The organism is Thalassospira sp. MCCC 1A02898 (assembly GCF_001618185.1).
Classification (GTDB): domain Bacteria; phylum Pseudomonadota; class Alphaproteobacteria; order Rhodospirillales; family Thalassospiraceae; genus Thalassospira; species Thalassospira tepidiphila.
Genome location: NZ_LPXK01000014.1, coordinates 114,793 through 172,463 on the forward strand (window position 1 = coordinate 114,793; position 57,671 = coordinate 172,463).

Annotated in this window: 53 protein-coding genes (2 of these 53 only partly in view); 27 read left to right on the plus strand and 26 right to left on the minus strand. The window is 55.4% G+C overall.

Annotated features, from left to right (window positions below):
* The 5 genes from AUQ41_RS19975 to AUQ41_RS19995 form a co-directional block, all read left to right on the plus strand.
* A protein-coding gene (locus AUQ41_RS19975; RefSeq protein WP_063090308.1) for a thymidylate synthase crosses the window boundary here: on the plus strand, positions 1–774 show its 3' portion. 21 nt of this gene lie to the left of the window's left edge; only the last 774 of its 795 coding nucleotides appear in the window; the start codon falls outside the window, past its left edge; the stop codon is at positions 772–774.
* The gene (locus AUQ41_RS19980; RefSeq protein ID WP_063090309.1) at positions 774–1,298 is read left to right on the plus strand and encodes a dihydrofolate reductase; all 525 of its coding nucleotides are present in this window, start codon (positions 774–776) and stop codon (positions 1,296–1,298) included. Before AUQ41_RS19975 ends, AUQ41_RS19980 begins: the two co-directional genes overlap by 1 nt.
* A 117-nt stretch (positions 1,299–1,415) precedes the next feature.
* On the plus strand, positions 1,416–1,997 hold the full coding sequence (locus AUQ41_RS19985) for a TetR/AcrR family transcriptional regulator (protein ID WP_063090311.1): 582 nt from the start codon (positions 1,416–1,418) through the stop codon (positions 1,995–1,997).
* Between the two features lie 109 nt (positions 1,998–2,106).
* A complete protein-coding gene (locus tag AUQ41_RS19990) occupies positions 2,107–2,730 on the plus strand; it encodes a bifunctional 2-polyprenyl-6-hydroxyphenol methylase/3-demethylubiquinol 3-O-methyltransferase UbiG (RefSeq protein WP_063090312.1) in 624 nt (207 codons plus the stop codon).
* 124 nt (positions 2,731–2,854) lie between these two features.
* On the plus strand, positions 2,855–3,412 hold the full coding sequence (locus AUQ41_RS19995; RefSeq protein ID WP_063090314.1) for a peroxiredoxin-like family protein: 558 nt from the start codon (positions 2,855–2,857) through the stop codon (positions 3,410–3,412).
* A 92-nt stretch (positions 3,413–3,504) separates the two neighbouring features.
* On the opposite strand, the gene AUQ41_RS20000 is transcribed toward AUQ41_RS19995, so the two are convergent.
* A complete protein-coding gene (locus AUQ41_RS20000; protein ID WP_063090316.1) occupies positions 3,505–4,143 on the minus strand; it encodes a glutathione S-transferase family protein in 639 nt (212 codons plus the stop codon).
* Positions 4,144–4,412: 269 nt separating this feature from the next.
* Between AUQ41_RS20000 and AUQ41_RS20005 the strand changes: the two genes are divergently transcribed.
* A complete protein-coding gene (locus tag AUQ41_RS20005) occupies positions 4,413–5,666 on the plus strand; it encodes a DUF2235 domain-containing protein (protein ID WP_063090318.1) in 1,254 nt (417 codons plus the stop codon).
* Positions 5,667–5,674: 8 nt separating this feature from the next.
* Here the strand turns inward: AUQ41_RS20005 and AUQ41_RS20010 are convergent, their stop codons facing one another.
* The 5 genes from AUQ41_RS20010 to cyoA all read right to left on the minus strand — a co-directional run bounded on the left by AUQ41_RS20010 (position 5,675) and on the right by cyoA (position 10,788).
* Complete coding sequence (locus AUQ41_RS20010; RefSeq protein ID WP_063090320.1) at positions 5,675–6,454, minus strand: SURF1 family protein; 780 nt, start codon at positions 6,452–6,454, stop codon at positions 5,675–5,677.
* Positions 6,455–6,549: 95 nt separating this feature from the next.
* Positions 6,550–6,930 (minus strand): cytochrome o ubiquinol oxidase subunit IV, encoded by a 381-nt coding sequence (locus AUQ41_RS20015; RefSeq protein WP_063090321.1) that lies wholly within the window; start codon positions 6,928–6,930, stop codon positions 6,550–6,552.
* Positions 6,927–7,547 (minus strand): cytochrome o ubiquinol oxidase subunit III, encoded by a 621-nt coding sequence (cyoC, locus tag AUQ41_RS20020; RefSeq protein WP_063090323.1) that lies wholly within the window; start codon positions 7,545–7,547, stop codon positions 6,927–6,929. Before cyoC ends, AUQ41_RS20015 begins: the two co-directional genes overlap by 4 nt.
* Positions 7,548–7,557: 10 nt before the next feature.
* On the minus strand, positions 7,558–9,567 hold the full coding sequence (gene cyoB, locus AUQ41_RS20025; protein ID WP_063090325.1) for a cytochrome o ubiquinol oxidase subunit I: 2,010 nt from the start codon (positions 9,565–9,567) through the stop codon (positions 7,558–7,560).
* Positions 9,568–9,657: 90 nt separating this feature from the next.
* On the minus strand, positions 9,658–10,788 hold the full coding sequence (gene cyoA, locus AUQ41_RS20030; protein ID WP_232308487.1) for a ubiquinol oxidase subunit II: 1,131 nt from the start codon (positions 10,786–10,788) through the stop codon (positions 9,658–9,660).
* Between the two features lie 449 nt (positions 10,789–11,237).
* Between cyoA and AUQ41_RS20035 the strand changes: the two genes are divergently transcribed.
* Complete coding sequence (locus tag AUQ41_RS20035; RefSeq protein ID WP_063090329.1) at positions 11,238–12,578, plus strand: MFS transporter; 1,341 nt, start codon at positions 11,238–11,240, stop codon at positions 12,576–12,578.
* 79 nt (positions 12,579–12,657) lie between these two features.
* Here the strand turns inward: AUQ41_RS20035 and AUQ41_RS20040 are convergent, their stop codons facing one another.
* The gene (locus tag AUQ41_RS20040; protein WP_063090331.1) at positions 12,658–13,350 is read right to left on the minus strand and encodes a glutathione S-transferase family protein; all 693 of its coding nucleotides are present in this window, start codon (positions 13,348–13,350) and stop codon (positions 12,658–12,660) included.
* 154 nt (positions 13,351–13,504) lie between these two features.
* On the opposite strand from AUQ41_RS20040, the gene AUQ41_RS20045 reads away from it, so the two are divergent.
* A complete protein-coding gene (locus tag AUQ41_RS20045) occupies positions 13,505–14,206 on the plus strand; it encodes a glutathione binding-like protein (RefSeq protein ID WP_063090333.1) in 702 nt (233 codons plus the stop codon).
* Between the two features lie 85 nt (positions 14,207–14,291).
* Here the strand turns inward: AUQ41_RS20045 and AUQ41_RS20050 are convergent, their stop codons facing one another.
* The gene (locus tag AUQ41_RS20050) at positions 14,292–15,983 is read right to left on the minus strand and encodes a methyl-accepting chemotaxis protein (protein ID WP_063090335.1); all 1,692 of its coding nucleotides are present in this window, start codon (positions 15,981–15,983) and stop codon (positions 14,292–14,294) included.
* Between the two features lie 333 nt (positions 15,984–16,316).
* Here AUQ41_RS20050 and AUQ41_RS20055 point away from each other — a divergent pair, with 333 nt between their 5' ends.
* Together AUQ41_RS20055 and AUQ41_RS20060 are read left to right on the plus strand one after the other, a co-directional pair.
* Positions 16,317–17,492 carry a carboxylesterase gene (locus AUQ41_RS20055; RefSeq protein ID WP_063090336.1) on the plus strand — a complete coding sequence of 392 codons (1,176 nt, stop codon included), beginning with the start codon at positions 16,317–16,319 and terminating at the stop codon, positions 17,490–17,492.
* A gap of 21 nt (positions 17,493–17,513) precedes the next feature.
* Complete coding sequence (locus tag AUQ41_RS20060; RefSeq protein ID WP_198155663.1) at positions 17,514–18,038, plus strand: TspO/MBR family protein; 525 nt, start codon at positions 17,514–17,516, stop codon at positions 18,036–18,038.
* Here AUQ41_RS20060 and AUQ41_RS20065 read toward each other — a convergent pair.
* Together AUQ41_RS20065 and AUQ41_RS20070 are read right to left on the minus strand one after the other, a co-directional pair.
* Positions 18,035–18,877 (minus strand): DUF3750 domain-containing protein, encoded by an 843-nt coding sequence (locus AUQ41_RS20065; protein ID WP_063090462.1) that lies wholly within the window; start codon positions 18,875–18,877, stop codon positions 18,035–18,037. The two genes, AUQ41_RS20060 and AUQ41_RS20065, sit on opposite strands and share 4 nt — an antisense overlap.
* Positions 18,878–19,014: 137 nt before the next feature.
* Positions 19,015–19,992: a helix-turn-helix domain-containing protein gene (locus tag AUQ41_RS20070; protein ID WP_063090338.1), complete on the minus strand. Its 978-nt coding sequence runs from the start codon at positions 19,990–19,992 to the stop codon at positions 19,015–19,017.
* Between the two features lie 318 nt (positions 19,993–20,310).
* Here AUQ41_RS20070 and AUQ41_RS20075 point away from each other — a divergent pair, with 318 nt between their 5' ends.
* From AUQ41_RS20075 to AUQ41_RS20100, 6 genes are all read left to right on the plus strand, one after another.
* Positions 20,311–21,528: an amino acid ABC transporter substrate-binding protein gene (locus tag AUQ41_RS20075; protein ID WP_083952915.1), complete on the plus strand. Its 1,218-nt coding sequence runs from the start codon at positions 20,311–20,313 to the stop codon at positions 21,526–21,528.
* A gap of 78 nt (positions 21,529–21,606) precedes the next feature.
* Positions 21,607–22,479: a branched-chain amino acid ABC transporter permease gene (locus tag AUQ41_RS20080; RefSeq protein WP_063090465.1), complete on the plus strand. Its 873-nt coding sequence runs from the start codon at positions 21,607–21,609 to the stop codon at positions 22,477–22,479.
* Complete coding sequence (locus AUQ41_RS20085) at positions 22,476–23,450, plus strand: branched-chain amino acid ABC transporter permease (RefSeq protein ID WP_063090340.1); 975 nt, start codon at positions 22,476–22,478, stop codon at positions 23,448–23,450. Before AUQ41_RS20080 ends, AUQ41_RS20085 begins: the two co-directional genes overlap by 4 nt.
* Positions 23,447–24,181: an ABC transporter ATP-binding protein gene (locus AUQ41_RS20090; protein ID WP_063090342.1), complete on the plus strand. Its 735-nt coding sequence runs from the start codon at positions 23,447–23,449 to the stop codon at positions 24,179–24,181. The genes AUQ41_RS20085 and AUQ41_RS20090 overlap by 4 nt, the downstream gene beginning before the upstream one ends.
* On the plus strand, positions 24,174–24,890 hold the full coding sequence (locus AUQ41_RS20095) for an ABC transporter ATP-binding protein (protein WP_063090344.1): 717 nt from the start codon (positions 24,174–24,176) through the stop codon (positions 24,888–24,890). Before AUQ41_RS20090 ends, AUQ41_RS20095 begins: the two co-directional genes overlap by 8 nt.
* 52 nt (positions 24,891–24,942) lie before the next feature.
* Positions 24,943–26,400 carry an aldehyde dehydrogenase gene (locus AUQ41_RS20100; RefSeq protein WP_063090346.1) on the plus strand — a complete coding sequence of 486 codons (1,458 nt, stop codon included), beginning with the start codon at positions 24,943–24,945 and terminating at the stop codon, positions 26,398–26,400.
* Positions 26,401–26,571: 171 nt separating this feature from the next.
* Here the strand turns inward: AUQ41_RS20100 and AUQ41_RS20105 are convergent, their stop codons facing one another.
* The 7 genes from AUQ41_RS20105 to AUQ41_RS20135 form a co-directional block, all read right to left on the minus strand.
* Positions 26,572–27,045, minus strand: coding sequence for a YaiI/YqxD family protein (locus AUQ41_RS20105; RefSeq protein ID WP_063090347.1), 474 nt, complete (start codon positions 27,043–27,045; stop codon positions 26,572–26,574).
* A 38-nt stretch (positions 27,046–27,083) separates the two neighbouring features.
* Positions 27,084–28,340, minus strand: a complete 1,257-nt coding sequence (locus tag AUQ41_RS20110) for an MFS transporter (RefSeq protein ID WP_063090349.1) — start codon at positions 28,338–28,340, stop codon at positions 27,084–27,086.
* A gap of 203 nt (positions 28,341–28,543) precedes the next feature.
* Positions 28,544–28,753, minus strand: coding sequence for a cold-shock protein (locus tag AUQ41_RS20115; RefSeq protein WP_008892034.1), 210 nt, complete (start codon positions 28,751–28,753; stop codon positions 28,544–28,546).
* A gap of 78 nt (positions 28,754–28,831) precedes the next feature.
* Positions 28,832–30,649 carry a DEAD/DEAH box helicase gene (locus tag AUQ41_RS20120; RefSeq protein WP_063090351.1) on the minus strand — a complete coding sequence of 606 codons (1,818 nt, stop codon included), beginning with the start codon at positions 30,647–30,649 and terminating at the stop codon, positions 28,832–28,834.
* Between the two features lie 947 nt (positions 30,650–31,596).
* The gene (locus tag AUQ41_RS20125) at positions 31,597–32,808 is read right to left on the minus strand and encodes a YeeE/YedE family protein (protein ID WP_063090352.1); all 1,212 of its coding nucleotides are present in this window, start codon (positions 32,806–32,808) and stop codon (positions 31,597–31,599) included.
* A gap of 106 nt (positions 32,809–32,914) precedes the next feature.
* Positions 32,915–33,838, minus strand: a complete 924-nt coding sequence (locus AUQ41_RS20130) for a sulfurtransferase (protein WP_063090354.1) — start codon at positions 33,836–33,838, stop codon at positions 32,915–32,917.
* A 171-nt stretch (positions 33,839–34,009) separates the two neighbouring features.
* Positions 34,010–34,744 (minus strand): TetR/AcrR family transcriptional regulator, encoded by a 735-nt coding sequence (locus tag AUQ41_RS20135; protein ID WP_008892030.1) that lies wholly within the window; start codon positions 34,742–34,744, stop codon positions 34,010–34,012.
* 213 nt (positions 34,745–34,957) lie between these two features.
* Here AUQ41_RS20135 and AUQ41_RS20140 point away from each other — a divergent pair, with 213 nt between their 5' ends.
* Complete coding sequence (locus AUQ41_RS20140; protein WP_063090467.1) at positions 34,958–35,725, plus strand: NAD kinase; 768 nt, start codon at positions 34,958–34,960, stop codon at positions 35,723–35,725.
* The gene (gene argE / locus AUQ41_RS20145) at positions 35,722–36,900 is read left to right on the plus strand and encodes an acetylornithine deacetylase (RefSeq protein WP_063090356.1); all 1,179 of its coding nucleotides are present in this window, start codon (positions 35,722–35,724) and stop codon (positions 36,898–36,900) included. The genes AUQ41_RS20140 and argE overlap by 4 nt, the downstream gene beginning before the upstream one ends.
* 5 nt (positions 36,901–36,905) lie before the next feature.
* Here argE and AUQ41_RS20150 read toward each other — a convergent pair whose 3' ends face one another.
* From AUQ41_RS20150 to AUQ41_RS20165, 4 genes are all read right to left on the minus strand, one after another.
* Complete coding sequence (locus tag AUQ41_RS20150; RefSeq protein WP_198155664.1) at positions 36,906–37,349, minus strand: sarcosine oxidase subunit gamma; 444 nt, start codon at positions 37,347–37,349, stop codon at positions 36,906–36,908.
* A 91-nt stretch (positions 37,350–37,440) separates the two neighbouring features.
* Positions 37,441–40,416 carry a sarcosine oxidase subunit alpha family protein gene (locus tag AUQ41_RS20155; protein WP_063090359.1) on the minus strand — a complete coding sequence of 992 codons (2,976 nt, stop codon included), beginning with the start codon at positions 40,414–40,416 and terminating at the stop codon, positions 37,441–37,443.
* Entirely contained in the window at positions 40,413–40,691 is a 279-nt protein-coding gene (locus AUQ41_RS20160) for a sarcosine oxidase subunit delta (protein WP_063090361.1), read from the minus strand. The genes AUQ41_RS20155 and AUQ41_RS20160 overlap by 4 nt, the downstream gene beginning before the upstream one ends.
* A gap of 12 nt (positions 40,692–40,703) precedes the next feature.
* A complete protein-coding gene (locus tag AUQ41_RS20165; protein ID WP_063090468.1) occupies positions 40,704–41,954 on the minus strand; it encodes a sarcosine oxidase subunit beta family protein in 1,251 nt (416 codons plus the stop codon).
* A 141-nt stretch (positions 41,955–42,095) separates the two neighbouring features.
* Between AUQ41_RS20165 and AUQ41_RS20170 the strand changes: the two genes are divergently transcribed.
* From AUQ41_RS20170 to AUQ41_RS20180, 4 genes are all read left to right on the plus strand, one after another.
* Complete coding sequence (locus AUQ41_RS20170) at positions 42,096–43,106, plus strand: GlxA family transcriptional regulator (RefSeq protein WP_198155665.1); 1,011 nt, start codon at positions 42,096–42,098, stop codon at positions 43,104–43,106.
* A 292-nt stretch (positions 43,107–43,398) separates the two neighbouring features.
* Positions 43,399–44,745 (plus strand): ammonium transporter, encoded by a 1,347-nt coding sequence (locus tag AUQ41_RS20175; RefSeq protein WP_063090363.1) that lies wholly within the window; start codon positions 43,399–43,401, stop codon positions 44,743–44,745.
* Between the two features lie 36 nt (positions 44,746–44,781).
* Positions 44,782–44,946, plus strand: a complete 165-nt coding sequence (locus tag AUQ41_RS21085) for a hypothetical protein (protein WP_165374900.1) — start codon at positions 44,782–44,784, stop codon at positions 44,944–44,946.
* Between the two features lie 179 nt (positions 44,947–45,125).
* Positions 45,126–47,510 carry a DUF1989 domain-containing protein gene (locus AUQ41_RS20180; RefSeq protein WP_063090365.1) on the plus strand — a complete coding sequence of 795 codons (2,385 nt, stop codon included), beginning with the start codon at positions 45,126–45,128 and terminating at the stop codon, positions 47,508–47,510.
* Positions 47,511–47,637: 127 nt separating this feature from the next.
* Here the strand turns inward: AUQ41_RS20180 and AUQ41_RS20185 are convergent, their stop codons facing one another.
* The 5 genes from AUQ41_RS20185 to AUQ41_RS20205 all read right to left on the minus strand — a co-directional run bounded on the left by AUQ41_RS20185 (position 47,638) and on the right by AUQ41_RS20205 (position 52,913).
* Entirely contained in the window at positions 47,638–48,999 is a 1,362-nt protein-coding gene (locus AUQ41_RS20185) for an NAD(P)-binding domain-containing protein (RefSeq protein WP_063090367.1), read from the minus strand.
* A gap of 70 nt (positions 49,000–49,069) precedes the next feature.
* Entirely contained in the window at positions 49,070–50,110 is a 1,041-nt protein-coding gene (locus AUQ41_RS20190; RefSeq protein ID WP_063090369.1) for a DUF3445 domain-containing protein, read from the minus strand.
* A gap of 14 nt (positions 50,111–50,124) precedes the next feature.
* Positions 50,125–51,090 (minus strand): oxidoreductase, encoded by a 966-nt coding sequence (locus tag AUQ41_RS20195; protein WP_063090371.1) that lies wholly within the window; start codon positions 51,088–51,090, stop codon positions 50,125–50,127.
* Positions 51,087–51,698, minus strand: coding sequence for a dimethylamine monooxygenase subunit DmmA family protein (locus AUQ41_RS20200; protein ID WP_063090373.1), 612 nt, complete (start codon positions 51,696–51,698; stop codon positions 51,087–51,089). The genes AUQ41_RS20195 and AUQ41_RS20200 overlap by 4 nt, the downstream gene beginning before the upstream one ends.
* 81 nt (positions 51,699–51,779) lie before the next feature.
* Complete coding sequence (locus tag AUQ41_RS20205; RefSeq protein WP_063090375.1) at positions 51,780–52,913, minus strand: aminomethyltransferase family protein; 1,134 nt, start codon at positions 52,911–52,913, stop codon at positions 51,780–51,782.
* Positions 52,914–53,307: 394 nt separating this feature from the next.
* Between AUQ41_RS20205 and AUQ41_RS20210 the strand changes: the two genes are divergently transcribed.
* From AUQ41_RS20210 to glnT, 5 genes are all read left to right on the plus strand, one after another.
* The gene (locus AUQ41_RS20210; RefSeq protein ID WP_174713875.1) at positions 53,308–54,012 is read left to right on the plus strand and encodes an XRE family transcriptional regulator; all 705 of its coding nucleotides are present in this window, start codon (positions 53,308–53,310) and stop codon (positions 54,010–54,012) included.
* Positions 54,013–54,130: 118 nt separating this feature from the next.
* Positions 54,131–55,027, plus strand: coding sequence for a glutamine amidotransferase family protein (locus AUQ41_RS20215; protein WP_063090376.1), 897 nt, complete (start codon positions 54,131–54,133; stop codon positions 55,025–55,027).
* An 83-nt stretch (positions 55,028–55,110) separates the two neighbouring features.
* On the plus strand, positions 55,111–55,797 hold the full coding sequence (locus AUQ41_RS20220; protein ID WP_063090378.1) for a GXGXG domain-containing protein: 687 nt from the start codon (positions 55,111–55,113) through the stop codon (positions 55,795–55,797).
* A gap of 66 nt (positions 55,798–55,863) precedes the next feature.
* The gene (locus AUQ41_RS20225) at positions 55,864–57,192 is read left to right on the plus strand and encodes an FMN-binding glutamate synthase family protein (RefSeq protein ID WP_063090379.1); all 1,329 of its coding nucleotides are present in this window, start codon (positions 55,864–55,866) and stop codon (positions 57,190–57,192) included.
* Positions 57,193–57,279: 87 nt separating this feature from the next.
* A protein-coding gene (gene glnT / locus AUQ41_RS20230; protein WP_063090381.1) for a type III glutamate--ammonia ligase crosses the window boundary here: on the plus strand, positions 57,280–57,671 show its start. 913 nt of this gene lie beyond the right edge of the window; only the first 392 of its 1,305 coding nucleotides appear in the window; its start codon is at positions 57,280–57,282; its stop codon lies off the right edge, out of view.

The following is a 57,671-nucleotide window of genomic DNA, read 5'->3' on the forward strand; positions in this document are numbered from 1 at the left end:
ATGCGTCTGGTGCGTGACACCGGCACGCGCAAGGAAGACCGGACGGGTACTGGAACGGTTTCGATCTTTGGCCATCAGATGCGCTTTGACCTTTCCAAGGGTTTCCCGCTGGTCACCACCAAAAAGCTGCATCTGAAATCGATCATTCATGAATTGCTGTGGTTCCTTGATGGCGACACCAACGTCAAATACCTGCAGGATAATGGTGTGCGCATCTGGAACGAATGGGCCGATGAAAATGGCGACCTTGGCCCGGTTTATGGTGGCCAGTGGCGTTCATGGCGCGGGGCCAATGGCGAAACCATTGACCAGATCACCGGCCTGATTGACCAGATCAAAAACAATCCCGATTCCCGCCGGCTGATTGTGTCGGCCTGGAACGTTGCCGATGTGCCCAACATGGCCTTGCCACCGTGTCACTGCCTGTTCCAGTTCTATGTCGCCGATGGCAAATTGTCCTGCCAGCTCTATCAGCGCAGTGCGGATATTTTCCTGGGTGTGCCATTCAACATCGCATCCTATGCGCTTCTGACCATGATGATTGCGCAGGTCTGTGATCTGGACGTGGGTGATTTTGTCCATACCCTTGGCGATGCTCACCTCTACACCAACCACCTTGATCAGGTCGAAGAACAGCTGTCGCGTGATACCCGCCCGCTTCCGACCATGAAGATCAATCCAGCGGTCAAATCGATCTTTGATTTCAAGTATGATGATTTCGAACTGACTGGCTATGACCCGCATCCGCACATTGCCGGCAAGGTTGCTGTCTGATGACTGACCGCAAGATTGAACGCGTTGCCGTGGTTGCGGCGGCTGCCAATGGCGCAATCGGCAAGGATGGCTGGATGCCGTGGGAGCTGCCCGAAGACCTCAAACGGTTCAAGGCGCTCACCCTTGGCAAACCAATGATCATCGGGCGCGTAACGTTCGAGGCGATCGGCCGGCCCCTTCCGAAACGCACATCGATTGTTGTCACCCGCGACACCGTTTGGTCCTTTGAGCATGAAAATGTGAGGGTTTGTCACAATATCGAAGAAGCCATTGAATTGGCCGACGAAATCGCCGTGCGCGATGGCGTCAATGAAGTGATCATTGGCGGAGGTGCGCAGATCTATCACCTCGCCCTGCCGTTCACGACACGCTATGAGCTGACCGAAGTCCATGCCGAGATCGAAGGCGACACCTTCCTTGATCCGCTGCCTGCCGATGAATGGCGCGAAACCAAGCGTCAGAAGATCGACAATCCTGACGGCCCGGATTACAGCTTTGTCACGCTGGATCGGATCGCGTCGTAACCCCAAGTTTACCAGCAAATCACAAGCTCTTGTTGATTTTGCGGCGCAGTCGACCCATCTTCAAAGCAATTACAGAACATTCGTTCCAAAGTATGGATCTGATCGAAGGAACTGCCAATGCCACGGCCACGTGCGTTTGATGAAGAAAGCGTTCTTGATAACGCCATGAACATCTTCTGGAGCAAGGGGTTTGAAGCGACCTCTATTCAGGATCTGGTCAATGAAACCGGCCTGAACCGGGCGAGCATGTATGCAAGCTTTGGCGACAAGAAGGCACTGTTCCTGCGCGTTCTTGATCATTACAGCCAGAAAATCAGCACTGAACGCTTTGCCGATCTGCGCAATATCGAAGATGGCCGCGCTGCGATTGAAAAGACATTCCGTGACGCGGCCAAAACCGGCACCGCAGAAGGACGGCACAAAGGCTGCCTGATGGTGAATTCGGGCATGGAGCTTGCCCCGCATGACCCGGAAACCGCCGCCATCGCCCATCAGGCATTCCGTCGGGCCGAGGATACCTTTGCCGCCGCACTGAACCGCGCAATTGGTCAGGGCAAAATTGCCAAAGGCAAGAATGTCCGGGCCCTTGCGCGCTTTTTGGCTGGCTCGTTTCAGGGGGTTCAACTGATGTCGCGCCGTGGTGCGGATCAGGAAACCTTGAACGACTATTTCGAAACCATCCTGGCCGCACTAGACTAAACCAGGGCGATTTTTCGTAGCCGTTTCTGGTTGCGCATTGTCCTGCACTCCTTGATAGTCACGCGCTTGTTTCAATGCCCGCACATCGGGTGCAAAAGCCGGATATATCATGATACGTAGCGACACGTTCTGGGACTCGGCCGCCGACAAATACGCCAGCAAACCGATCGGCAACGAGGCCGCCTATGCGCAAACCCTTGATCGCACGCGTGCCTATCTTTCCCCCGATCAGGACGTCCTTGAAATCGGCTGTGGCACCGGCACCACGGCCCTGAAACTTGCCCATAGTGTCGGGCAGCTGACAGCCACCGATATTTCCGCACGCATGATCGAAATTGCCCAGGGCAAGGCCAAAGATCAGGCGACCAACAATGTCACCTTCGCCCAAAAGACGATTGATGATATCGCCCAAGGGTCAGAGCGCTTTGACGTGGTGCTTGGCTTTAACATCCTGCATTTGCTTGATCAGCCCGAAGATGCGATTGCCGCCCTGCACAAGGTCATCAAGCCAGGTGGCATGTTTATTACCAAAACACCCTGCCTTGGTGAAAAGCTTTGGTATCTCAAGCCCCTGATCTGGGTCATGCAGAAACTTGGCAAGGCGCCGCGCGTTCATTTTCTGAATTATGCCCGCCTTGAGGGCATGATCCATTCTGCAGGGTTTGAGGTGATCGAAACCGGCTCCTATCCGGCCAGCACCGGATCACGTTTCATCGTCGCCAAGCGGGTATAACAGCACTTCCCGAGACAACATCCGCCATCACGGTTCGGTGATGGCGCTTCTTTGTTGTTGATTTATAGAATGATCGTTCGATAATCGTTTTCAATTAAACCTGACCCAAGTCACGAGGAACGAAATGTCTGCAATTACCCCGCTGATGCCGCGCCAGAAGGTGCCGTCGCTTTCCGTCCCGCTTGTTGGTGGCGGCACATGGTCGCTTGCCGACCAAAGCCCGGAAAACTTCACCATGGTTGTTTTCTATCGCGGCCTGCATTGCCCGATTTGCGGCAAGTACCTCAAGGACCTCGATAACAAGCTTGCAGACTTTGCCAAGCGCGGTGTGAACGTCGTTGTCGTCTCGTCCGATGGCGAAGATCGCGCGACCGAAGCCAAGGCGAAATGGGAGCTTGAGAATATTGATCTTGGCTATGGCCTTGATCTTGATAACGCACGCGAATGGGGTCTTTATATCTCGACCTCGAACGGTGTGACCTCAAGCGGCTATGACGAACCGGCTGTTTTCTCGGAACCTGGTCTGTTTCTGGTGCGTCCGGATGGCACGCTTTATTTCGGGACCGTCCAGACCATGCCGTTTGCCCGCCCGGCGTTCGATCAGATCCTTGGCGCGCTTGATTTCGTCATTGCCAAAAACTATCCGGCACGCGGCGAAGTGATTGATCATACCAATCCCTAATCCCACGACCAAAAGCTGATAAAATTCCAAAGGGCCGGTTCCAAAGCGCAGGAACCGGCCCTTTTATTCTTCATACAATTGGATCGGTACGATCAACCCGCCATTGCAGCGGCAAAATGCGGTGCATCCAGTTCCTGTGCACGCTGATAGGCCGGGCGGGCATCAATCCGGGCGATGTAGGCCTCGAATTCCGGATATTTCGGCAGAATGCCAAACATGCAGCCAAACCGAATGGTCGAACCAAACACCACATCAACGGTGGTGAAGCTCTTCCCCATCAGCCATGGGTCGGCCTTGCCAACAAAATCGACCAGAATGGGCACCAGCGTTTCCCAGTCGCGATAGGAATTCTGACTGCTGTCTTCTGCCGTGTACTGACGCACGCGGTCGATCATGGCCGGTTCGATGGTGGACGGTGAAAAGAACAACCAGCGCAGATATTCACCACGTTTCGGATCATCCAGTGCCGGGGCCAGGCTGGCCTCAGGATACAGATCGGCCAGATAGCAGCAAATGGCGGCAGCCTCGGTTACGACCGTGTCGCCATGCACAATGGTTGGCACCTTGCCAAGCGGATTGAGGGCCAGGAATTCCGGCGTTTGCCCTTCGCCACCCCGGATGTCGACAAGTTTGACATCAAACGGAATGCCCAGTTCCTGCAACATCCAATGCACGGTACCGCTGCGTGATGGTACGGCGTGATAAAAGGTCAAGTTCCGCTGTGATGGCATTCTTAAGGCTCCTGCGTTTGCACGTGTGATTATGTTTGAATTCCGGCGGCAATTTCTCCTTGTTTCCCAACAATGTAAACCACACGACAGACAGGTTCCTGACAGCTGTATGTCAGTAGGATATCCACCCTCGAATTGACCGCGGCGTCGCATCAGCAGCATTTTATTATATTTAATATCCCTTAATAAAATCACCCCTGAGTTGTATAGTGACACCCGAAACGATCCGAAGAAGGTCGCCCGGCATCACATCACACAGGGGACTTCACATGGCCAAACGCAGACTGATTGTATTTTTCGACGGCACCTGGCAGGAGCCCGCCAACACACCCGAACCGACCAACGTCGTCAAACTTCTGCGTGCAGTGCCAAGCAGCGACAAGGATGTTTCGCAGATCGTGTTCTATGATCGCGGGGTCGGGACCGGCGATGTGATCGATAAAATTCGCGGCGGTGCCTTTGGCAACGGGTTGCTTGAAAACGTCGTTGATGGCTATCGCTTCCTTGGCAACAACTATCAACCCGGCGACGAGATCTTTATCTTTGGGTTTTCGCGCGGCGCCTTTACCGCGCGCAGTCTGGCGGGATTGATCGGGCTCTGTGGTCTTTTGAAACCACCCTATCTTGGCCATCCGCTTCAGACGGATATTGCGAAAATTGCCAGCTCCGATTTATCGCCAGAGGCAAAACGCACCAAGATTTCGACCCTTGATATCGAATCCCAACCGGATGTGCCAATTGAATGCGTTGGCGTTTGGGACACAGTCGGGTCGCTTGGCATTCCGGGTGACCTTGGACGCCGCCTGATCCCAGCCAAGTATCATTTTCATGACGTAGAGCTTGGCGGCCACATTCGAGTTGCCCTGCATGCAATGGCGATTGACGAGAAACGCAGTGCCTTTTCACCAACGCTGTGGGTCAAGGAAAAGGGCGCCAAATTGCCGGATAAACAAATTGTCGAGCAGGTCTGGTTCCCCGGCGTACACAGCAATGTTGGCGGGTCTTACGATGATTGCAGGCTATCTGACATCACGCTCGACTGGATGATCAAGCGGGTCAAGAAACACACCAAACTCAAGCTTGATGAGTCGCACCTTAAGACCAAACTGGCCCCGTCAGTCGACGGGCGCGGGTATGAAAGCCGCACCATGATGTATGCGGACTCCCGCCTTTATCCGTATCAGCGCCTGATCGAACAGATTGCACCGGAAACCAGAAACTTCTGGGACAAACTGCGCATCAAATGCCCGAACTTTGACCGCCGGAACATCATCCCGGATGAGCTTGAGACGATCAATGAAGCCATCCATGTCAGCGCACTGGAACGTTGGAATATCTCGACCGGCGTCTTGCATGACAATTCGCACGAAGGGTCGCTTGAACGCGTGCTGTATCGCCCGCCCAATCTGAATGCGGTGCTTAGGGCCCATTATGCCGGTAAACGCACACCCAACATCATCAACTGGAGCGGTGCCACCATGCGAAAGGACATTCCGTGGCCTGATCAGTCGACCCTGGAATAATTGGCGGATCAATCGTCGCGATCTGATCTCTTGCGCGGGCGCAGGACAATCCACGCCGCGATAAGTGTCAGCAATGCCAAGCCAAACCATGTCAGCGCGTATGTCAGGTGGTTGTTGGGGAAGCTAATTTTGGTCAGGCCACCCAGTGGCAACTTGGCCGGGTTTTCTGCCCCATCACCGTCAATGAAGTATGGCGCAACATTGGTGGCATCCAGCCCCCGCTTGGTCGCCATCGCCTTTACATCGCGCGAATACCAGCGTTCTTCGGACGGAACATTATCACGCATGAAAGTCCCGACCGGTTCGTTGATGCGAAGCAGGCCGGTGACAGTAACTTCGCCCTCGACCATGCCTTCAGCCCGCGTATCGGGGTCGCGCTTTTCGGTTGGAACGAAGCCGCGGTTGATCATGACAATCGTGCCGTCATCCCGCATCAGCGGGGTCAGAACCCAGTATCCAGCCCCGTAATCGGTGGCAGTATAGACCTGCGTTTCAAGATCGTTGCGATAGGTGCCCGTCACACTGACCTTGCGATATTCATCGCGTGCGCGGGTTACATTTTCCCAGTCATCACGCGCGGGTGCGGCAACCGCATCGCCGTGCACGCGCGCATCAACCCGTTCGATCAGATCAAGCTTCCAGGCCCGACGTTCGACCTGCCAATATCCAAGGGCACAGAACCCGGAAAACAGGATAGCAGCCAGCATCAGGACAACAATTCGGGTTGTCATGGAAGGGCCCTTTTTCGGGTTATCAGTTGCGTGGGCGGAAACGTGGTCGTCGGACATGCCGGGTTCTTTCAAATGGCGGTATCTTGGCGTTTAAACAAAAAGGGCGCGATCCCCCTAAAGGTATCGCGCCCCCTTCACATATCAAGCAGTCCCTAGCCGAAGCTCGGGATCATGTCGTGATCCATCTGCGGCATCATGTTGGTGTTAAGGTGATACATCACCCACAGTGAACCGGCGATGGCAATCGCAACGATCACAAGGGTAAAGATCAGCGCCAGCATGTTCCAGCCACCTTCGGATTTGGTGTTCATGTGCAGGAAATAGACCATGTGAACCACGATCTGAATCACACCAAGACCCATCACCCAAAGGGCGGTTGCGACCTTGCTGTCGAGAACACCGTCCATCACGAGCCAGAACGGGATCGCGGTCAGAATGACCGACAAGACGAAACCGATCACATAGCTTTTATAGGTACCATGCGAGGCGCCGCCATCATGATGGTCATCATGTGCGTGTGAATGTGCGCTCATCCCAGAACTCCCAGCAGATAAACAACGGAGAAGACACCGATCCAGATCACGTCAAGGAAGTGCCAGAACATCGACAGGCACATCAGACGACGCTTGTTTTCAACGACCAGACCGCGCTGGGCGACCTGAACCATCAGGGTCACAAGCCAGATGATGCCAAAGGTCACGTGCAGACCGTGGGTCGCCACCAGCGTATAGAATGCTGAGAGGAAACCACTGCGCATCGGCGTCGCACCCAGGCTCCAGAGGTGATGGAACTCATAAAGTTCCAGCCCCACGAAGGCGATACCGAACAAACCGGTAATCGCCAGCCAAAGCTGGGTTCCTGCAACATTGCCCTTTTCCATCGCCAGCATGGCAAAGCCATAGGTGATGGACGAGAACAGCAGCATCGACGTGTTGATCGCCACCAGTTCAAGGTCGAACAGATCAGCCGGTGCGGGACCCGCTGCATAGTTCTGACCAAGAACGGTATAGGTTGCAAACAGGATCGCAAAGATGAGGCAATCGCTCATCAGATAGATCCAGAAGCCGAGCATCGTACCAGTTTCCGGGTGATGCTCTTCTTTCAGGTAAAAGACCGGCGCTTCGGTCTGAGAGGCAGTTGTATTCGCCATTGTCATTCCCTTACGCCTGCTGTTTTGCCAGAAGGGCGGTACGTTCTTCTTCGGTCGCCACAACTTCGGATGCCGGGATGTGATAATCACGGTTATAGTTGAAGGTGTGGGCGATGGCGCCGCCAACCAAGGCGATAAAGCTTGCAACGACAAGCCACCACATATGCCAAACCAAACCGAAACCAAGAGCAAGCGAGATCGCAGCCAGGATAAATCCAGCACCGGTATTTTTCGGCATATGGATATCCAGGAAGCCCGTCGTCGGACGCACGTAGCCACGTTTCTTCATGTCTGCCCAGGCGTCCAGATCATGGACAACCGGGGTAAAGGCGAAGTTGTAAGCCGGGGGCGGCGAGGACGTCGACCATTCCAGCGTACGACCACCCCACGGGTCACCGGTTTCATCGCGCAGTTTGTCGCGTTTGATCACCGCAACAACGATCGACATGATGAACGAACCGATACCACCGGCAATCAGAAGCGCGCCAAAGGCCGCAATGATGAACCAGATCTGCAACGACGGATCGTCGAACTGGCTCATACGGCGGGTAACACCCATCAGGCCAAGGACATAAAGCGGCATGAAGGCAAAGTAGAAACCGATGGTCCACAGCCAGAAGGACATCTTGCCCCAGAACTCATCGAGCTTGAAGCCGAATGCTTTCGGGAACCAATAGACGATCCCGGCAAACATCCCGAAGACCACACCACCGATAATCACGTTATGGAAGTGGGCAATCAGGAACAGGCTGTTATGCAGGACAAAGTCGGCCGGCGGGACAGCAAGCATCACGCCCGACATGCCACCAATCACGAAGGTCAGCATGAAACCAATGGTCCACAGCATCGGGACATCAAAGCTGATACGCCCCTTGTACATGGTGAACAGCCAGTTAAACACCTTGGCCCCCGTCGGGATCGAGATGATCATGGTGGTGATGCCAAAGAAGGCGTTCACACTTGCACCCGACCCCATGGTGAAGAAGTGGTGCAGCCAGACGATGTAGGACAGGATGGTAATAACCACCGTCGCATAAACCATCGAGCTATAGCCAAACAGACGTTTGCGGCAGAAGGTCGACACAACTTCGGAGAACACACCAAACGCCGGCAGGATCAGGATGTACACCTCGGGGTGGCCCCAGATCCAGATCAGGTTAATGTACATCATGGCGTTACCGCCAAGGTCATTGGTGAAGAAGTTGGTGCCCACATAACGGTCAAGACCAAGCAGGACCAGAACAGCGGTCAGAACCGGGAAGGCTGCAACAATCAGAATGTTGGTGCAAAGCGAGGTCCAGGTAAAGACCGGCATTTTCATCATGGACATGCCCGGTGCGCGCATCTTTACGATGGTCACAATCAGGTTCACACCCGAAAGCAACGTCCCGACACCGGCAATCTGCAAGGCCCAGATATAGTAATCAACCCCGACGCCCGGACTGTAGACAATATCAGACAGCGGCGGATAGGCCAGCCAACCTGTCTTGGCAAACGCGCCCAAAAACAGCGAGATCATGACAAGCACGGCGCCGCAGGTGGTCATCCAGAAACTGAAATTGTTCAGGAACGGGAAGGCAACGTCGCGCGCGCCAATCTGCAGCGGCACAACGAAGTTCATCAGACCAGTCACCAGCGGCATCGCCACGAAGAAGATCATGATCACGCCGTGGGCGGTAAAGATCTGGTCGTAGTGATCGGGCGGCAAATAACCGGCAGAATCACCAAATGCAATGGCTTGCTGGGCGCGCATCATCAAAGCATCGGCAAAGCCACGCAGCAGCATGACAATGGCCAAGATGATGTACATGATACCGATCTTTTTATGATCGATCGACGTGACCCACTCATTCCATAGATATCCCCACAGGCGGAAATAGGTCAGCGCGCCAACAACGACGAGCCCGCCTACAACCACTGCCGCGAATGTCACAGCGACAATCGGCTCATGGAGCATCGGAATGGAATCGAGCGTAAGCCGGCCAAATATAAAGTGTAAAAGGTCCGGATTAGAGAACATCGGATTACTCTTCTTTCAAATGCAGAATGGCACCGCAACCGATGCCAGAACTGCGAAGGGCCGGTTGGCATTCACCAACCGGCACTGCATTTAAAACCCTGCCGAAACACCTGTGGGTGCAACACTCATCGCACGCGAAACCGGTTCGTTGTCAAACAACGGAAGGTTCGCGATTTCGCCTGACAGACCACCTTCCGGGGTGGTGCAAAGCGTTGCGACGAAGGACTTGCTATCAGGCAACGGCTGGCTGCCACGCATCTGCGGAACGTCATAAGTCAGCGACATGACGTTGTAGATACCGGCAAGACCGCCACCGCCGTTTTCGTCGATATGCATCATCTCGTTCATGCACATCTTCGACTGATCAACGCACATGTTGAGAATGGCCTGATAAAGTTCCGGATCCACTGAGCTGTAATAGTGGACCGGTTCCTTCACACTCGGCTTTTCGAGTTCGAGATACTGCGAACGGCCAAGGAAGTTCTCATCAGACTTCACGTCATTCACCCAGGCGTCAAAGCCCTCTTCGCTCAGGCCGTGGAACTTGAAGCGCATGTGAGAGAAGCCCTCACCGCTGTAGTTCCCGGAGAACCCGTCATACACGCCTTCTTCGTTGATCACGGCATGGAGTTTGGTTTCCATACCCGCCATCGAATAGATCTGCCCTGCAAGGGCCGGAATGAAGAACGAGTTCATGATGCCCGAAGATGTAATCTTGAACTGGATCGGCGTATCGACAGGAGCTGCAAGCTCGTTGACCGTCGCAATGCCCTGTTCCGGGTAGATGAACAGCCATTTCCAATCAAGCGAAACGACTTCAACCACCATCGGCTCATGATCTTTGGGCAATGGACGTTCAGCATCAATACGGTCGAGCGGACGATACGGATCAAGCGTATGGGTCGTGACCCAGGTAATCGCCCCAAGAGCAATAATGATCACCAGCGGCGCGGACCAGATGACAACTTCCAGCTTGGTGGAATGGTGCCATTCGGGATCGTATTCGGCATCCTTGTTACCCTGGCGGTATTTCCAGGCAAAGAATACCGTCAGTGCCATGACCGGAACGATGATCAGCAACATCAGGATGGTCGAAACGATAATGAGGTCGGCCTGCTGGGACGCAATATCACCCGACGGATCGATCACAACCAGGTTGCAACCGGCCAGAAGCGAGAACATCGAGGTCAAGGCGACGCCACGTACAAGTTTTGAAAGCATGCGCTTCATACTTCCTCAGTCTCTGGAAGATGTTCTCACAGACAACCATATGCCTGCGAGCCGCATAGCGACCCACCAAAGATCGCCACGCGTCGTACCCTGCCGCACACGCATATAGGAATTATAATTCCAGACATCCACGGAAAGGGCACAAAGAAAGCAATTTTTTTTCAAAAAAATGCCAAATCGGAAATTCGCGGGAATTGCTATAGCTGCGTTGCAGCAATGTCAAGCTACCCGCGGCGCATAGCAGGGTCGTAATGACAATTATCATTCGGATGTAAACCACGCGTTGTGCGGTGCATCACAATAATTGACACTGACGTTTGCAATTCACATGTCTATACTTAGACTCGATCCAAAGTCGTATCGTCCCTTGATCCGAATTTGTGATCCAATCAAAAGCAGTTAGGGCCAAAAGGCCCGACCAGTGAATAAGGGAGAACGGCGTGACCCAAACAACAGAACACTACGCGACCGCCACCTCTTCGGGTTTGGAACGCGATGCGCGGCATCACAATGCCGACGCCACCAATGATCCGGGACAAATCGCGCTTGGCGTGATCATCGGCCGGACATCAGAGTTTTTTGACTTCTTCGTCTATTGCATCGCATCGGTACTGGTTTTCCCACAATTGCTGTTTCCGGGTGAAACCGCACTCATGGGCACCATGTATTCCTTTGCCATCTTCTCTCTGGCCTTTATCGCCCGCCCTGTCGGGTCGCTTGTCTTCATGACCGTTGACCGGCAATACGGACGCGGCGTGAAACTGACGATTGCCATGTTCCTGCTGGGCGGTTCAACCGCTGCGATGGCATTCCTGCCAAGTACGGCTTCGGCCGGGATCCTTGCGATTTACCTTCTGTGTGCCTTCCGCTTCCTGCAGGGTCTTGCATGGGGTGGCGCATGGGATGGTCTGGCGTCGCTTCTGGCACTTAACGCACCCGATAACCGCAAGGGCTGGTACGCGATGATCCCGCAGCTGGGCGCGCCGCTTGGCTTCATGCTGGCATCTTCGCTGTTTGCTTATTTGCTGCTGACACTGCATCCGGACGACTTCCTGGCCTTTGGCTGGCGCTATGCGTTCTTCGTTGCCTTTGCAATCAACGTTGTTGCGCTGTTTGCCCGCCTGCGTCTGGTGGCAACGTCCGAATTCGGCCATCTGCTTGACAAGAACGAGCTTGAGGCAGCCCGTGTCATCGACACGCTCAAACATAATGGTCGTACCGTTGTGCTGGGTGCGCTGGTCCCGATGGTCAGCTACGCGCTGTTCCATCTGGTAACGGTCTTTGCGCTGACTTGGGTCTATCTTTATGCCAATGGCAATCCGGGGCAGTTCCTTCTGACCCAGGGTGTTGGCGCAGTGTTGTGTGCCTTTGGCATCATTGCATCGGGCTTCATTGCCGATCAGCTCGGCCGTCGTCGCCTGCTTGGTTACAGTGCGGGTATCATCCTTCTGGGTGCGATCCTGACACCGCTGCTTTACACCTATAACATCATCAACGAAGGCATGATTGTTCTGGGTGGCTTTGCGGTTCTGGGCCTGTGCTTTGGTCAGGCGGCCGGGACGCTGGCATCGAACTTCAAGCGTGAATACCGCTACACCGGATCGGCCCTGACATCCGACCTTGCATGGTTGCTGGGCGCTGGTTTCGCACCGCTGATCGCACTTTATCTCTGTGACAAGTTCGGTCTGGCCGGTGTTGGTGCCTACCTGCTTTCGGGCGCGGTTGTCACCTTGCTCGTGCTGCAATTCAACAAGCAGTTCGGGGCAAAAACCACCGACTGATTGCCAAGACATATACGTCAAAGCAAACACCCCGGCCAATCTGGCCGGGGTGTTTTCGTTTGCAGACCGCGAAGGGGTCTTATGCGTAGTTCGACGGGAACATGGCGCGTTTTGCGTCTTCGTCCATTTCCGTCTTAAAGGTGTGGTCCTTGCCAACCTCGCGCGCACTGACGGCTGCCGGCAGGCGATTGATCGCATCAAACCAGCGTTTGATGTTGGGATACTTGTCCCAGACATCCGGGTTCTTGTGCACGAACGGGGCCTTGTCGATCCAGCCCCAGGCCGAGATATCAACAATCGTCATTTCATCGCCGACGATGAATTGGCGACCTTCCATATGGTCTTCCAGCACCTGATAGTGGCGGGCAATCTCGTTGCGATAACGGTTCACGCCATAATCACTGCCCTCAGGTGCGACATGCTGGAAATGCACCGCCTGCCCTGAAAACGGCCCCAGACCGGTGGCAATGAACATCAACCACGACAGGAACTCACCGCGATCTTCGGGCTTACCCAGGAACTTGCCGGACTTTTCCGCGAGGTACAGCAGGATCGCGTTTGAATCAAACACGCGTACTTCCTTGCCCCCGGGCCCGTCGGTATCGACAATCGCCGGGACCTTGCCATTCGGGTTGATGGCGCGGAAGGCCGGGTCATGCTGCTGACCTTTACGGGTATCAACCGGCAGGACCTCATATGAAAGGCCGGATGCCTCAAGCATCATCGAGATTTTCTGCGGGTTGGGGGTAGGATGGTAATAGAAGCGGATCATGACACGTCTCCTTGCCAGGTATCGCCGTTACACAATGGCGTGACCGGCTCTTGCATTTTGGAATGATCGTTTTAAATTGACCGATAACAACCTGATTGGCAAGCTTCGATTATCGAATTCGCCATCACGAATAGTTTAAAGGAGCCTTTGGCCCATGATTGATCTGTATTACTGGCCAACCCCGAACGGCCATAAAATCACACTGTTCCTTGAAGAAGCCGGACTGGACTACAAGATCGTGCCAGTCAATATCGGCACGGGCGATCAGTTCAAACCCGAATTCCTGGCCTTTTCACCCAACAACCGTATGCCGGCGATCATTGATCACGATCCGGCCGATGGCGGCGAGGACATCACGGTGTTTGAATCCGGCGCCATCTTGCAATATCTGGCCGAGAAAACCGGAAAGTTCATCCCGACCGATGTGCGCGGACGCAAGACCGTGATGGAATGGCTGTTCTGGCAGATGGGTGGCCTTGGCCCGATGGCCGGCCAGAACCATCATTTCGGCACCTACGCGCCGGAAACGATCCCGTATGCGATCACCCGTTATGTCAACGAGACCAATCGTCTTTATGGTGTGCTAAACAAGCGCCTTGAAGGCCGCACGTTTATTGCCGGTGACGACTACACGATTGCCGATATGGCCTGCTATCCATGGATCGTCAGCCACGAAAAACAGCAGCAGGACCTGAATGAGTTCCCGAACCTGAAACGCTGGTTCGAAGCCATACAGTCCCGTCCGGCAACGATTGCCGCCTATAAGGCGGGCGAAGGTCTGCGCGCTGGCGAAATGAGCGAAGAAGACAAAAAAGTCCTGTTTGGTCAGACAGCAAAAAGCACCCAGAAATCCTGACCAGATGGACCAAACCACAAGATCATGAAAAACCGCCAGCCCTGTTGCAGGACTGGCGGTTTTGTTTTGCGTGATCGTCTCAGGCTTAGGCGTTACGCACTTCGGCCAGGAACGATTCAACTGCTTCGTTCAGAACAGCTGCCTGACGTCCAAGCCCTTCGGCAAGGCCAAGCACCTCGCCCGAAAGCTTTTCCGCGTCATTTGCCGCCGTCGACACGCCCGAGATATTTTCAGATACATCGCGGCTGCCGTGTGAGGCCTGTTCGACATTGCGGGCGATTTCCTGGGTTGCGGCCCCCTGCTCTTCAACGGCGGATGCGATTGTCGTCGTCGCCCCATCGAGGCTTCGGATGGTTTCGGCAATCTCGGCAATCGCGTTAACGGCATTGGATGTGGCGACCTGGATGTCGCTGACCTGGGACCGGATATCTTCGGTTGCCTTTGCCGTCTGGTTTGCAAGGTTCTTGACCTCGTTGGCCACCACAGCAAAGCCCTTGCCCGCATCACCGGCACGCGCGGCCTCGATCGTTGCGTTCAGGGCCAGAAGGTTCGTCTGTTCGGCAATGTCGGTGATCAGCGAAACAACCTCACCAATCTGGTTTGCCGCCTCTGCCAGCAATTCGATCTTCTGATGCGTTTCTTCCGAGGTTTGAACGGCACCTTTGGCGATGGTTGCAGACTGTGCGACCTGATTGCTGATTTCGGCAATAGACGTGCTCAGTTCCTCAGCCGCCGAGGCAACGGTTTCCACGTTGGTCGACATTTCCTGTGACGCCGCCGAAACAACCGTTGAACGTTCGCCGACCTGTTTGGAGGTATCGGTCATCGCATTGGCAGAGCTTTGCATATTGCCCGATGCTTCGATCACCTGGGCGACAACCTGCCCAACGCTGGCTTCGAAACTGTCGGCCATTTTGCGAAGGGCCGCACGCTTGTCTTCTTCGGCGATGCGTTCCTGCTCTTCACGCTGGGTGCGCATTTCTTCCATTTCGATGGTTTTCGATTTGAAGATATCCATCGCCCGCGCCAGATCGCCGATCTCGCTTTTCTGGTGGGTGTAATTGACCTCGATATTGTGATCACCCTGCGACAGACGCAGCATGTTTTCCGAAATATCGAAAAGCGGGCGGGTAATGCCGCGACTGATCATCAACGACACGCCGACCACCGCCACCAGGATCGCCAAGGCAACACCACCCATCACCAGCATGATTTGCATGAAAACAGCGTTTACATCATCAATGTAAATACCGGTGGCGACGATCCAGCCCCATGGCTTGAAATCCTTGACGAATGAAAGCTTCGGACGAAGATCATCCGAATTCGGCACCTTGTAGGTATAATCGACAAAACCCTCGCCCTTCTCTTCGGCGACGCGCACGAACTCGCGATAAAGGAATTTGCCCGATCCATCGACATTGTCGGTCAAGTTCTTGCCGACAAGATCCTTCTTGATGTCATGGATCAGAAGAACAGGTGTGTGATCAAACACAAAGAAATAGTTCTTTTCATCATAACGAAGGGATGCAACAGCGCCTTTAGCCGCATTTTGCGCCTCTTCGGTGGTCATTTCGCCGGACTGTTCCAGCGCATGATAATGACCAATCAAATTGATTGTGGATTCAACAAGGTTCTTCGTTTTTGTCTTGCGATCCTCAAGCATGTTTTGGCGCAATTCGGTCAGACCGAACGCCCCAACCAGCAACACCGCAAGAACCGCCCCCGCGACAATAATCAGCATACGTGTGCCGATTTTCACCGAACTCAGTGACAACATGGCATTCCCCTTCCCCTTGGATATTCCTTGCCAAGGTAGCGGCAAGGTTTTCTTGTTTTAGAACCACTTCATAAACACTGAAGTCGGCAGCCCGTGACCATGTCACAAATCATCATACCAATTGAATCGCATATATTATGCATTACCTCTTTGCTGTGACGGCCATCACAGCTGCTTGCCATTTCAGCTTGGCATCCGGTAATCTTCCTATCGCTATCCGGGCACACCAACGCACGATAAGACGCCCCAAACAAGTGATCTGCAGTGCGCCGTTTGACGTAGCCATTTCAGTGATTTACATAATTTCTCAGCATCATGGCCAAAGGACACCTCATGCGCCCACTTCGCACAATCCTGTTGGCCCTGATCCCGGCAAGCCTGCTTGCGGCCTGTGCATTCCCACCAGAAAACGCGCTTTATGATCAGTCACCCGATATCCCGCCCTACATGCAGGATAATTTCGACGATTACGTATCTGAAACGCGTGACTGGATCGCCACCCATCGGGTTTTTCTGACCGATGACCACGAAATGGAAATTGCCCGCAACATTCCATTTGAAGTGCGCCGGGATACAGCGGATACAACGGCTGCGGACCAGCCCAGCCGTGGCGTTTTGTTCGTTCATGGTCTAGGGTCAAGTCCGTGGTACTTCCACGACATTGCAGTGGCGATGGCCAAGGATGGCTGGCTTGCACGGTCGATGTTGCTGCCCGGCCACGGCACCCGCCCGGGTGACCTCAGCCTGCCCGATTATGATGACTGGACGGGATCGGTCGCCCATCAGGTTGCGCTTCTGGAGCGCGAGGTCGATGAAGTCTGGCTGGGTGGCTTTTCAACCGGCGGCAACCTTGTCACCAGTTACGCTGCCCGGAACCCGGAAATTGACGGGCTGCTGCTGTTTTCGCCGGGCATCGAGCCGGGCAGTGATCTGTTATTCCTGACACCACTAGTCCAGTATCTGTGGGATTGGGTCGATGCCGATCCGGAAGACAACGTGATCAACTATCAATCCCTGTCGACCAAGGCATCGGCACTTTATTACCGCAGCGTCACCGACGTTGATGATGCGCTTGACGCAAAGCCGTTTGACCGCCCCGCCCTTGTGACCATGAGCGCGGATGACAGTGTGCTCGATCCAATTGCAATGCTTCATCGCTTTGAGACGCATTTCACCAACCCGGCTTCACGCCTGGTCTGGTATGATGAGGTCAACGCACCAAGCAACGACAGCCGGATCGAGAACCTCAACAGCAGTCTGCCAGATCAACAGATCAGCAGTTTCTCACATCTGAGCGCGCTGTTCTCGCCCGACAATCCGTATTACGGTGCAAAGGGAAGCTTTGTCTTCATCGAGAACGGTCAGGAAGACATCGAACGACCAGCGGATCGCGCACTGCTCTGGCGCAGTGCATGGGGATATATGGAGCCGGGCAAGTACCATGCCCGCCTGACATGGAACCCCTATTTTGATGCGTTGATCGACGCAATCGGCGACGTCACCAACTAGGCCAAAGGACCCGTCAACACCATGACCAACAGCGAACAGGAAACGATGAGTGCAGGGCGCGTTCATCACCCCAACCATCGCACCCGTGTCTTTGCCCTGATTGCGTTTATGGTGTTGTGTCTGATCATATCGGCCTTCGGCGGGGCGGTGACAGCCACCAGCGTCAATGACTGGTATGCGGCACTGAACAAGCCGTTCTTCCGCCCGCCCAACTGGGTTTTCGGCCCGGTATGGACCGTCATTTATTTCATGATCGCCTTTAGCGGCTGGCGCGCCTGGCTTAAGGTGGGTATCGCCAATGCCAAAGGCGCCTTTGGCCTTTATGCAGGTCAGTTGACGCTTAACCTTGCATGGTCGTTTTTGTTCTTTGGCGCTCAGTCACCCCTATTGGGCCTGATTGATATCGTCACCCTGCTTGGCCTGATCATCGCCAACATGGTTGCGTTCTGGAAGATTGACCGTTTGGCCGGGATGCTATTGGTGCCCTACGCCCTTTGGGTGGGATTTGCCACCCTGCTCAATGCCGCGATCTGGCAGCTTAATTAACTGCTTGGTTCTGCGACGACATCAATTGCCGCTTCCTTCGCCGCACGATCACTTTTGGGCTCCGCAGCTTCAGTTGTTTGCGCAACACTATCCATGCCCAAGCGACCGATGGATGGCAAACGCAGTGCCGGACGGTTGAAGTCAATCCCGAAGTTAAGACCCAGCAGGTTAAGCTCGATCCCCTCTTCCAGACCAAGCGACATGCCAAGAACGCCCAACAGGTTGGCCTGTACGCCCTGCCCGCTTGAAGAAAGCCCAACCGGGTTGGTGATCGGGCGATAATCCTTGCCGATCGCATTGGCCGGCATATCAAGGTTCAGGCCGGGCACTTCACGGCCGATATGGGCGATGAAGGTGTTGCTGTTCGGGCCCGGATAACTGCGATATTCGCGCGGGAATGGATAGGATTTGATCGCCGCTTCGATTTCGGGGATCAGCTTTTCGGCCGCCTCGCCCCGATGGGCCGCGAGAAGTTCCGGTTTCGAGCCATACCAAAGACCATCCGGGATCGCGTAATTCTGGCGAACGACATTGCCGCTGCCCCACCCCACCACGTCATAGCGGGTATATTTGGTTTCACCGGCACGCTTATAGATGATCCATGGATGAACTGCGAAATAGGCCCGCCAGCCAAATGTTTCGGCCGCCATCACCATGACAATTGCCTGATCCCGGTTGGCGACAGCATCAGGCGCCACACCCGAAGAATGGCGCGGCGCATTGCGCCATGTATAGCGTTCCTTGGCTTTTTCACCCGGCGGGTCTTCTGCCAGGCTGATGCCAAATGGCAGGACAAGAACGGCCAACAGACCAAGAAACAGGGTTTTGCCTTTACGCAAGGTCGATCCAATCAAACTAACAGGTCATGACTTTATTGTTACGGTTAAAGCAGACAAGTAGGATCAAAAAAAGGCAACGCACCCTTCTATCCTGAGGGGAATCCATCTGTATTCCGCCTAAGGCGGCCAACGCGAGCCTAAGGCCAGGCCGCAAAAGTATCATCGCGCACACGCTCGTGTGCGCGGCGCAACCGGCGATAGGCGCCGGGGGCCTCGCCCATATAACGTTTGAAGAACCGGCTGAAATAAGCCGGATCGCGAAAGCCCAAACCATAGGCGATCTGCGCCACACCAAGCGGGGATTGTTCCAGACGCATGCAGGCCTCGCGCAGGACACGTTCATGGATAATCGTTAAGGGCGGCTTGCCGGTTGCGCGCAACACCGCAGATCCCAGACGGCGTTCACTAACACCAAGGGCCTTCGCATAATTGGCAACATTCCAATGTTCACGAAAATGCAGCTCCAGTACCTGCAAAAATCGCTGAAAGGTGATCGAGCCCGGACCGTGCTGGTTGCGCTGCGCCATCACGCCTTCTGCCAGACGCAGAACCATGGTCAGAATGATCTGTAAATGCGCGCCAACCACAAGACTGGCACCAAGCGCATTTCCCATCAGCTCAGACCGGATGGCTTCAAAGCTGCGCTCAAGCAACACCAGATTTCCAAGGCCCTCTTGCAGAGTAACATTATGGACGGTGTCCGCAGCAAAGCGCAAAGGCAAGCCACCGCCAGCAGAATTACCACCGGCGATCCCGCTGCCATCACCGCAATGACGCGCCACCAGATCATCGGCAACCGACAGCAAATAGCCATTGCTGCCAGCACTCACGCCAAAGCGCTGCGTTTCGCCCAACGGCAACCAAACGAGCGCTGGGGCCTTGCAGGTTATCGTTCCCTGACGCAAACCAACCTCGGCACGACCACCAAGCAACAATATGGCATGGCAACGGTCCCGACGTGCCTGATCATTCATGACCCAGGTCTGGGTCGATAATGGATGATCAAAACGGTCCATAACCGCATGAGTGGTTACGGGAAGCAGGTCTTCGAACGGGTTATCGGTAAGTTCAACGGCGCTTGAGACCGGAATCTGACGGGGAGTTTGATCGGTCATGCCTTTTTGTCACACATCTATTCCAAATGGTTATATGTAAAAATGTACAATTTTTCGTCCTAAATTGTCAATTTCAGCATCTTTACATTAGAAACGTTCCATCGCCTACTAGAAACACGGTCAAAGAAACCGTCACAAGCAACAATACATACAAAGAATGCGTTCCTATTATTTTGCATCTGCGAACTAATAGGCGGGAGGTTACGCCGGAGATTTACTTCACACTGTGAAGTAAGTAACACTAACTCTTTGCCTAAACTCCTGAAACTACGCGCAAACGGGAAAACCGTCTCTGCAAAAGAGATCAGGAGGAAAAGCATGCAAATTTCAGCGAAACTGCGCTTCGCGACCATTGCAGCGGCCACAACCGCCGTCATGAGTACCGCGACGCTGTTTGGGGCCAATGCCCAGGAAACATATCGCATTGGCTATGCCATTTCGAAAACCGGTCCGGGTGCACCGGGCGCGGCCACCAGCACCATTCCGAACTACGAAATGTGGGTTAAGGAAATCAATGATGCCGGTGGCCTTAAAGTCGGCGACAAGCAGCTTCCGATTGAAGTTGTCGAATATGATGACCGATCCAGCTCGGAAGAAGCGGTACGCGCGATTGAACGCCTGATCAACCAGGACAAGGTTGATTTCATCCTCTCCCCCTGGGGCACGGGTATCAACCTTGCAGTAGCACCAATCCTTGACCGCGCGGGTTACGCCCACCTAGCGGGCACGGCCGTGACCGACAAGGCACCCCAACTGTCGCAGCGCTGGAAAAACTCCTACTGGCTGCTGGGCACTGGCGAACAATATGCCGTTGAACTGGCCAAGTTCCTTGAGGGCCTGAAAGCCGAAGGCAAGATCAATGACAAGGTCGCGATGATCGCGGTCGCCGACGGCTTTGGTATCGAGCTTTCCAAGGCCGGCCGCGAAGCCCTTGAAGATCGTGATTTCGATCTTGTTTATGACAAGACCTATCCGCTGGGTTCCCAGGACCTGGCAACCATCGTCAATGATATCAAATCGCTTGGCGCGGACACCTTTGTTGCCTTCTCTTACCCGCCCGGCACGCTTGGCTTGACCGAACAGTCTCGCGTTCTGGGCTTTAATCCCAAGGTATTCTACGCCGGTGTCGGTACGGCCTTCCCGCTTTACAAAAACCGCTTTGGCGATAATGCCGAAGGCGTCGTCAGCCTTGGTGGTGCGAGCGAGGATGATCCGAAAATCGCCAACTACATCAAACGCCACGTCGCATTCGCCGAGCGTGAGCCGGATCGTTGGGCATCGATCGTGAACTGGGCAACACTGCAGTCCTTGCAGCAGGCCATCGAGCGTGCCGGCACGACCGACCGCGAAGCGATCAATGCCGAACTGGCCAAAGGCGGTTTTGACACCATTCTTGGCACCTACAAGCCGGGCGATCAGACGTTCTGGCAGGTTGGTCAGTGGCAGGGTGGCAAGTTTGTCGGCCTCGCACCGACCAGCATGGAGGGCGCTGCAGAACTTGTCTTCCCGAAACCTGAGTGGAAAGCCGCGCAGTAAGCGCGCCACATAAGGACGTCGGGGTTCCTAAGCCAACAGAACTCCCGGGAATCCCGACGCCCCTTTTGGATGGAATTAATGTTTAGCTACGCAATTTTTTCCGGGATTACTCTTGGCGGGATGTACGCCCTTGTTGCCATGGGGCTGACCCTGCAATACGGCGTTTCGCGCATCATGAACCTTGCCTATGGCGAGTTGGTGATTGTCGCGTCATTTATTGCCTTTGTTTTCATGACCTCGCTTGGTGTCAATCCGATTGCTGGTCTGTTGATCATCATTCCGGCAAGCTTTGCCCTGAACTGGGTGATTTATCGCATCCTGCTGACCCCGCTGGTCGCACGCGCAAAGAACCGCGGCATGCTTGAAGTCGACAGCATCCTCGCCACCTTTGGCCTGCTGTTTATCGTTCAGGGCGTGCTGCTGGTCTGGTTTGGTGGCAACTATTACAGCTATGATTTCCTCAACAACGCCGTTGACATCTTTGGGGCAACGATTGCAGCAAACCGGCTTGTCGCACTTGGTTTCGCAGTTGTCATCGGACTGGGTTTCTATCTGATCCTGACCCGCACCCGGATGGGCACGGCCCTTCGTGCGGTCGCCGTTGATCCGACCTCTGCCCGCCTGGTGGCAATTGATGTCAATTTTGCATCCTGCTTTGCTTTCGCCCTTGGTGGTGCCATGGCCGCTGTTGGTGGCGTTCTGGTCAGCATGTTTCTGACTTTCTCCACCTCGATGGGTGTTGTCTTTACCATGAAGGCATTGATCGTTGTGATCATGGGCGGGGTTGGCAATATGTTGGGCGCGCTGATTGCGGGCCTCATCCTTGGTATCGCAGAAAGTCTGGTCGCGACCTATATCGATCCGGGCCTGACCATTGCCGTGACCTATGTGATCTTCCTGCTGGTCTTGCTGATCAAGCCTTCCGGCCTGTTCGGGAGGGCCGCGTCATGAGCATCCTCAAACCTGATTTCATCAAGCCCATTGGTATCGGTGCGGTGATCTTTGCTGCCCTTGCCTTCCTGCCGTCACTCGTCGACAGTTATTACATGTCGCTTGCCATCAGCATCGTGAGCTTTGCGGTTCTGGCAACCGCATGGTCGATGTTCTCTGGGCCGACACGATATATCTCACTTGCAACCGTGGTGTTCTTTGGCATTGGTGCCTATACGGTGGCAGTTCTGGGTGAAGTTCTGCCCTTCCCCCTCGTGCTCGTTTGTGCCGGTCTTGCAGGAACCGTGATTGCCCTTCTGGTTGGCTTTTCCACCCTGCGTCTGGCGGGGGTGTATTTCGTGATCTTTACCTTTGGCCTTACCGAACTGGTGCGCCAAGTCGTAAGTTGGTACGAGGTCAATGTCACCCGCGAAATGGGTCGCTATGTATTTCTTGATATCACCCAGAACGACATTTACTGGCAGCTGCTTGCCCTGTTTGCAGTTCTTCTGCTGACCGGCTTCATTCTGGGCCGTTCGCCCCTTGGCTTTGCGCTGCGCATCATTGGCGAGGACGAAACCGTTGCCAAGCATTGCGGCATTGATGTCACGCGTGTGAAAGTCGCGCTGTTTGTTCTGTCTGCCCTGTTCATGACCCTGACCGGGGCCATCATGGCACCGCGCTGGACCTATATTGATCCGGTCATTGCCTTTAACCCGATGCTGTCATTCCAGGTTGTCATCATGGCACTGCTTGGCGGGCCACGTCGCCTGCTGGGCCCTCTGCTTGGCGTTGTCCCATTGACCCTTCTGTTTGAAATCCTGACCGCGAACTTCCCGAACCATTTCAGCATCCTGCTTGGCTGCGTGTTCTTGGTAATTGTCTATCTTCTGCCCGGCGGGGTTGTCGGTTTGTATGAAAAATACAGCGCCCCCAAAAAACGCGCACTTGCAACCGAACAAAACGCCAAACCCGGGGGGAACGCAGCATGACTAATGAAATCCTTTTGTCGATTTCAGGTCTGCAGAAGGCCTTTGGCGGCCTGATTGCCGTCAATCAGATGCAGTTCGATGTCCATGAAGGTGAAATCCTCGGCTTGCTTGGCCCCAACGGATCGGGCAAGACCACGGTGATGAACCTGATTTCAGGTGCCCTTCAGGCGAATGAAGGCAAGATTGTCATCAGCGGCAAGGATATCACCAATCTTCCTGCCCACAAAATCAGCCATTCCGGCATTGCGCGGACTTTCCAGTTGGTGCGTGTTTTGCCCGATCTTGATTGCGTGGAAAATATCGAAGCCGGTCTTGCCTACCGGACCAAGCCGCTCTGGGGTGATGCCGCGCATGCAGCCGCCCTTGAATTGCTTGAACGGATCGGGCTTGCCAAACAGGCCCATACGCCCGCAGGCGATCTGACCTATATCGATCAGAAACGCCTTGAACTGGGACGGGCACTTGCCCTGCAACCGAAGCTTCTGTTGCTTGACGAATGGCTGGCCGGATTGAACCCGTCCGAACTGCAGGATGGTATCGCCCTTGTTCGCAAGCTCAAGAACGAAGGGCTTACGATCATCATGGTCGAACATGTCATGGATGCGATCAGAAGTCTGTGTGATCGTTGTGTGGTAATGAATGCCGGGGCCAAGATTGCCGATGGCACCCCCGACGAAGTTCTTTCCGACCCCGAAGTCGTCCGCGCCTATCTGGGAGACAGCCATGCTTGATATCAAAAAACTGTCTGTGTCCTATGGCAAGCACGCCGCCCTTCGCGAAGTCGACCTTACTGTCGACCGTGGTGAAATCGTTGTCATGCTGGGCGCCAATGGCGCAGGTAAAAGCAGCCTGCTTAAGGCCTGCGCAGGTCTGGTGCCGGCCCACGATAACACGCGTATCACCCTATCTGGCAGTGAGCTGACCGAACTTTCCGCCCATAAGATCGTTGAGGCGGGACTTGCCCTTGTCCCGGAAGGGCGCGGCATTTTCGGAGAATTGACAGTGCGTGAAAATCTTGCGCTTGGTGCCTTTGCCAAACGTGCAAGGGCAGCTGAACAGCAAAATCTTGATCGCGTGATTGATTTGTTCCCCAAACTTGCTGAACGACTTAATCAAGCGGCTCGCACCATGAGTGGTGGCGAACAGCAGATGGTGGCCATCGGCCGCGCGCTTATGTCCAATCCCGATATTCTTTTGCTTGATGAGCCATCTTTGGGGTTGTCACCAATCATGACCGGGGAATTATTCAAGGCCCTTGCGGCCATTCGCAAAACAGGCGTTGGTGTGCTTCTGGTCGAACAGAATGCCCACCAGTCCCTCGCCATATCAGATCGAGGTTATCTGATCGAAAACGGGGCCATTACCGGGCAAAATACTGCCAAGGCCCTGCAATCCGACCCAGCTGTGCAGAAGGCATTTCTTGGCCTTGGGGCCGCGTGATGCAGTCTTTCGCCAAGGCACAGCAAACTACAAGAAAGTCAGGAGAAACGTCATGAACGACACCAAATTGTTGATCAATAATCAGGACGTCAATGCGTCCAACAACCGCACTTTTGAACGCAAGAACCCGGTCACTGGCGAAGTCGCAACTGTAGCAGCCGCCGCCAACGCCGCCGATGCCCGCAAGGCGGCTGATGCAGCTGCCGCGGCCTTCCCGGAATGGTCAAAAATGGGTCCGGGCGCACGGCGCAAGATCCTGCTTAAGGCCGCCGACATCATGGAAGCCAAAGGCGATCAGTTCGGTCAGCTGGTTCTGGATGAAACCGGCAGCACGCGCATGTGGGGTGGATTTAACGCCCATCTTGCCGCCAATATGCTGCGTGAAGCCGGTGGCATGACGACGCAAATTCAGGGCGATGTCATTCCGTCTGACACGCCCGGCCTGATGGCCATGGGCATTCGTCAGCCGGTTGGCGTGGTTCTGGGCATTGCGCCCTGGAACGCCCCGGTGATCCTTGGCACGCGCGCGATTGCCATGCCGCTTGCCTGTGGTAACACCGTCATCCTCAAAGCGTCCGAACTTTGCCCGGCCCTGCATCGCCTGATCGGTGATTGCCTGGTTGAGGCCGGCGCGCCTGAAGGTGTTGTCAACGTTGTGACCAATGCCCCGGAAGATGCGCCGGAAATCGTTGAAACCCTGATTGCCCATCCGGCCGTGCGTCGCATCAATTTTACCGGCTCGACCCGCGTTGGCCGCATCATCGCCAAGCTTGCGGCGGAACACCTGAAACCGGTTCTGCTTGAACTGGGTGGCAAGGCACCGTTCCTTGTTCTGGATGACGCCGACCTTGATGAGGCGGTTAATGGTGCGGCCTTTGGGGCCTATATGAACCAGGGCCAGATTTGCATGTCGACCGAACGCCTGATCGTTGACAATGCGGTTGCTGATGACTTTGTCGCCAAACTGGCCGCCAAAGCCAAAACCCTGACGGCTGGTGATCCGGCCAAGGCCGAAAACATCCTTGGTGGTGTTGTCAGTGTCGAGGCGGTCAATCGCATCGAAGAACTGGTCGAAGACGCCGTTTCCAAGGGTGCCAAACTGGTGGCTGGTTCGGGCAAGGCCAAGGACGGCGTTCTGATGGATGCCACCCTGCTTGATCACGTCACCCCGGCAATGAAGATCTATTCCGAGGAAAGCTTTGGCCCGATCTGTGTTGTCATTCGCGCAGGGGACGAGGATGAGGCCGTTCGCATCGCCAATGACAGCGAGTATGGCCTGTCATCTGCGGTCTTCTCGACCAACATTCCGCGTGCCATGGAAGTTGCCAAACGCATCGAAAGCGGCATCTGCCACATCAACAGCCCGACCGTTCAGGACGAAGCACAGATGCCGTTTGGCGGTGTGAAATCATCGGGCTACGGGCGCTTTGGTTCTCAGGCATCGATTGATGAATTCACCGAAATGCGCTGGATCACGATCCAGAGCGGCAAGCGCCACTACCCGTTCTAAGACCAAACGAACACAAGGCCGTTGCGGAACATCCGCACGGCCTTGCTGTTATTGAAAGATACGCAGGGGGGAAGTCTGATTTCGTGAGAACTGTTCCCTCACCAAATCAGGACCTGTGTGCGGGCCGTCAGATGACGCATCTGACGGCCCGTGTCTTTGGAGGATGGCTGATCAACCGCGCAAAACGGACTGCACCAGAACTTCCAACGCGCTTGAAAACTTCGATCTGTCTTTCTGGGTAAAGGCGGCATTGCGCCCCTGCTCGCCGGTGACTTCGCGCATGTGGGCGGCGATTTCACGACCCGCCAGCGCATTACCAATATTGGCCTCGGTAAATTCCTGACCGTTGGCTTTTAAAACCCTGGCACCGATTTCAATCCCGCGCGATGCCAGCGGAATATCATTGGTGATGATCACATCACGCGCGCGCGCGTTTTCCGCAATCCAGTCATCGGCGGCATCGGGTTCCGGCGGCACAATGACGATTTTGATCAACGGATTGCGTGAGGGGCGAATGCCACCGTTTGATACCATGATCATCTCGATCCGGTGGCGTTCGGCCACACGTTCGCATTCGGCCTTAACCGGGCAGGCGTCGGCATCAACAAACAAACGTGGACGGGTGTTTTCAGTATTTTCGTTCATGGCGCGATAATCGCCGGGACGCGATCAAAGTCAAGCCATCATGAACCCTGCCCGACCGGCGCAGAATGCTTTGCATCGCGCATGACCGCCAAAACCACAGCCCCGACAAAGGCAAAAGCACAGGCCATCAAAACGGTTGTCTGGAAATCAAAGGCACTGGCAACCACCCCTGTCAAAAGATTGCCGATCAGGCCCCCGACAAACAGCGTGCTAACATAGTAACTGGTCGCAACACCGGGCTGATCCGTGGCGAAATTTTGAACGAACGTCATGCTGATCCCGGCAAAGATACCGTAATAAAGCCCATCAATCGCGGCGAGTGCCAGCACATCGACAAGTGTTGTGGCGTAATAAATCAGGCCAAAGAACACCGCCCCCAAAAGGGCCGCGATCAGCATACCTTTACGTTCACCAACACGTTTGATCAGCGTTGCGCAGAAATAAATTACCACCACTTCGACAAAGCATTTCACCGTTAAGGCAAATCCCGCCGAGGACGCCACCAGCCCCAACTCGGTCGAGAAATAAAGCGGCATTGCCGAAACAAACACCACATTGGCCGCCCCGATGAAAAACACCGGCACGCAGGCCGACAACAGGCCAAAGTTAAAGGGGACTTTCTGCCCGGTTTTCAGGCTGTTGGGGTGATGGGTTTTGAATGCGCCCGGCACAATTACCAAACAGGTGACAAACCAGATCGCGGCAAGTCCGGCAATTGCATAATAGGTCGAGGCAAAACCATAGACCCCATAAAAGGACAAGGACGCCGCCGGCCCGACCATCCAGCCAAGCGATGTCTGGATGCGAAGGAAGCCGTTGAACTTGACGACATCACGCCCGGTCTGTTCGGCAAACAGACGCCCGAATGAATACATCACCGAAAGCGCACCGGACCCAATCCCCAGAAGGATCGATGCAATGCCAAGATAAACCCAGTAGATCTGAAACAGACCCAGCAGGGTCATGCCAATGCCAAAGCACAGAATACTGGTCACCAGCAGGAACTTGATCGGCACCGCCCGATCAATCGCGCGACCAAATGTGCGGTTCACAATCAGGGTCACACACACCTGAACAATCGCCACCAGGCTAAGCTTCCAGGGGGCTTGACCCAATCCTTCGACAACATAAAGCCCGGCCAGGGGAGCCGCACTCGACGAGGCAAAAGCGCCAACGAGAAGCAAGCCAAGCACAAGAAACGGATAGCGATCGAGAACCGCCATGATTGGCGACAGCCCGGCCTTTTGACCAGACCCAACATCGCTTACGCCATCAACTGCCCCATCACCCTGCATCGAAACCGCCCCCTAAACCGTCATGGCATCATGGGAACCGTTCTAGCGCCTTGTTGCGAAATCACTAAGTCTTTCGGACTATTGGACAAAAGATGTCACAAAAGCATCATCACAAATGACATCCGCAAAACAAAACCCCCACCCGGTTTCCCGGATGGGGGTTTCGTTAATACGGTGCCCTTCACAAGGAAGGACAAGCCGAATTAGGCAGCGGTCAGATCATCTGCCGAAACGCGGCCCGAACGTGAGTCGGTGCGCAGTTCGTAGTTGATTTTGTCGCCTTCCTGCGGGTGGCCCATGCCAGCGCGTTCAACGGCGCTGATGTGCAGGAATACGTCATTTCCGCCTTCGTCCGGCTGAATGAAACCAAAACCTTTAGTTGCGTTGAACCATTTAACGGTACCAGTTGCCATCTTTAGATCTCCTATCGAGTATTGATTGGCGTTTCGACACACCCCGCGTGGGTGCGCCTATAGGGGTTTGAAAAACAATCAGGCGCGTTCACGCCTCGGCTGTTTTCCAGAAGTGTTTTCGCGGCCCGCACCACCCGGCTGCCCGCCGGACTGTGCGCCACGATGATTGCGATTGCGGTTTACACCGCCGCGCTTGCCTTGCGGTCCGGTATTTCGGGCACTATTGCTCCCGTTACCAGTCGCGCGGCGTTCCTCGGCACTGCCCATAAAGGACAAACCGGAAGAAATTGAATTGTCAGCTTTCGCCCCGTCGCGACGATTTCCATTGGAATCAACGCGTTTCGTCGGGCGCTTGCCACCATCATTCTGACGGGGGCCATTTTCAGGGTTCCCGCCACGACCATTGGCAGGTTTCGACTTCAGTCCACCCTTGTAACGGCTTTTGGATTTTTCCAGTGCCGGGTTCGAAGGGGCCTTGTCAGCCGATGCTCTTGAAGCATTGTCTGCGCCATCGCGGCTTTGAGTGGTTTGCTTGCGGGCATCGTCACGATCACGACGCGGCGCAGAAGCGCGCGCATCACTGCGATCCGAACGATCATTGCGGGCATTCCGGCCATTGGCCGGACGACCACCGCGACCATTGCCGCCCGATGCACCACGTCCGCCATTTCCGCGCGACTGACCGCCACCATTGCCACCACTAGTGCGGCGACCACGGTTGCTTTCACGCGCTTCGTCGGAAAGTGCTTCCTGCTCGGCTGCGGCCTTTGCATCACGGCGATCAATCACCGGAATGCTTTGGCGGGTGGTTTTTTCGATATCGCGCAGCAGACCACGTTCTTCTTCATCACAAAACGCAATCGCCGATCCGCTGGCACCACCGCGGGCCGTACGGCCGATACGGTGAACATAGCTTTCGGGCACGTTCGGGAGTTCGAAGTTCACAACGTGGGTCACGCTATCGACGTCGATACCGCGCGCGGCGATATCGGTTGCGACAAGCACGTTGATCTGACCATCCTTAAAGGCGTTCAGAGCACGTTCACGCTGGTTCTGGCTTTTGTTGCCATGAATGGCAGCCGCGCTGATTTTATTGGCTTCAAGATGGCGCGCGACACGGTCGGCACCGCGCTTGGTCCGGGTAAAGACCAGCGTACGCTTGAAAGCCGGATTATCAAGAAGCTCTGCCAGCAACTGACGCTTGCGCGTGCGTTCGATCAAATAGACCGACTGCTCGACACGTTCCTGGGTGGTGGCAACCGGGGTTACCGACACCTTGACAGGATCAGACAGCATGTCCCCTGCCAGCTGACCAATCTGGGTCGGCATGGTGGCAGAGAAAAACAGGTTCTGGCGATCACGCGGCAACATCTTGATGATGCGCTTGATCGGCGGCAAGAAGCCAAGATCAAGCATGTGGTCGGCTTCATCAAGCACCACCACTTCAACATGTTTAAGGCTGAGCTTGCCGCTATCAACATGGTCAAGCAAACGACCAGGTGTTGCGACAAGAACCTCGACGCCGGGGGTTATTGCCTTGATCTGCGGACCAGGGGCAACACCACCAACAACGACAGCCGTGCGAACATTGAGAAAGCGGCCATAGGCACGGAAACTTTCGCCAATCTGGGCGGCAAGTTCACGCGTCGGCGCAAGAACAAGTACACGGCATGCCCCTTTGGGCGTGCGGGTTTGGGATTTGGAAAGGCGGTCAAGGATCGGCAATGCGAACGCTGCCGTCTTGCCGGTACCGGTCTGTGCGATACCAAGTAGGTCCTTACCGTCTAGAAGAGAGGGAATGGATTGTGCCTGGATCGGGGTCGGCGCGTCGTAGCCTTCTTGGGCAAGCGCGCGAAGGACCGGCTCGGCGAGGCCGAGTTCGGAAAACTGGGTCAAATAAGGGTAACTCGTAAATTGGAGGCTGCAGACAGCTGGGACTTCGCCCGGTGAAAATTAGTAATCAGGTCTGCGCCTTGCAGTTCTGGAAGCACCCGCGTAGCTGGATACTTCAATGCGTTCTTGGGTTAACCACTCGACAGTAGGGGCGTTAATTCCCCTCTACGCTTCTGGAGCGATCAAATAACAGCCACACCATGCGCAGAGTTTTATCCCCTTGTCAAACAGCTTATTTTTGACAGCCCCGCGTTTTACGCACAACGGCACAGCAGAATTGCGCTGCCATGCCGTTGTAAATTCAAATACATGCGGCCTTTGCTGGCATCAATACGCCGCACACGGGTTCCCTGCCCCACACGGATTATAGGCTGCACATGGGTTACTTGCCGCTGGCGCGCACGGAGACGCGGCACAAGGCGAGGCAGCACACGGGTTATAACCGGCACACGGATTTCCTACCGCACATGGGTTGGAAGCGCCGCACGGATTGAACGCGGCGCAGGGATTGGCGCTGCATGGTGCAGCGGCGCAAGGGTTAGCCGATCGCACACCACAGGGGTTAAAGCCACCGCACGGACTGGAAGGACTGCAAGGGTTTCCTGCCGCACACGGGTTGTAGGCTGCGCATGGATTGGCGCCACACGGGCTTGCCGCACAAGGATTATATCCCGCACCACATGGATTCGCACCGCACGGGTTGTAGCCAGCCGCGCACGGGTTGGCTGAACACGGGTTCGCAGCACATGGGTTCGCGGCACACGGGTTGGCTCCGCAGGGATTTGCGCCGCAAGGATTGGCAGCGCACGGGTTACTGCCCGCTGCCGGAAGCTTGGCCGGGGCCGGATTGGCAACAGCCGGGATGTTTGCGGTGTGGCTATAATGATCAAGCGCAACGGCACCGGTTGCCGCAAGGAAGACCGCACCAAACAGGAGTGTGTTTTTCTCGCTCATTTCCGGAAACCATCCATTCCAAACACAGGACGCAGTGCAATTCCGATCCAGCTGCCGGCAAAGGCCAGCACAAACCACAGCCAGCCATGCACACTGCCCGATGCGATCCCGCTAAAGAACGCGCCGATATTGCAGCCAAACGCCAGACGCGCACCATAGCCCATCAAAAGCCCGCCAATGGCGGCCGCGATAAGGGATGCAACCGGAACGGAAACCTTCGGCGCGAACTTGCCGGCAAGGGCCGCGGCAAACGCCGCCCCGATCACGATGCCGAAATTCATGACCGACGTATTATCCTGCAGAACCGAATTGCCAAGCGCACGCGCCGGGCCAGCCCAGCTCCAGAATTCCCAGGTTTCAACCGGAACACCAATGACCTGCGCGATCTTTGCGCCCCAAAGGCCAAAGCCAAAAGTGATCGACCATGGATGGCCTGCAATCAGAAGCGTCGCAACATTAAGCCCGGCCAAAAGCAAGCCGGTCCAGATCATCGGCCAGGGGCCATGGATGAAACGCGCCAGACCTTCGCGCGGTGCGGTTGAAACGACTTCCAACCCGCCATGGGCACGCTTTTCAACGAACACGGTCAGCAACGCCACCAGCGCCAGACCACCAAACGTCACGGCAAGCCCGCCACCAATGCCATATTCACGACCAAGGCTCATCGGCGGCAAGGAGGGCAGCTCAAGCCACATCGGCAGATGGGCCGTGCCGATCACCGCACCGATAATAAAGAAGACAAGCGTGACCAGCATGCGCGCACTGCCGCCACCAACCGTGAACAACGTGCCGGAGCCACAGCCGCCACCAAGCTGCATGCCAAGCCCAAACAGAAACGCCCCGATCAGCACCGACATACCTACAGGCGCAACCGCCCCAACGACCGATCCGCCAAACGGATTGCCAAGCGACAGCAAAGGGATAAAGGCCGCCGCCGCAACCCCGATCATCAAAAGCTGCGCACGCAAGGCACGGCCGCGCTTTTCAACCGAAAAGCGGCGCCAACCGCCGGTGAACCCGAAGGACGCATGATACAGCGCAATGCCCAACAATCCGCCAAGGCCATAAAGAACGGCCTGTTTAAGATCGACCGCCTGTGAAATCGCAATACCGACAAGGACAAACAGGACGGCGGTGATGGCAGCCGGTCCTTTGTCAAAGGTGAAACCCGGTGTTGCCGGATTTGCTTTTAAGGTCGTTTCAGACATGGTGAGGCTCAATAACCTGAAATCAGATATCTAAATGAAAACGGAACCGGCTGCCCGGTTCCGTCCAGAATGTTCGCGGCTTGGTGGAAGCTGTATGGTTATCCGCTTATTCCGGGATCACCATTTCACGGTTCGGATCCGCCGCCCATTCGGTCATGGAGCCATCATACATCGCCGTGTTCTTGTTGCCCATCACTTCGGAAAGGCCAAACCATGCGACCGATGCCCAGTGACCGGTATTGCAATAGGTGATTTCCTTGCTGTCCTTGGAAACACCTGCATCTGCCACAAGGTTTTCGATCACGTCAGCGGCAACAAAGGCACCATCCTGATCGTTATAAAACTTTGACTGCGGAATGTTTTTCGCCCCCGGAACGGCACCCGGACGGGCGACAACACCGCTTTTTGCTTCGCCCTTGAACTGCGAAACCGGACGGGCATCGACAAGTGCAACACCCTCTGCGCGCGCCTTGGCAACATCATCGGCGGTCGCAACAAGTTCAGGACGGAAATTGGCGTTAAAGGCAACGGCCTTTGGCACGACCGGATCGGTCGAGACTTCCTTGCCAGCCGCCAGCCAAGCGCGCTGACCACCATCAAGGATGGTGACCGCGTCATGACCAAGCACCTTGAAGGTCCAGTAAACACGGGTGGCAGAACCGAAGTCCGAGCTGTTCTGGCCGGCCGGAACGACGACAACCTGTTTGTCATTGTCGATACCAAGCGCACCGATGCGCTTGGAAATCACGTCAACCGGCGGCAGCATGCCAACCACATCATTGACCTTTGCACGCCAGCCAAACTTGCCATAGGGCGCAAAGACGGCACCCGGAATGTGGCCAGCTTCATAAGGGTTGCCGTCCTTGGTAAGCGAGCGAATATCAACAACAACCATCGACGGGTTATCAAGATTGTCCGCAACCCAGTTGGCATCAACCAACGGCTTTTCGGTAAGACGTTCCGCCTGCGCAGCACTGCCCACAAAAGCAAAAGTGACCGCCGCAACGGCAGAAAGGATAAGGGAACGCATGGGGCTGTCTCCAATGATCAATTCATCATGATTTTGTGCAATATACCTAATTCATCACAAATAAATGTCAATGCAATCCGTATTACATTTGTTATTTGTATTAATTGCTAACAACGCAAGAACCTGCGTGCCGCGCAATTCAGAACGAAGGGCTTTAGCTATTAAGTCTGATCAAGGCCGAAGATTATTGAGATAGCGGGCAAATTCGCGCGCAAATGAATCCTGGGTTTCCAGATTGCGCAAGGCAGGCGGCCGGGTCAGGAACCCGTGCAGGGCGGCAATGATGAATTCCGCCACGGCGGAGGGTTCGATATCGGTACGGACGGTTTTGTCGAACTGCGCCTTGCCAATGCGGGACGCAAGCCCGCGCCGCCAATAGCGATACACACCGTCAATACGCTTGCGCAGGCTTTCATCAAGTTCCCCGGCACCGGATGCCAGACGCGCCAAGGGGCATCCGCCTGCCAGCATTGCCGGTGCATTTTCGCTACCCAATCGATCCACCTGCCCCATCAAGACGGGCAATATATCCTCTGCCCCTTCGAGATCATCTAGCCAGACCTCGTCAACATATCCCGGCAGGCATTCCTCGATCACGGCGTTGATCAGTTTGGCCTTGCCGGAAAAGTGGTGATAAAGCGCACCTTTCGTACAGCCACTTTGTTCCAGGATATTGCTGATTGACGCCCCGCCGAACCCGGCCCTACGGATTTCGCCAAACGCCGCGTCCAGAAGCTTCTGACGGGTGGCATCCGGGTTGCGGATCCGTTTGGGGACGAGTGCTGTTTCGGACGCACCATCAAGCTCCATGCTTTCGCCGACTTCCAGCACATCATCGTCATGACCTTCATCAGGACGTGAAATGCGGGAAAGGGCGGCAGAGAAGCTGAATGGTTCTTTTGACATCGCGCCGTTCTGTTTTTTTGATTTGAACCGGGGATCGGAACCCGTAACTTTCAGGTTCCACTGTTTTTTTCGTGCCGTCAATCATACTGGTGTTTAGTCAAAACATCTGCATGGCGACGAACATCACGCAGCCCCTTGCAATTCAGTGCAAAGCGTACTCTATTGTTCGGCCATGCCCTTTCGGGCGAGCCCCAAACATCCGTTGGATCGAAGATGCAGCTTGATTCCATCGCCTTCGTTGCAGCCGAAACCAAAATCGCACAGGATGCGATGTACCGGCTAAAACACAGATACGGCCACATTGCGCCCGACAAGGCCGACGTGATCGTAGCCCTTGGCGGCGACGGGTTCATGCTGGAAACCCTGCACCGCTATATGGGCCGCAAGGTGCCGATCTATGGCATGAACCGGGGTACGGTCGGATTTCTGATGAATGAATTCCGTGAAATGAATTTGACCGACCGCATCGCAGAGGCCCAGACGGTCGAGCTGCACCCGCTTCAGATGGAAGCCCACACCGTTTCGGGCGAAAGCCTGTGTGCGCTGGCAATCAACGAAGTGTCGCTTTTGCGTGAAACCCGTCAGGCCGCCAAACTGCGTATAAAGGTTGATGGCGTCGAACGCCTGGCCGAACTGGTTTGTGATGGCGCACTTGTTTGCACGCCGGCCGGCAGTACGGCCTATAACCTGTCGGCACATGGTCCGATCCTGCCGATGGGAAGCGGGTTGCTTGCGCTCACCCCCATCAGTCCGTTTCGCCCGCGTCGCTGGCGCGGGGCACTTTTGCCCCATGGCGCAGAAGTCGAATTCCTGATCGAGACCCCCGAAAAGCGTCCGGTTTCCGCCGTTGCCGACTATACCGAGGTTCGCGATGTCTCCCACGTGAAAATCCGTGAAGACCGCAGCATGAAAATCAAGCTGCTGTTTGATCCGGAACACAATCTTGAAGAACGTATCCTCAAGGAACAATTCGTCGAATGACCACCGTCGCACTTGCCCCGTCAGAAAATACCATTGAATGGTGCCGCAAACTGATCCGTCACCAATCCGTCAGTATGACGCCCAATCTGGCGCTGATTGACGAGGTAAAGGCATTCCTGGATGGTTTGGGTTATGACACGCTGGTTGTGCGCGACCCGTCTGAAACCAAGGCCAATCTTTATGCCACGATCGGCCCGAACGTTGCGGGTGGTGTGATCCTGTCAGGCCACAGCGACGTGGTCCCGACCGAGGGCCAGAACTGGGCATCCGATCCCTACGAGATTGATATCCGCGACGAGAAGCTTTATGGCCGCGGATCGTGTGACATGAAGGGTTTTCTCGCCTGCCTTCTGGCCAAGGCGGAAACCTTTAAGAACGCCAATCTTCGGGTGCCAATCCATCTGGCTTTCACCTATGACGAGGAAGTCGGTTGTCTGGGTGTGCCCAGTTTGGTTGAGGCGATTAACAACCTACCGCACAAACCGGCCATGTGCATCGTTGGTGAACCGACCGAAATGAAGGTCATCACCCAGCATAAGGGCAAGTTTTCGGCGCGTGCGCATTTCACCGGTCGCTCAGGGCATTCGTCGTTGCCGCGCGAAGGGGTCAATGCGGTTGAATTTGCCGCCGAACTGGTGGTGTTCCTGCGCAAGCTTGGCCGGGAATGCCGCGAAAACGGCCCACATGATGACGAGTTTGAACCAAACCACACCACCTTCCATACCGGTGTGATCAAGGGTGGCACGCAGCTCAACATCATTCCGCAGAATTGCTTTGTGGATTTTGAATTCCGCAATCTGCCCAATGATGATCGCGAAGCGCTTAAAGCCAAGATTTACGATTACATCGAAAATACCCTCGAACCCGAAATGCGCGAGATTTACGACGATGTCGGCATCGAGGTTGAAGTAATTTCCGATATGCCGGGCCTTGCCACCGGCGATGACGAAGAAGTCACCAAACTTGTCATGGCGCTCACGGGTGCCAACACCACCGGCAAGGTCAGCTTCGGTACAGAGGCCGGCGCATTTTCGGCCCTTGGCGATATCCCGACCGTGGTCTGCGGCCCGGGCAGCATCGAACAGGCCCACAAGCCCGACGAATTCATCGAGCTTGATCAGTTGGGCCGCTGCGAAGTGTTCCTCGACAAGCTTCTGGCGGTTTTGGTCAAGTAAGCGGCTTAGCGGAACTCGGCCGCCATATGGTGCAATTCATCCCAGAGGCTAGCTGCAAAGCTGCGCAGAACAATCAGCTCGAAACTGTCATAGTCAATCCGGGTGATCATTGCCCCGATGTGCCCAATCTGGGTCATGGCCGACTGACCGATGGCATATTGATCAATTGACAGGTCAACCATGGTGCCCTTGGCCAGAACGGTTCGCGACGAAACGCCCGACAACCTCATGCGCACCCGGCCGTGCGTCTGATCGGCCAGTGCAAATTGGCTGGGGAGCGCTGCCTGAATTTCTGCCAACCGGTCAGAAGAAACATCCGCATCCCCCACCCAGAACCATTGATTTGGCGCGGATTTGCGCACATCCGCGCCATGTTCCGGGGCGATCTTTGCCAGCACCTTTTTCAGGGCCGCTTCATCGCTTTTGGCATCGCCCAGCACATGGATCACAAATCCACCCCTCACCGGGGCGAGATTGATTGATGCGCTCGCGCCCGCCGCGACGTGGGGCGGAAATACGCTACGGTTTTCTAATGGATAATCACGCATGGAGTTTCTCATTTTCCGGATCGACAAAGGCAGGATTGCAAAGGATGCCGGTGACAGTCTTTCCGGCCAAACCATTCCAGATGACCACTTCTTCACCAACGCGGCTCGGGCCGTTTTTCACCAGCGCCAAGCCAATCGCATGGCCCAATGTCGGCGAGTGACACATTGAGGTGACATACCCCTGATCATTGGCAAGACTGACCTCATCACCGGGATTAAGGATATGCGATCCGGTGGCGAACTTGTCAGACGGTGATTTCGGCTTGATCCCGACAAGCGACGGTCGCGATGGATCCACCAGCCCTTCGCGCAGGTTCATCACCCGACCGATGAAATCATCCTTCTTGGCGGACACCATCTTGCCCATACCCAGGTCGGCCGGCGTCACCGTGCCGTTGATTTCTGCGTGGGTGACATGGCCCTTTTCGATCCGCATGACACCAAGGGCCTCGGCCCCGTATGGCGTGAGCCCGAATTCTTCCCCGGCAGCCATGATCGCATCCGCAACGCTTTCGCCATATCCGGCGGGTATGGCGATTTCATAGGCCAACTCGCCCGAGAACGAAATGCGGAACAACCGCCCCTTCAGGCGTCCACCAAACATCGATACTTCGCGCGCCGCCAGGAACGGGAAGGCCTCGTTCGAGATATCATCATCAATGATTTTGGACAGAACATCGCGTGATTTGGGCCCGGCAACCGCCATCTGCGCCCACTGATCGGTTGCAGATGCCAAACGGACATCCAGCTCCGGCCACAGCACCTGCGCGCAGAATTCCAGATGGGTCAGCACCCCGGCGGCAAGGGCCGTCGTCGTCGTCATGAAGTAATGATTTTCGCCAAGACAACTTGTCGTACCGTCATCATACACAAAGCCATCCTCGCGCAGCATGATGCCATAGCGCGCCTTGCCCACCGGCAATTTCAGAAACGCATTGCAGTAAACCCGGTTCAGGAATTCTGCCGCATCAGCGCCAAAAATCTCGATCTTGCCAAGGGTCGAAACATCACAGATGCCGACCTTGGTTCGCACGGTATTGACTTCACGATCAACGCTGTCACGCCAGAAAGTCTCGCCATCCTTGGGGAACCAGCTGGAGCGATACCAAAGCCCGGTTTCGACAAACTTTGCGCCATTGCGTTCCGCCCAGCCATGCAGGGGTGATTTGCGCACTGGCTGGAAATCCATTCCCTTGGATGCGCCAACCAGCGCACCGAAAGACACCGGCGTATAAAACGGGCGGAAGGTTGTCGTGCCAATTTCGCCGGGCGATACACCCTTGTTTTCCGCCAGAATGCCAATGGCATTCACATTCGATGTCTTGCCCTGATCGGTTGCCATGCCATTGGTGGTATAACGTTTGGCAAGTTCGACATGATCATAGCCTTCACGCATGGCGAGCGTGATGTCAGATGCCGCAACGTCATTCTGATAATCGACAAAGGCCTTGCCCTTGCTTGATGCCACCCGCCAGATAGGCTGGATAGGGTCGACTTTTTCCTCGTTCTGCTCGACGCCCGGAAGTGACGCGGCCTCGCCTATCACACCCAGTTCTGCAAGCGCCTTGACCGCGGCGGCCCCACCGTCGGCAAAGCAGGCCGCAATACCGGCTTTTCCGGCAACTGCCCCGCAGGGCGTCATGCCATCGGTATTTTCCGGCGGCATGAAGCCGACATGCGCGTCCGACCAGACCGGTTTGCCACCGCGATGACAGGCCAGATGCACAATCGGGCTGTATCCGCCTGATACGCCAAGGGCATCAACCGCAATCACCTCGTCACGGCCGTCATCATGGCGGACCGTGATCGATTTGATCTCCTTGCGACCCGCAGTATCGCGCACCATCGCACCGGCAATCAGGCGTGCCTTACCGTCATAATCAGTATTCGGGCAGGTGCGCGGATCAATGATCGCGGCGACCTCGATACCACGTGCCTCAAGGTCCATCGCGGTCTGATAGGCCTGACTGTTATTGACAAACAGCGCCACCCGTTTGCCCGGTGCCACACCATAGGCATTCAAATAGGTGCGCATGGCACCTGCCATCATCACGCCCGGTCGGTCATTGCCACCAAAGACAATCGGACGTTCTTCCGCCCCGGTCGCCAGAACCACCTGCCGGGCAACAATCCGCCACAGACGTTCCATGGCGCGATGGGGATTAATCTCGTGTTCTGGCAGATGCTTTTGCACCCGTTCGACCGCGCCAAACACCTGATCGTCATAGGCGGCAAAAACGGTGGTCCGCTTTTTGATCTCGACGTTGGGAAGGGCGTACAATTCACCAATCATATCGGCAAGCACCGCGTCTGCTGGCTTCCCGCCAACCGGGCTTCCCTCGGCGATCAAACCACCACCAAGTTGCGCCCCTTCATCAGCAATGATCACGCACGCCCCGGCCCGCCCGGCCGTCAGGGCTGCGGCAAGCCCAGCCGGCCCCGCCCCGATCACCAAAAGATCACAATGTGCCCAGCATTTTTCGTAATAGCCGGGATCGGGATCATAGCTTGCCCGGCCAAGACCAGCAGCCTTGCGGATCAGTGGCTCATAGACCTTTTCCCAGAAGGCAGCCGGCCACATGAATGTCTTGTAATAGAACCCGGCACCTAAAAGCGGACCAAGCAAGCCGTTGGCCGCCCCGATATCAAAATTGACATTCGGCCAGCAATTCTGCGATCGCGCTTCAAGCCCATCAAAAAGTTCCGCCATGGTGGCACGGGTGTTGGGATCACGCCGCCCGTCCCGCCCGATGGTCAGAAGCGCGTTGGGTTCCGCTGCCCCGGCGGTCAGGATGCCGCGCGGGCGGTGATATTTGAAACTGCGGCCAACCAGCTGCCTGCCATTCGCCAACAGGCCTGATGCCACCGTATCGCCACCGAAGCCAGTGAGTATTTCGCCATTAAAGGTAAAGCGCCGCACATCATCACGGTCAATCAGGGTACCGCCATCAATCCGGAAACTGGTCATCGTGCGCCCTCCGTCTTCAAGGTGCTGGCATCGACCACATCAGACGTTTCGTGGGTCAGGGTATTGCGCGTCAACACCAGCCAGCGACGACAGCCGCCGGAATGATGCCAGTATTCGCGATGTTCACCACGCGGGTTGTCGCGCAGATATACATGATCGAACCATACGGCTTCATCGGCACCGGCACTTGGGCGCGGGGTGGCGACTTCGCCGCGGATTGTGAATTCCTCGCGTGGGCGCAAACCGCAGTGAGGACATTTGACAAGACTACTCATTTCCAAATTTCCTCAATGCAGGTTGGCCTGGGCGCCAACGCCCTTTTCATCCAGAAGATAACCGCGTGCAAAGCGGTCCATGCGAAACGCGGTTGCGGTTTCATGCGGCGTATCGGTCGCCAGCAAATGGGCAAAGCAATATCCCGACGCCGGGGTTGCCTTGAAGCCGCCATAACACCAGCCGCCATTGAAATAGAGATTGCCAAGATGGGTGCGATCCATGATCGGCGACCCATCCATGCTCATATCCATGATACCGCCCCAACTGCGCAGGATACGCACCCGCGACAGTGCAGGGATCATCGCCATGCCGGCCTCGGCCACATGTTCCACGCACGCTAGGTTCCCGCGCTGGGCGTAGGAGTTATAACCTTCGATATCCCCGCCAAACACGAGGCCACCCTTATCAGATTGCGAGACATAAAAATGCCCCGCGCCAAAGGTGACCACGGTATCGATGAACGGTTTCAATCCTTCGGACACAAAGGCCTGAAGCGCATGGCTTTCAATCGGCAGGCGCATATCGACCATTTTGGCGACATGGCTTGAACTGCCAGCCACCGCCATGGCCAGCTTGTTACACGTGATCGCACCCCGTGTGGTTTGAACCCCGGTGATCTGATCGCCATCGCGGTCAATGCCGGTGACTTCGCAATTCTGGATGATATCAACGCCGTTCTGATCGGCCCCGCGCGCAAAGCCCCACGCAACGGCATCATGGCGCACCGTGCCGCCGCGCGCCTGCATCAGCCCACCCATGATCGGGAACCGGGCATTTTCATAATCCAGGAATGGCAGCTTTTCACGCAGCTGATCACGGTTAAGAAGTTCCGCATCCACCCCGTGCAGGCGCATGGCGTTGCCACGCCGCGTATAGGCATCGCGCTGGGCATCGGAATGAAACAGATTGATCACGCCGCGCTGGGACACCATGGCGTTGAAATTGAAATCCTGTTCAAGGCCTTCCCACAGCTTCATCGAAAATTCGTAGAACGGGTTATTGCCTTCAAGCAGGTAGTTGGATCGAATGATTGTCGTATTCCGCCCGATATTCCCGGATCCAAGATAGCCCTTTTCAAGCACGGCGACATTGCGCACGCCAAACACCTTGGAAAGGTAATAGGCGGTTGCCAATCCATGCCCGCCACCGCCGATGATGATCACATCGTAATGCGGTTTCGGATCCGGATTGCGCCAGGCCGGCTTCCAGTTCTTGTTCTTGGAAAATGCATTGCCAAGCAATGACAGGGCTGAATAACGCATCATCGATCTTTCGCTGTTGCCCACATCGGGTACCCAGCAATCTTGACAGAGGTGCAAATTGCAGCTTGTCTATTAAAGACATCCAATAACACAAATGCGACATCGCGATATTATTGTCGCCCAACGCGGGATACCGGCGTCATGAGCTCAGACACCCAAAACAGAACCACACGCACCCCGCGTACCGGGCAACTTGACGCCAAACCGGTTCCGGCCACCCAGAATATCGGTTTCATGTTGCTGCCCGATTTTGCGTTGATGTCTTATGCCTCGGCGATTGAGCCGCTGCGTGCGGCCAACCTTCTGGCGGGGCAGCCGATCTACAAGGTTTTGAATTACTCGGCGGCGGGTGGAAACGTTTTATCCTCGTCGGGCACGATGGTGCCGACCACCCCGCTGTCGCAGGCCCCGACCAGTTTGCACACCCTGTTCATCTGTGCCGGCGGACATCCTTCGCAATGGCAGGCACCGGGTATGCTTGGTAATTTGCGCAAACTGGCGCGCTGGGGCGTGCGTATGGGCGGCATATCAAGCGGGGCTTACGTTCTGGCCGCCGCCGGGCTTCTGGGGCAACGTCAATTCACCATTCACTGGGAACATGCCCCGGCCTTGATCGAAGCCTTTCCCGATCTGGAACCCCAACGCGCACGGTTTGTCATCGACGGGAATCGCATCACCTGTGGCGGCGGGGTGGCACCGCTTGACATGATGCATGCCATGATCGCCGAAAACCTTGGGGCGGATTTCGCAACCCGGGTGTCGGACTGGTACCTGCACACCCACGTCGGGCAATCGGGCGGCCCGCAACGGGCATCGCTTGCTGAACGCTATAACGTCCATCATGCCGGATTGCTTCGGGTTCTCGAAAAGATGGAAACCACCATCGAAGACCCGAAAACCCGCGACGAAATGGCGCGCTTTGCCAGGCTTTCAACCCGGCAGCTTGATCGCCTGTTTGATCAGCATCTTGGCAAGTCGTTTCTTGAAACCTATCGTCAGGTCCGGCTTGAACATGCCCGCAAGCTTTTGACGCAAAGTGCCCTGACCATTTCCGAGATCGCCTTTGCCACCGGCTTTTCCAACAGCAGCCATTTTTCACGCAGCTACAAAGATGCTTACGGCGTGAAGCCAAGCGAAGCGCGCGGTCTCTGACCCGAACACTCTCTAGATCAAAAGCCCAACCCAAAGATGCATTTCCCACCCCGGGAAATAGACGGAATCGGCACGACTCCGGCAATCTGCATATTTGATATGCATTGAATTTTAGCGTCTATTTTTTGTTCAAATTTTCTCTTGATCGATTCTATATTTTTTTAGATCATTGATTTTCCTGTAATTTTTGCGACGCACAATAAAAAACACATTTGCGCTTGTTCACTACAGGGAATTGAATTTTAATAAAAGGAATGTCCATCGGGGGGCATTTTGTGATGGAGAGACTAAAATGGAACAATCCGTACCAGAGTTGATGGCGAGGCTGGACAGCCTTGAAGCATCGCTCAGCATGGCAACGACCATCAATTCCGAAGTATTCTATTGGTGGTGTACTGCACTGATGCTTGCAATTCACGCAGGCTTCCTTGCGTATGAAATGGGTGCATCGCGTGCGAAGAACGCACTGGCATCCGGTATGAAAAACCTGATCGCTTTCGCATTCCTGATCCCGGCCTTCTATTATATTGGCTGGTGGATCTATCTTGCGTTCCCGACCGGCTTCACCATTTCCGACGGCTCCGAGGCAGGCCTGCCCTGGAGCGAATATATGGGTCCGAACCTGACGGATAACGCGTCGGGTATTTTCTATGCGGCCTTCACGCTGTTTGCGGCAACCACTGCCTCGATCATGTCGGGCTCGGTGATCGAACGTATCCGTATTTCCGGCTTCACCATCCTCGCCCTGTTCCTGGGCGCTGTTGTCTGGATCCTCGGCGCATCCTGGGGCTGGCATCCGGATGGTTGGCTCACCACCGAGTGGGGCCTGCATGACGTTGGTGCGGCGGGTGCCGTTCATACCATCGCTGGCTTCTTCACCCTTGGTGTTCTGATCAACCTTGGTCCGCGTATCGGTCGCTTCAATGCCGACGGTACCGTCAACAACATCGACGGTCACAACATGCCAATGTCGCTGATTGGCCTGATGCTCATTGTTATGGGCTTCTTCGGCTTCCTTGGCGGCTGCATCATCTATACCGGCGACACTTGGATGACCATTTACAACACCCCGGCAACCCTGTCGGCATTCGCGTTCAACACCCTGATGGGCGTTGCAGGCGGCATGATCGGTGCGTATCTGGTCACCCGTGATCCGTTCTGGATGATGTCTGGTGCCCTGATCGGTGTGATTTCCTCTGCACCGGCACTTGACCTTTACTATCCGGGTCTTGCCTTCCTCGTCAGCTTTGGCGGCGGTTGCGTAATGCCGAAACTCAACGACATCCTTGTTGAGAAATTCAAGATCGACGATGCGGTTGGCGCGGTTGCCGTCCACGGCTTTGGCGGTGTCTGGGGTCTGGTCATGGCCGGTATCTTTGCGTCTGGCTATCAGAACGTTGCCGGCCCGGAGATCTCGTTTGTTGGTCAGCTTTCAAGTGCCGTCGTCTTCATGATCCTTGGCTTTGCACCGGGTTACGTTCTGTCCCTGGTGCTGAAGCTTGTTGGTCTGCTGCGTGTGTCTGAACAGGCAGAAGTGGCTGGCCTTGACAAGGCAGAAGTACCGGTCCGCGCATATCCGGAAAGCACCGTTCCGGCAGCGTTCACCAACGATCCGACTTCGCCGACCCCGGCTGAGTAAGATCATTCTGACACATTGAAACAAGGAAACTGAAACATGAACTCAGCTCCGATTACCAGTTGGGAAGGTGCAGAAGCCTACTTCACCTTTGCTGACAAACCGGCTCTGCTCGTGGCGCTTACACTTGTTGGTGTTGGCGTGTGCATCTGGACCATCGCCTCGATGGCCATTCACGAGAACAAAGCATACAAAGACATGTAATCTGATTGATGCAAAGCAATACAATGACGCCCTGAACCCTTGGGTTATTGCTTTGCTCAACTGACACAGCGAGAGGCCAGTGTCAAAACTGACCTCTCTGCCTTTTCCCGATAAAGTAAAAACACCAAATACCCTTCAGGCCTGCCACTTTCAGATCATTCACCGCACACGAGGCCACAATGATCGACCTTGCCCGAACACCGGAAACCTATCCGCACGCTGTCCGCGCTGCGCGTCCCAGTCGCATCATCAATGCCGGACGGACTGCGATGGCGCGCAATCGCGAACGCTATGAAATTCCCGGACGGGGCGCGATCATGATTTCGGTGCGAGAGGGCGATCAACTCGCACTGCGCAATTGCGAAGGCATGCAATCGGTTGAACTGATCGGCCTGACACCATCCGGTGCCGCACGGCCCGAGATTTTTGAACCTTTGGCACATGGCGCGCCGCATGGTTTGATGGATCTGATGTCTGATCCGTTTGATGTCAGCCTGACACGCTTTGCCAAGACCTTGCGCAAACGCGATATCAAACTTGAAACCTGCCTTGCCCATCGGCTTTTTGGTAATGCCAGCCCACCCGGCGATACGGTCGAACTGACCATCCAGCTTGACGGGTTTGTCATCATTGCCACCCCGGCACCGCTGATGCGGATCGATGCGCACAATACCGCGACACCGGTCACTGCCCTGATCAAACGCGCCCATCATTCTGATACCTACAGCTTCGCGCTGCCCGACCCGCTGGCCGATCCGGTTGTGGATTTGCGTGTGCATTCGGCCACCGCCGAGGCCTATGAAATCAAGGCCGGGGATTACATCCAGATTCTCGACGTTGATGGACGGCAATGCACCGACTTTCAGTGTTTTGATGCGCGCAAACTTGATCGCGGCATTCAGAACCCGCTGGATGTGACCACCACGCGCACATTGATGGGCCACGCCTATCCGATGCCGGGTCTGCACGGAAAATACTATGATCAGGACATGGACCCACTGGTCGAGGTCATTCAGGATACCTGCGGGCGTCATGACGCCTTTGCCATGGCCTGTGCGGCGAAATATTACGATGATATCGGCTATCCCGGTCATGTGAACTGCACAGACAACTTCAACACGGCCCTTGCCAAACATGGCGTTGATCCGCGGGCTGGCTGGATGGCGATCAATTTCTTTTTCAATACCGGCATTGATGATCACGGCGTGATGTATGCCGATCAGCCCTGGTCGCGTCCGGGCGATTATGTGCTGTTGCGCGCAATGACCGACCTTGTCTGCGTGTCATCGGCCTGCCCGGATGGCACATCGGCGGCCAATGCCTGGAAACCGACCGACATCCATATCCGAAGTTACGATGGTGCTGAAAAATTCAGCCACGCCGTTGCCTGGCGCCCGACTGCAGAGGCCGAAGCAAAAATGACCAAAGAAACCGCCTTCCACCCGCGCACAAGCGAACTGACCCGCAACTTTGTCGAATATAAGGGTTTCTGGCTGGCCCATGAATATACCGGCCACGGCATGATCGAAGAATATTATGCCTGCCGGGAAAAAGCCGTGGTCATTGATTTGTCTGCCTTGCGGAAGTTCGAAATCACCGGCCCGGACAGCGAAGCGCTGATGCAATATTGCCTGACGCGCAATGTCAAAAAACTTGGCATCGGCCAAGTCGTCTATTCCGCGATGTGCTATCCGCACGGCGGTATGATTGATGACGGCACGTTGTTGCGTCTGGGGCAGGATAATTTCCGCTGGATTTGCGGCGATGATTACAGCGGTGTCTGGCTGCGTGAACAGGCCGAAAAACTTGGCCTGCATGTCCTGATCCGCTCATCGACCGATCAGATGCACAACATCGCCGTTCAGGGCCCCAAAAGCCGCGATATCCTGCGCGAAGTCATCTGGACCCCACCCCATCAGCCGTCCATGGATGAAGTCGACTGGTTCAAATTCACCATCGGCCGGATCGGTGACGCCAAAGGCGCGCCTGTTGTCGTCTCCCGCACCGGCTACACCGGCGAACTTGGTTATGAAGTCTGGTGCCATCCCAAGGATGCCATTACCGTCTTTGACGCCATCTGGGCGGCAGGCAAACCACACGGCCTGACCCCGATGGGATTGGGAGCCCTTGATATGGTTCGGATCGAGGCGGGCTTGATCTTTGCCGATTATGAATTTTCCGATCAGACAGACCCGTTCGAAGCCGGGATCGGCTTTACCGTGCCGCTTAAATCCAAGGAAGATGACTTTATCGGCCGTGATGCCCTGATCCGGCGCAAGGAACATCCATCGCACAAACTGGTGGGCATCGAGATTGATGGCAATGTCACCGTCGGCCATGGTGATTGCGTTCATATCGGACGTGCGCAGATCGGTGTGATCACCAGTGCGGTGCGATCCCCCATTCTGGGCAAGAATATCGCGCTGGCGCGGGTTGATATCGCGCACGCCGATATCGGCACCGAGGTCGAGATTGGCAAGCTTGACGGACATATGGTCCGCCTGCCCGCCATCATCACCGCCTTCCCGCATTATGATCCCAAAAAGGAAAAGCCGCGGTCCTGAAACGCGCGGCTTATAAACCCCAAAAGAAACCCCGCAGCCATGTCGACTGTGGGGGTGACTGCGAGTTTGGTTAAGGGAGACGGCGGACTTGCGCCCGCTTCTTTGAAAGCCCTGAAAGTTCGGCTGCCTATTCGGCAGCCGTTTTCTTGCCGACCTGCAAATAGGCTTCAAGGCTGTCATCAAGTTCGTCCAGCCACGGCGTGTGATGGGCTGGTGACATATTGCCCGTCATCAGCGACCGATAGGACTTGTTGCGATAGCCCATGATGTCGTCGGCCTTGTCATGTTCCCATTCCTCGAAGGTCTTGTTCACCCCTTCGATATCGAACATCGGATAGTCCGTCATTTCGATCAGATGGGCGGTGTAATCGCCCTGGAACCAGATCATGTCGTGGTCGTCCTTAAGACCTTCTTCGCGATCACGCCAGGCTTTGCTGTCGGCCTTCATCTCGTCCTTGGCTGGCAAGGGAATGCGGCCCATGATCACATCACGGGCAAACCAGGCCTGCGCATCAAACATGTTGAAGGTATAGAACTGGTCCTGCATGCCGAGATACATCATCTTCGGATTTTCTTCCCAGACGACACCTTTATAAAGACCAAGCGGCCACAGGCGGTTATCGGTCTTAAGACGCAGATCATCGGTCAGGAACGGGAAGTGATGCTGATAGCCTGTGCACAGAATGATCGCATCGACGTCGCGTGATGAACCATCCTTGAAATAGGCGGTATTGCCATCAACCTTGGTCAGAAGCGGGACCTCTGCCCAGTTATCGGGCCAGTCAAACCCGATCGGGTTGGTGCGGTGGCTTACCGTCACAGATTTGCAGCCATATTTATAGCATTGCGATCCGATATCCTCGGCCGAATAGGACGTGCCGATGATCAGGATATCCTTGCCCTTGAATTCCAGTGCGTCACGGAAATCATGGGCATGCAAAACACGCCCGCCAAAGGTATCAAATCCCGGGAATTCCGGCACATTCGGTGTCGAGAAATGACCATTGGCAACAATGACATGATCAAATTCCTCGGTCGAAACCACATCATTTTTCAGATCATGCGCGGTCACCAAAAACGTTTGGCTTTCTTCATCAAACTCAACACTGCGGACCGGGGTTCTAAAACGCACCCACGGGCGGACGTTGGCCTTTTCAACGCGGCCCTTGATGTAATCCCAGATCACCGCGCGCGGCGGATAGGATGCGATGGGTTTGCCGAAATGTTCCTCAAACGTGTAATCGGCAAATTCCAGGCATTCCTTGGGCCCGTTCGACCACAGATAGCGATACATCGATCCGTGGATCGGTTCGCCATATTCATCAAGACCGGTGCGCCAGGTGTAGTTCCACAAACCACCCCAGTCTTCCTGACGTTCAAAACACACAATCTCGGGGATTTCGGCCCCTTTGGCGGCAGCAGATTGAAATGCACGCATCTGCGCCATGCCTGACGGACCGGCGCCAATAATCGCAACACGAAGTGTCATAGCCTTAAATCCCCAATAAAAGCGTTACTTGTCTCCTCTGCCCGGCATATGCCGGATCGTTCCTTTGGTCTTAATCGGGGAAGATCCCCGGTGACGTCGGCGCCCCGTCGTCAAATTGTGAAAGCCACTCGACCAGGATCGGGTGGTAGCGCGACAGCCCCTTGTAATCGACAAGTTCGGGCCGCAAATCGCGCATGACACGATGCAGGCGACGCCCCCATTTCGGCTGGGTCACCACTTCGTTCATCGCCATCAAATAAGTCCGGATCGGAAACAGGATCGCGTTGGATCGCGGCAGACGCCAGAACGTCTGAAGCTCCACACGCAGATGGACCTTTTCACCGATATTTTCCGGCGTCACGGTCATGCGGTCCGGGCCCCATTTTGGATAATTTTCCGGGCTGGTATCGAGACGCGGATTAACCGTCAGCGTCCAGTTCAGGCGACGTGATGGCTGCCCCTGCGGCAGGGTCAAAAGGAATTTCAGCGCACGCTGGAACACACCCAGTTCGTGGGCCAACGGCACGGGCGCATGCCATTCAAAGAAATTCATGCCAATGTCGAAATCAAGTGACCAGTCAGCCTGCGCGGTAATGATCCCGGCATCCATCCAAAGATTGCCATCGCGCTGATCAAGGATAGCGTGATCGCCTTGTACCTGACGTCCGATATATTCCATCGGATGGCAGGGCAGTTTTGAACTGTCACCAAAGGTAAAGGTATCGTCAATCTGAAGCGGCTTGTTGATCCAGTGCCAGCGATCGCCATCCATGGTCAGTTTGAACAGATCAGGATAATCGCGCGCCTTGGACACCATCACCAGTTCAAGGAAATCCCACCCCGCCGTTTCCATATGCGGCAGGGCCTGACACCGACCGGGATCGTCTGCCAGAACAAGGGCGCGGTCCTTCATTTCCGCGACATAATGTTCATCAACATCGAATGCATTTTCAAACGGGCTGCCGGCACGCGCAGCGTGATGCGGTTCGATATTGGTCGAATACATATATTCGTCTTCCGGGAACGGGAACGGAAAACGCGGAATGTTTGACGGGCTGTTGGCGTAGGTGAAATCACCGCGGAAGCTCTCGTCCTTAAACTGGATGGTCATGACTGAAATCCCCCTTACAGGTCAAGTTCAAGGCGTTTGCCACGGAACCGCGAAACACACGGCATGATCCGTTGCCTTGCCGCACGCTGTTCTTCGTCAAGCCAGTGGTCGTTGTGCATGATCTCGCCCTCACAGGCGACAACCACCGTTTCGCATTGACCACACGCCCCGCCCCGGCACATGCAATTGATCGGGGTTCCGGATGCCTCGACTGCCTCAAGCAGGCTTTGTTCTGCACCCACCGTGATATCAATCCCGGCCCTGGCCAGATGCACTTCAAAGGGCTCACCAACCGGCGGGGCCAGGAAGTGTTCGAAATGAACGTGTGCGGCAGGCCAGCCAAGACTGGTCGCAGTCTCGACCACCCGTTCGATCATGCCCTTTGGGCCGCAGACATAGACATGCGTGCCAAGGGGCTGACTGGATAAAAGCGTTTCCAAATCAACGCTTTCGCCCTGATCATCGCAATAGCACGACACGTGATCACCAAACCGATCGGCAAGGCTGTCCATATAGGCCGCCTGCGATACGGATCGCGCGGCATAGTGCAGTTCAAACGGCACGCCGAGCTTATCGGCCTGCATCATCTGTGCGATGAACGGCGTGATCCCGATGCCGCCCGCAATCATCAGGTGCTTTCTGGCCCGCAGGTCCAATGCGAACAGATTGACCGGGGCAGAGATTTTCATCTGCATGCCAGGTCGCACCTGTTCATGCATGAATTTCGATCCACCGCGCCCGGTATCGTCACGGCGAACCGAAATGGCATATTGGTCGCGCTCGAACGGGGAGCTCATCAGCGAATAGGGATTTTTACGTTTGGTGCCGTCATCAAGCATCTCGACCACGATATGCGCCCCACCCGAAAAAGCAGGCAGTTCATCACCATTCACATGCTTGAATTCGAACCGTTTGATGATCGGGTTGACCTCGACCACGTTGCTGACAACCACCGGAATCAAATGATCGGACGCACTCATTTGAACACCTCCTTGATTTCGATTTCTTCAGACGGGTCTTCGGCATTGATGCAGACACCCTGGAATGCCGCCAGCCGTCGGGAATAGTGATCACGCACGAGCAACATCAAATCACAAGACGGACATTTGACCGGCTGGGTCGTGACATCCTCGATCATGGTTTTGCAGTGAACGCACTGAACGCGCCGCGCCAGACTGCCGCGATGCTCACATTGCACGGCGGTATGATCCAGCCCACATGCCTCGCCCTTGGCAACACCCAGCCCGACCAGGCCTTCGGTCCCGGCGAGATAGAGCTGACTGCCCATCTTGGCGTCCGATAACCAGTCGCCGAGTTTTGCGACGGCTTCTTCGATGGTCGGGAAATGTTCGAACCGTTTGGCCCCCAGCGCATAAAGCGACGTGATAAGCGCGGCTTCGCCCGGGGTTGGCACATAAAGGATATGCACCTTTTCCATCATGTCGCGCGGCAATTCCTGCACGACCCGAATGACACATTCGGCACCGGATGCATCGGCCAGAAAATAATGCGCCAGACCCGGCACGATTTTAAGCGTGCCATAGGTCGGACGGGAAAGAATGCTTTCTTCGATAAGACTCTCAGACATGGTAGCGGGTCCCATTCTGTCAGAAACCTCAAGGATCAGGCGCTTGATCCGGGGGCCTCTGACAGCCCCCGGTCGTTTGGCTTAACCCTTGGCTGTTCTTTTCAATTTTTTGGGGTCGTCAAATGGCATGGTATGGGCCATTCCGCCGAGCATGCCTTTTTCACCCGTCACTTCGAGCTTCACACCCTGTTCGGCGCAATCCACCGCCAGACGGGCGATGGCCATTGTCTGATCCTTAAGCGGTGAATACATCGCACAGGTCACAACGCCGACCTTGGCCCCGTCCTTGAACACCTCGGCCCCTTCGGCCGGGACTTCCTTGCCATCAAACAAGATGCCAAAGATCTTGAAGCGTTCCTTGCCTTTCAGGCGGTAATGTTCCTCGGCACCGCGGAAGCCGGTCTTGCCCGGACTGACGGTGAAATCAAGGCCAAGCTCCCACAGGGTATCGCCCGGCCCTTCGTTTTCGAACGGGTACATCTGCGAGTTATCATAGGGATAAAACAGCAGGTAGCTCTCAACACGCAGCATATCAAGTGTCGTAAAGCGGGTCGGGATAATGCCCATATCCTTGCCCTCGGCAACGATGCGGTCCCAGATCATTCCGGCATCCTGACCACGACAGAAAATCTCATAACCGCGCTCCCCGGTATAACCGGTGCGCGAAATCATTACAGGCAGGCCAAACAACTGCGTCTGCGTATGATGGAAATAGGGCAGATCGCGAATACCCGGTACATATTCCGCCAGATAATCGACCGCAAGCGGCCCCTGCAGAGACAAATCATGAAGGTTGTCATCAAAACGAACCGATACATCACGGCCCATGGCCGCCTTGGTCAGTTCTTCATGCCCGGTGCCCGATCCGTGCACCACCATCCACGAATTCGGCCCCATGCGATAAATCACGCAATCATCGGTGAACTTGCCCTGATCATTAAGCATGCAGGCATAGACCGATTTGCCCGGATAGATCTTTTCGACATTACGCGTGGTGGCATAGTCGATCACGTGGGATGCATGCGCGCCGGTGATATGAACCTTTTTCAGGCCTGAAACATCCATGATCCCGGCCTTGGTGCGGATCGCGATGTATTCCTCGTCCCAATCCTTGTCATAGGTCCAGGCAGTGCCCATACCGCTCCAGTCTTCAAGATTGGAACCAAGCGCGCGATGCCGATCGGCAAGGGCTGAAAATCTCCAGCTTGCAGTCATAGTGATGGCCTCCTGATATGATCGCCTTTGCGCACAATCAGCGCGCTATTATCGGCTTATTTTGTTCCATATTTTGGCGGCATCTTGTTCGCGAACGCAATAATTATTTTTCATATTATTCAATTTTTATTCCTTAAAGGCTATTTTCTACGGCATTGCAGCAACTTCCATCCCCACCCCTCATATCGCCTTTCCGGAAATTTATTTTCCCTGGAGTTGATAAATATTTCCTACCAGTGTAAGTCATGCCTATGGCGTATGGCCGATCAATAAGGGCAAAAGCCCGGGCGCATACGACCGATAAAAAAGCAGGCCGCATCAAGTGGCCGTTCGAGGAAACCAGAAACGAGCGGACCCGCACCGGGACAAAACCGGTGACGGAGGACAAGCCAGCATGGCAAATAGCAAAACAACACAAGCACCGCAGACCACCGCCAATAGCGAGCAAGGATCAGGCATGGACACCAAGAGCAAACCCGCCGCCCTCACACAGGACCCGCACGCGCTCCGTGAACCCAAGGAAAACAATCTGGAAATTGCCATCGGCCATGAAGTCCGAGCGCTCCGCAAGAAGCTTGGCATTACGATTTCCGATCTGGCGTCGGCAACCGGGATTTCGATGGGGATGTTGTCCAAGATCGAAAACGGCGTGACCTCGCCGTCGCTGACCTCGCTTCAGGCGCTGGCAAGTGCGCTGGGCGTGCCGGTGACTGATTTCTTCCGTCGTTATGAAGAACCGCGCAATGCGGTGTTCGTGAAATCCGGCGAAGGTGTTGCGATTGAGCGCCGCGGCACGCGCGCAGGCCATGAATATAACCTGCTGGGTCATATCGATAACAACACAAGCGGTGTGGTGGTCGAACCCTATTTGCTAACGCTTACCGAGGAGTCGAGCAGCTTCCCCGCGTTCCAGCATGAAGGCATGGAATTCATCTATATGCTTGAGGGTGAAGTTCGTTACCGCCATGGCGATCAGCTTTACTACATGAAAGAAGGCGACAGCCTGTTCTTTGATGCCGATGCCCGCCACGGACCGGAAGAACTTCTTTCATTTCCAATACGTTACCTATCGATCATCTGCTATCCCGCCCGGGGATAAGCATTCACTCCGGTGAAAACATCAATTCACTGAGAAGAAATTTTTATTCTTCATAGTTGATTCCGCATTCGCGAACAGGTAGTCTCCGTTTCAGAAACAGAATGGAGACTGTCCTGCCATGTGCGGCATTGTTGGTTTATTCCTTAAAGATAAAAGTCTGGAACCACAGCTCGGCGCGTTGTTGTCTGAAATGCTGGTGACCATGACCGACCGTGGCCCCGATAGTGCGGGCATCGCAATTTATGGCGCAGATCAGAATGATCTGGTCAAACTCACGATCCAGTCTCCGGAGCCGGAAACAGATTTTGCCGGCCTGACCGAAGACCTGCGCAAAGCCGGGATCAAAAACGCATCCATCCTGCCCAAAAACACCCATGCGGTGATTACGGTTTCAAGCGATCAGATCGATGCGACCCGGACAGCACTTGAAGAACTTCGTCCGAATGTCCGCGTCATGGGAACGGGCACGGCGATGGAGATTTACAAGGAAGTCGGCCTGCCCAAGGACGTGCTTGAGCGCTTCAAGATTTCCGACATGTCCGGCACCCACGGGATCGGCCATACCCGCATGGCCACCGAAAGTGCGGTGACCACCCTTGGCGCCCACCCGTTTTCGACCGGTTCGGACCAATGCCTTGTGCATAATGGTTCGCTGTCGAACCACAACAACCTTAGGCGCGAACTGACCCGCGAAGGCATTCGCCTTGAAACCCAAAACGACTCAGAGGTCGCTGCCGCCTATCTGACCGGTGAAATGGCCAAGGGCAAAAACCTGGGCGAGGCCCTGACAAGTGCGCTTGATGACCTTGATGGGTTCTTCACCTTTGTGGTTGGCACCAAATCGGGCTTTGGCGTTGTGCGTGATCCGATTGCCTGCAAACCGGCCGTGATGGCGGAAACCGATGCCTATGTCGCATTCGGGTCCGAATACCGCGCACTGGTCAACCTGCCGGGCATTGAAGACGCCCGCGTCTGGGAACCGGAACCGGCCACGGTTTATTTCTGGGAACACTGATTAACACGAACCCTGTCGGCTGCTGCCATGTGCGCGCCGACCTGACTGCAAAAACTCTGCGGTCCTATGAGGAAGGAACACAAATGCCAGTGTTTGATCTTGCAACCACCGAACTGCGCGCGCTCAATCAGGCGCTTCATGCGCTTGATAAAAGTGGTGTGCCCGAGGATTTCGAAATCACCAATCCGCGCGGCGCACATGCCGTGGCGGTCGGCATCGACGCACCGGTCAATGTCACGATTAATGGCAGCGTCGGTTATTACTGTGCAGGCATGAACGAACAGGCCACCGTCACGGTCAATGGCAATGCCGGTCCAGGTGTTGCTGAGAACATGATGTCGGGCAAAGTCGTGATCAAAGGCGATGCCAGCCAGTATGCCGGGGCCACCGCCCATGGCGGTTTGCTGGTGATCGAAGGCAATGCATCGTCACGCTGCGGCATTTCGATGAAAGGTGTCGATATCGTCGTTAAGGGCAATATCGGCCACATGTCGGCCTTCATGGCGCAATCGGGCAACCTTGTTGTTCTGGGCGATGCGGGTGATGCGCTTGGTGATTCGCTTTATGAGGCGCGCCTTTTCGTGCGCGGCACGGTCAAAAGCCTTGGTGCCGATTGCGAGAAAAAGGAAATGCGGGCGGAACATATCGACCTTCTGACCAAGCTTCTTGCAGATGCAGGCATCACGGATGTGAAGCCCGAAGAATTCACGCGATATGGCTCGGCCAGAACCCTTTACAACTTCAGTGTCGATAATTTCGACGCCTATTGATGCGGCACGCTGAACGCCGCGCGGATCAAAACACCGAGCGCGTCAGCCCAAAGACAGGATCAGACCATGACCTACAAAAATCCCGTTACGACGCCGCGTAAATCGGCAACCTTTGATGACTACACCCTTTCGGAAATCCGCCGCGCAGCCGCAACAGGCATCTATGACATCCGCGGTGGTGGTGCGAAACGCCGGGTCCCGCATTTCGATGACTTGCTGTTCCTTGGCGCATCCATGTCACGCTATCCGCTCGAAGGCTACCGCGAGAAATGCGAAACCGCCGTCACGCTCGGCACCCGTTTTGCCAAGAAACCGATCGAGCTTAAAATTCCAATCACCATTGCTGGTATGAGCTTTGGCTCCCTTTCCGGTCCGGCCAAAGAAGCCCTTGGGCGCGGCGCATCGGCGGCGGGCACATCGACCACCACCGGCGATGGCGGCATGACCGAGGAAGAACGCGGTCATTCGACCCAGCTTGTTTATCAGTATCTTCCGTCACGTTACGGCATGAACCCGCGCGACCTGAAACGCGCCGATGCGATTGAAATCGTTATTGGTCAGGGCGCCAAACCGGGCGGCGGCGGCATGCTGCTGGGTCAGAAGATCTCGGATCGTGTTGCCGAAATGCGCAACCTGCCGATGGGCATTGATCAACGATCCGCCTGCCGTCATCCCGACTGGACCGGCCCGGATGATCTTGAGATCAAAATTCAGGAAATCCGCGAAATCACCGACTGGGAAAAGCCGATCTTCATCAAGGTCGGTGGCGCACGCCCTTATTATGACGTGGCTCTTGCGGTCAAGGCCGGTGCCGATGTCATCGTGCTGGATGGCATGCAGGGCGGCACAGCCGCGACCCAGGAAGTCTTTATCGAACATGTCGGTCAGCCGACCCTTGCCTGCATCCGCCCGGCGGTAAAAGCATTGCAAGACATGGGCATGCACCGCAAAGTACAGCTGATCGTTTCGGGCGGTATCCGCAACGGTGCGGACGTTGCCAAGGCGCTTGCCCTTGGTGCGGATGCCGTTTCCATCGGGACTGCGGCCCTGGTCGCGATTGGGGATAATGACCCGAAATGGGAAGCAGAATATAACGAACTTGGCACCACCGCTGGTGCCTATGATGACTGGCATGAAGGTCGTGATCCCGCAGGCATCACGACACAGGATGCCGACCTGATGAAACGGGTTGACCCGATTGCCGCCGGACGGCGACTGGCCAACTATCTGAAGGTCATGACCCTTGAAGCGCAAACCATTGCACGCGCCTGCGGCAAAAATCATGTGCACAACCTCGAACCCGAGGATCTCTGCGCACTGAATATCGAAGCGGCCGCCATGGCTGGTGTACCGCTTGCCGGGACCAACTGGGTTCCGGGTCAGGGAGGATTCTAGAACAGCTAACCTACCACCGGACCGGGTGCGCCCCAAGGCGTGCCCGGGGAACCGGTGGTTATTGATAAAATTCGTCAGGGGACTTCTATGACCAAGGATCTATCAGCCTTTGCCCGGGAACGCGGCATCAAATACTTCATGATCAGCTTTACCGACCTGTTTGGCGGTCAGCGCGCCAAACTTGTCCCGACCCAGGCAATTGCCGACATGCAGGAAGAAGGTGCGGGTTTCGCAGGTTTCGCCACCTGGCTTGACCTGAGCCCGGCCCACCCCGACATGTTCGCCATTCCTGATCCTAGCTCTGTCATCCAGTTGCCCTGGAAACCGGAAGTCGCCTGGGTTGCCGCCGATTGCATCATGGAAGGCACACCGGTCGAACAGGCCCCGCGCAACGTTTTGAAAGCACAGATTGCCAAGGCCGCCGAGCTTGGCCTCAATGTCAAAACCGGGGTCGAGGCGGAGTTTTTCCTTGTCACCAC

Coding starts and splice junctions, on each gene's coding strand:
- AUQ41_RS20195 (WP_063090371.1), bottom strand. CDS start 51,090: ATGAGTGCGTCCGATCATTTGATTCCGGTGGTTGTCAGCAACGTGGTC.
- AUQ41_RS20160 (WP_063090361.1), bottom strand. CDS start 40,691: ATGAGTAGTCTTGTCAAATGTCCTCACTGCGGTTTGCGCCCACGCGAG.
- AUQ41_RS20220 (WP_063090378.1), top strand. CDS start 55,111: ATGCCAGTGTTTGATCTTGCAACCACCGAACTGCGCGCGCTCAATCAG.
- AUQ41_RS20170 (WP_198155665.1), top strand. CDS start 42,096: ATGAGCTCAGACACCCAAAACAGAACCACACGCACCCCGCGTACCGGG.
- AUQ41_RS19990 (WP_063090312.1), top strand. CDS start 2,107: ATGATACGTAGCGACACGTTCTGGGACTCGGCCGCCGACAAATACGCC.
- cyoA (WP_232308487.1), bottom strand. CDS start 10,788: ATGCTTTCAAAACTTGTACGTGGCGTCGCCTTGACCTCGATGTTCTCG.
- cyoB (WP_063090325.1), bottom strand. CDS start 9,567: ATGTTCTCTAATCCGGACCTTTTACACTTTATATTTGGCCGGCTTACG.
- AUQ41_RS20205 (WP_063090375.1), bottom strand. CDS start 52,913: ATGACTGCAAGCTGGAGATTTTCAGCCCTTGCCGATCGGCATCGCGCG.
- AUQ41_RS20095 (WP_063090344.1), top strand. CDS start 24,174: ATGCTTGATATCAAAAAACTGTCTGTGTCCTATGGCAAGCACGCCGCC.
- AUQ41_RS19980 (WP_063090309.1), top strand. CDS start 774: ATGACTGACCGCAAGATTGAACGCGTTGCCGTGGTTGCGGCGGCTGCC.
- AUQ41_RS20005 (WP_063090318.1), top strand. CDS start 4,413: ATGGCCAAACGCAGACTGATTGTATTTTTCGACGGCACCTGGCAGGAG.
- AUQ41_RS20070 (WP_063090338.1), bottom strand. CDS start 19,992: ATGACCGATCAAACTCCCCGTCAGATTCCGGTCTCAAGCGCCGTTGAA.
- AUQ41_RS20225 (WP_063090379.1), top strand. CDS start 55,864: ATGACCTACAAAAATCCCGTTACGACGCCGCGTAAATCGGCAACCTTT.
- argE (WP_063090356.1), top strand. CDS start 35,722: ATGACCACCGTCGCACTTGCCCCGTCAGAAAATACCATTGAATGGTGC.
- AUQ41_RS20125 (WP_063090352.1), bottom strand. CDS start 32,808: ATGTCTGAAACGACCTTAAAAGCAAATCCGGCAACACCGGGTTTCACC.
- AUQ41_RS20075 (WP_083952915.1), top strand. CDS start 20,311: ATGCAAATTTCAGCGAAACTGCGCTTCGCGACCATTGCAGCGGCCACA.
- AUQ41_RS20130 (WP_063090354.1), bottom strand. CDS start 33,838: ATGCGTTCCCTTATCCTTTCTGCCGTTGCGGCGGTCACTTTTGCTTTT.
- cyoC (WP_063090323.1), bottom strand. CDS start 7,547: ATGGCGAATACAACTGCCTCTCAGACCGAAGCGCCGGTCTTTTACCTG.
- AUQ41_RS20055 (WP_063090336.1), top strand. CDS start 16,317: ATGCGCCCACTTCGCACAATCCTGTTGGCCCTGATCCCGGCAAGCCTG.
- AUQ41_RS20180 (WP_063090365.1), top strand. CDS start 45,126: ATGATCGACCTTGCCCGAACACCGGAAACCTATCCGCACGCTGTCCGC.
- AUQ41_RS20115 (WP_008892034.1), bottom strand. CDS start 28,753: ATGGCAACTGGTACCGTTAAATGGTTCAACGCAACTAAAGGTTTTGGT.
- AUQ41_RS20060 (WP_198155663.1), top strand. CDS start 17,514: ATGACCAACAGCGAACAGGAAACGATGAGTGCAGGGCGCGTTCATCAC.
- AUQ41_RS20085 (WP_063090340.1), top strand. CDS start 22,476: ATGAGCATCCTCAAACCTGATTTCATCAAGCCCATTGGTATCGGTGCG.
- AUQ41_RS20190 (WP_063090369.1), bottom strand. CDS start 50,110: ATGACCATCCAGTTTAAGGACGAGAGCTTCCGCGGTGATTTCACCTAC.
- AUQ41_RS20100 (WP_063090346.1), top strand. CDS start 24,943: ATGAACGACACCAAATTGTTGATCAATAATCAGGACGTCAATGCGTCC.
- AUQ41_RS20105 (WP_063090347.1), bottom strand. CDS start 27,045: ATGAACGAAAATACTGAAAACACCCGTCCACGTTTGTTTGTTGATGCC.
- AUQ41_RS20140 (WP_063090467.1), top strand. CDS start 34,958: ATGCAGCTTGATTCCATCGCCTTCGTTGCAGCCGAAACCAAAATCGCA.
- AUQ41_RS20050 (WP_063090335.1), bottom strand. CDS start 15,983: ATGTTGTCACTGAGTTCGGTGAAAATCGGCACACGTATGCTGATTATT.
- AUQ41_RS20185 (WP_063090367.1), bottom strand. CDS start 48,999: ATGACACTTCGTGTTGCGATTATTGGCGCCGGTCCGTCAGGCATGGCG.
- AUQ41_RS20040 (WP_063090331.1), bottom strand. CDS start 13,350: ATGATCCGCTTCTATTACCATCCTACCCCCAACCCGCAGAAAATCTCG.
- AUQ41_RS21085 (WP_165374900.1), top strand. CDS start 44,782: ATGAACTCAGCTCCGATTACCAGTTGGGAAGGTGCAGAAGCCTACTTC.
- AUQ41_RS20000 (WP_063090316.1), bottom strand. CDS start 4,143: ATGCCATCACAGCGGAACTTGACCTTTTATCACGCCGTACCATCACGC.
- AUQ41_RS20175 (WP_063090363.1), top strand. CDS start 43,399: ATGGAACAATCCGTACCAGAGTTGATGGCGAGGCTGGACAGCCTTGAA.
- AUQ41_RS19995 (WP_063090314.1), top strand. CDS start 2,855: ATGTCTGCAATTACCCCGCTGATGCCGCGCCAGAAGGTGCCGTCGCTT.
- AUQ41_RS20080 (WP_063090465.1), top strand. CDS start 21,607: ATGTTTAGCTACGCAATTTTTTCCGGGATTACTCTTGGCGGGATGTAC.
- AUQ41_RS20045 (WP_063090333.1), top strand. CDS start 13,505: ATGATTGATCTGTATTACTGGCCAACCCCGAACGGCCATAAAATCACA.
- AUQ41_RS20135 (WP_008892030.1), bottom strand. CDS start 34,744: ATGTCAAAAGAACCATTCAGCTTCTCTGCCGCCCTTTCCCGCATTTCA.
- AUQ41_RS20110 (WP_063090349.1), bottom strand. CDS start 28,340: ATGCAGGGTGATGGGGCAGTTGATGGCGTAAGCGATGTTGGGTCTGGT.
- AUQ41_RS19985 (WP_063090311.1), top strand. CDS start 1,416: ATGCCACGGCCACGTGCGTTTGATGAAGAAAGCGTTCTTGATAACGCC.
- AUQ41_RS20210 (WP_174713875.1), top strand. CDS start 53,308: ATGGCAAATAGCAAAACAACACAAGCACCGCAGACCACCGCCAATAGC.
- AUQ41_RS20090 (WP_063090342.1), top strand. CDS start 23,447: ATGACTAATGAAATCCTTTTGTCGATTTCAGGTCTGCAGAAGGCCTTT.
- AUQ41_RS20155 (WP_063090359.1), bottom strand. CDS start 40,416: ATGACCAGTTTCCGGATTGATGGCGGTACCCTGATTGACCGTGATGAT.
- AUQ41_RS20010 (WP_063090320.1), bottom strand. CDS start 6,454: ATGTCCGACGACCACGTTTCCGCCCACGCAACTGATAACCCGAAAAAG.
- AUQ41_RS20015 (WP_063090321.1), bottom strand. CDS start 6,930: ATGAGCGCACATTCACACGCACATGATGACCATCATGATGGCGGCGCC.
- AUQ41_RS20200 (WP_063090373.1), bottom strand. CDS start 51,698: ATGTCTGAGAGTCTTATCGAAGAAAGCATTCTTTCCCGTCCGACCTAT.
- AUQ41_RS20215 (WP_063090376.1), top strand. CDS start 54,131: ATGTGCGGCATTGTTGGTTTATTCCTTAAAGATAAAAGTCTGGAACCA.
- AUQ41_RS20165 (WP_063090468.1), bottom strand. CDS start 41,954: ATGCGTTATTCAGCCCTGTCATTGCTTGGCAATGCATTTTCCAAGAAC.